A 54,876-nucleotide genomic window follows, 5' to 3' on the forward strand; every position below is an offset into this window, starting at 1 on the left:
TGCAAATAGGCGAGGGCGCCGACGCGGTCGGACGGGTCGTAGTGCTCGGCCAGCTTGTGCAGGTGCAGGACCGATCCATCGTGCTGGGCCACCGGCACTGTCTCTCCGGGCGCATAGTCGATGGTGATGGTCTCGCGCGCAGGGACCAGATCCATTCGGTTCACGGCCTCGTTGTGCTCGCGAACATAGTCATAGGACTTGGTCGATCCGGCGTGATTGTTGAACTGCACGCAGGGGCTGATGCAGTCGATGAAGGCCGCGCCCTTGTGGCTGAGCGCCGCCTTGATCAGCGGGACAAGCTGCGTCTTGTCGCCGGAAAAGGAGCGGGCCACGAAGGTCGCGCCCATCTGTAGCGCCAGGCTGACCAGATCGATGCCGGCGTCGTGGTTGATCACGCCCTTCTTGGACTTGGAGCCCTTGTCCGATGTCGCCGAGAACTGGCCCTTGGTCAGGCCGTACACGCCGTTGTTCTCGACGATGTAGAGCATGTTCACGCCGCGCCGAATGGAATGCGCGAATTGGCCGAGCCCAATGGAGGCGCTGTCTCCGTCGCCTGAAACGCCCAGATAGATCAGGTCGCGGTTGGCGAGGTTCGCCCCGGTCAGGACCGAGGGCATGCGTCCATGGACGGTGTTGAAGCCGTGCGAATTGCCCAGGAAGTAGTCCGGCGTCTTCGATGAGCAGCCGATGCCCGATAGCTTGGCGACGCGGTGTGGCGGCAGGTCCAGCTCGAAGCAGGCCTGGATGATCGCCGAGGAGATCGAGTCGTGCCCGCAGCCGGCACAGAGCGTGGAGACCGAGCCCTCGTAGTCGCGGCGGGTATAGCCCAGGGCATTGGTCTTAAGCTGGGGGTGATGAAGCTGGGGCTTGGTGATGTAGGTCATTCAGCGGCCTCCGGGACCGTCCTGCGGTCGCTCATCAGGCGCTGGACGGCGTCGGCGATGAAGCGGGCGGTGATGGGCGTTCCGTCGTAGTGCAGCACCGCCGTCAGGCGCGACGGGTCGATGTCGCCCTCGTTGATCAGCAGCGTGCGGAGCTGGGCGTCGCGGTTCTGCTCGATCACGAACACCCGGTCGTGGGCGGCGATGAAGGCGAAGATCTCGTCTGCGAACGGGAAGCCGCGCACCCGCAAGGCGTCCAGATGCAGGCCTGAGTGTTCCAGGGTCTCCAACGCCTCGTGCACCGCCGGCGTGCTGGAACCGAAGTAGATCACGCCCTCGCGGGCTTGACGCGGTGCGTCGCGACGCACAGGGGCTGGAACCAGGTGACGCGCGGTGTCGAACTTGCGCAGCAGCCGCTCCATGTTGCCGACATAGATGGAACCCTCTTCGCTGTAGCGGGCGTAGGGATTGCGCGACGTGCCGCGAGTGAAGTAGCCGCCCTTGGTCGGGTGGGCGCCTGGATAGGTGCGGTAGGGGATCCCGTCGCCGTCGACTTCAAGGTAGCGGCCGAATTCGACGCCGGCCTCGAGTTCGTCGTAGCCCAGCACCTTGCCACGATCGAGCTTGCGGTTGTCGTCCCATTCGAAGGGCTTGGTCAGCCACTCGTTCATGCCGATATCCAGATCGAGCATGACGAACACCGTGGTCTGCAGGCGGTCGGCGAGATCGAAGGCCAGGGCGCCCATTTCGAAGCACTCCCCCGGATCGGAGGGCAGCAATAGCGGGTGCTTTGTATCGCCGTGGCCGGCATAGGCGGCCGCCAGCAGGTCGGCCTGCTGGGTGCGGGTGGGCATGCCGGTCGATGGGCCGCCGCGCTGGACGTCGAAGATCACCGCGGGGATCTCGGCGAAGTAGGAGAGCCCGATGAACTCGGTCATCAGCGACACGCCAGGGCCCGAGGTCGCCGTGAACGCCCGCGCGCCGTTCCAGCCCGCGCCGACGACCACACCGATCGAGGCGATTTCATCCTCGGCCTGGACGATGGCGTAGCGCGCCTTGCCCGTCTCCGGATCGATCCGCAGATCGTCACAGTAGCCGGTAAAAGCTTCCGCGAGCGAGGTCGACGGCGTGATCGGATACCAGGCGCAGACGGTCGCGCCGCCGTAGACCGCGCCGAGCGCGGCCGCGGAGTTGCCTTCCACGAAGATGCGGTCGCCGACCTTGTCCGCCCGCCGCACTCGAAGGCGCAGCTTCTGGAGGTGCTCCTGCACATAGTCGCGGCCCATGTGCAGGGCTGCGACATTGGCGGTGATCAGTCGGTCCTTGCCTGCGAATTGCTCGGCCAGCAGTTGCTCGATGACGCCGATCTCGATGTCCAGCAGCGCCGCCAATGCGCCGACGTAGATGATGTTCTTGAACAGCTGGCGCTCCCGCGGGAGCTGATAGGCGGCGTTGCACATCGCCGTCAGCGGCACGCCGACGACCGTGATGTCGTTTCGAAACTTGGATGGAGGCAGCGGCTTGGTGGAGTCATAGAACAGGTAACCGCCAGGCTCGATCTCGGCGACGTCCCGGTCCCAGGTCTGGGGGTTCATCGCCACCATGAGGTCGACGCCGCCGCGGCGACCCAGATGGCCGGCCTCGGTGATGCGCACCTCGAACCAGGTCGGCAGGCCCTGGATGTTCGACGGGAAGATGTTCCGCGCCGCAACCGGTACGCCCATCCGCAAGATGGCCTTGGCGAACATGCTGTTGGCGCTGGCGGACCCGGAGCCGTTTACGTTCGCGAACTTGACGACAAAATCGTTGAGCGCCTCTAGCGGCATGATCCCCCCGCGTGGGTCATTTCCAACAGGAACTTCTGCATGTCCCAGGCGCCGGTCGGACAACGCTCAGCGCACAGGCCGCAGTGCAGGCAGACGTCCTCGTCCTTGACCATCACCCGTCCGGTCGGCAGGTCGCCGGACACGTAGAGCGCCTGTTCGAGATTCGGGGCGGGCGCTTTCAGACGGCCGCGCAGGTCGTCTTCCTCGCCGTTCTCGGTGAAGGTGATGCAGTCGGTTGGGCAGATGTCGACGCAGGCGTCGCACTCGATGCAGGCGGCTTCCACGAACACCGTCTGTACGTCGCAGTTCAGGCAGCGCTGGGTCTCGCGGTAGGCGATCGCCCGGTCGAAGCCTAGTTCGACCTCAAGCCGCACGTCCCGAAGGGATTCCCCCTTGTCGCGCAGAGGCACGCGATAGCGTGTGTCATTGGCCGGATCGTTGTCGTAGCTCCATTCATGGATGCCCATCTTCTGGCTGACCATGGAGGTTCCGGGCGGGGGTCTGACGGCGATATCCTCGCCGTTGCACAGCTTGTCGATCGAGACGGCCGCATCGTGCCCATGGGCCACGGCCCAGATGATGTTCTTGGGGCCGAATGCGGCGTCGCCGCCGAAGAACACGTTCGGCAGCGTCGATTGGAAGGTGAGGGGATCGACCTTGGGCATGCCCCAATCGTCGAACGTCAGGCCCACGTCGCGCTCGATCCAGGGGAAGGCGTTCTCCTGACCGACGGCGACCAAGACGTCGTCGCATTCGTAGTGCTCGTCCGGCTCGCCCGATGGGACCAGGCTGCGCCGGCCCTTGGCGTCGTACTCAGGACGGACCTTCTCGAAGGTCACGCCGGTGAGCCGGCCGTTGTCGTGCGTGAAGGCCTTGGGCACGAGGAAGTTGAGGATCGGAATGTCCTCGTGGATCGCGTCTTCCTTTTCCCAGGGGCTGGCCTTCATCTCCTCGAACCCGGAGCGGACGATCACCTTGACGTCCTTGCCGCCCAGCCGCCGCGAGGTGCGGCAGCAGTCCATCGCGGTGTTGCCGCCGCCCAGCACAATCACCCGTCGGCCGATCTTCTCTACGTGGCCAAAGGAGACGTTGCTTAGCCAGTCGATGCCGATGTGGATGTTGGCGGCGGCCTCCTGGCGCCCTGGCAGATCCAGATCGCGGCCGCGCGGGGCCCCGGACCCGATGAAGATCGCGTCGTAGTTCTCGGCCAGCAGCGCCTTCAGGCTGTCGACCCGGTCACCCAGGCGCATCTCCATCCCCAGGCCGGTGATGTAGCCAACCTCTTCGTCGATGACCTCCTCGGGCAGGCGGAAACGGGGAATCTGGCTGCGGACCATGCCGCCCGCCTTGGCTTCCCCGTCGAAGAGCGTGAGCTCGTATCCGAGCGGGGCTAGGTCGCGCGCGACCGTGAGCGAGGCGGGGCCGGCGCCTACGAGCGCCACCCGCTTGCCGTTCGACACCGCGACGGGAGCGGGCAGCCGGCCCGTGATGTCCTCCTTGTTGTCGGCGGCGACGCGCTTCAAGCGGCAGATGGCCACCGGCTCATCCTCGACGCGGCCCCGTCGGCAGGCGGGTTCGCACGGTCGATCACACGTCCGTCCGAGGATTCCCGGAAAGACGTTCGACTTCCAGTTGACCATGTAGGCGTCTGAGTACCGGCCTTCGGCGATCAGGCGGATGTACTCTGGTACGGGCGTGTGAGCCGGACAGGCCCACTGGCAATCGACGACTTTATGAAAGTAGTCAGGCCCCTCGGTACTGGTGCGCTGCACAATCGCTTCCTTCCCACACGCCATTCTTTCGCGGTGCGAAGACGAGGGTCAGTGAAAGCAGACTCGCCTTACCGCGACGCAGCGTTCCCGAGGATGGTAGGACCCTATCGACGCCCTAGCCAATACATTTGTTGCGGCTTTCGATGTCTCGGCTTGCATTTTGTCCATTGGCGCGGACTGGGCGACACAGTCCGCGGTCAAGCCTCGTGGCGCCGAGCCGTGGGCTCAACAAGCTGTGAAGGCTCGTTAATTTCATGCGCCTGACACGGGAAAGCGCTTGGTTGTCGTCAAGCTTTGCTTAACAGTTTCGCCGACCAGCCAAGGAGGTCCTCCGATGCCGAACCAGCCGTTCGAAGTCGCGTCCCCGTTCGACCACGCCGAAGTCGCCGAAAGCACGATCGAAGTGTCGGCGGACGAAGGCCAGGATAGCCAGTCGCTGGAGATCAACCTGCGCCGCGCCCAGGCTGAGCACGCTGCAAACCTGCGTCTGGCTCGCGCCCTATAGCCCCTACTTGTCGCGCTTGCGGAACAAGTGGCGCAGGGCGGCGACGCCGGCCGGGGCGATCACCACCAGGACAAGCAGCAGATAGATCAGGCGGGCTTCGTCCGGCACGGCGCTAGACCTCGTCCTCGTTGGGGATGTTCAGCAGTTCGCCGCATGCCTTGCAGTGAACCGCATCGACGTCATGTCGCTGCAGCCCGCAGGTCGGGCACGGAAAGCGGGTCTTGTACGGGCGGAACAGCGCCTGAGCCAGGCGCACGAACAGCGTGATCCCGGTCAGCATGGTGACGATCGAGATCACTCGGCCCCAGGTCCCCGGCAGGGTGATGTCGCCGAAGCCGGTCGTCGTCAGGGTGGCGATGGTGAAGTAGAGCGCGTCGATATAGCCGCCTATGCCCTCGGTCCGCGCGAAGCTCGTGTAGACGAAGCCGGTCATGATGAAGATGAACGTGATCAGGGTCGACGCGGCCCGCGCCACGTCCTCCCACCGCGTCTCGTTGTACCGGCGGCCGATCGTGTCCCAGAAGAACTCGGAGTGGATCAGCGTCCACAGCCGAAGCACGCGCAGGAACGCCAGGTTGAACAGCCACAGCGGAAACAGCAGCGTCACCAGGACGAACAAGTCGATCCAGGTCACTGGCCGCTTGATCCAGTTGCCGAGGTTGTCGCTGGCCAGCGCCCTGGCCGCCAGATCCGCCGCCAGGATGAAGGCCATCGCGTAGTCGATGAACAGGAACACTGCCGTCTCGCGCAACAACGGCGTGGCGATGAAGAAGGCGATCATGACGATGTCGATCGCGATCACCGTGAGCCGGAAACGCACCGAGCGGTCGGATTTGCCGAAGTAGAGCTCATGCAGCCGCGCGCGGATGCGCGGGGCCAGGCGGCGTTGGCCAGGTTCGGGGGGCGAAATCGCGTCGGCGGGCATCATGCAACCATAAGCTCGCCTGCAGGGAGGGGAAGAGGGGGTTAGCCCTCGCCCTTCAATGCCTCATAGGCCTCGCTGGCCTCCAGCCATTCCAGCTCTGCGGCTTCGAGCGCCGCCTCGGCCAGCATCCGTTGGCGGCCTAGGTCGGCGGCCTTGGCCGGGTCCTGGGCGAACACCTTCGGGTTGGTCAGGGCCGCGTCGATCTTGGCGAGCGCCTGGCTGGCGCGGGCCAGCGCAGCCTCGGCCGCTTCGGTGCGGCGGCGGGCGGTTCCCGTTGGAGCCTTGGCCCTGGGCGCGGGCGGCGGCTTGGGCGCGGCGACGGCTTCGGGCTCGCGCACCTGGGTCGGCGCCTTGCCGGCCTGCTTGGCCCGATCGATCACGAACTTCGCGTAGTCATCCATATCCCCTTCGAATGGGGCGATGGAGCCGTCAGCGGCCAGCCACAGCCGGTCGGCGACCAACTCCATCAGCGAGCGATCGTGAGTGATCAGGATCACTGCGCCCTCGTAGTCGTTCAGCGCGTCGAGCAGGGCTCGGCGGCTGTCGATGTCCAGGTGGTTGGTCGGTTCGTCGAGGATCAGCAGATGCGGCCTCTCGGCGGCGACGAGGTTCAGCAGCAGCCTTGCCCGCTCGCCGCCGGAGAGGTTGGCGACCGTCGTGTCGACTTTCTCGTGGCCAAGGCCGTACTGGGCAAGGCGCGCGCGGCGGCTGGCCTCGGAGGCCTCGGGCATGGCCGCGCGGATGATATCCAGCGGCGTGTCGTTGGGATCGAGCGCTTCGATCTGATGCTGGTGGAACCAGCCGACCTTCAATCGCGCCGAACGTTTCAGCTCGCCGCTCAATGGTTCCAGAGCGCCGGCGACCAGCTTGGCGAAGGTCGACTTGCCGGCGCCGTTGACGCCCAGCAGGCCGATACGATCGTCCAGGTCCAGGCGCAGGTTCATGCCCTTGAGAATCGGCGGGGCGTCGCCATAGCCCGTCGAAACCCCCTCCAGGCGCACAAGCGGCGGCGCCAGCGGGCGCTCGGGCGAGGGGAGGATGAAGGGCGAGGTGTGCTCGATGACCACGGCCGAGACTGGCGGCAGCTTGGCCAGCATCTTCAGGCGCGATTGGGCCTGCGTGGCCTTGGAAGCCTTGGCGCGGAAGCGGTCGACGAAGGACTGCAGGTGGGCGCGCTGAGCCTCCACCTTGGCCTTGCTGGCTTCCTGAAGGCGCGCCTTTTCCTCGCGCTGGCGCTCGAACTGGTCGTAGCCGCCGACGTAGAGCGTCAGCTTGCCATCCAGCAGATGCAGGATGTGGTCGCAGGAGTTGTTCAGGATCTCTCGGTCGTGGCTGATGATCACCGCCGTATGCGGGTACTTCTTCAGCCGGCTTTCCAGCCAGAGCGCGCCTTCAAGGTCCAGGTAGTTCGTCGGTTCGTCCAGCAGCAGCAGGTCGGGCTCTGCGAACAGCGCCGCGGCCAAGGCCACGCGCATCCGCCAGCCGCCTGAGAACTCCGCCATCGGGCGGGTCAGGTCGGCGTTGGAGAAGCCCAGGCCGGAAAGGATTTCAGCGGCGCGGCTGGGCGCGCGATCGGCGCCGATCTCGGCCAGGCGGCCATAGATGTCGCCCATCAACTCGGGATCGGCGGTCTCCAAGTCGTGCAGGAGGCGCGCGCGTTCCTCGTCGGCCGCCAGCACGGTGTCGATCAGCGGGACGGGGGTGGCCGGATGTTCCTGATCCACCGAGCCGATGCGGGCCTGCTTGGGATAACCGATCTCGCCTTCGCCGGCGTGCAGCTGATCCAGGATCAGTTTGAACAGGGTCGACTTGCCGACGCCGTTGCGGCCGACAAGACCGACCTTGGCGCCCACAGGAACGGCGACGCTCGCGTGGTCAAAGAAGCGGCGGCCCCAGGAGTCGAAGGTAAGGTCGTTGATTTGCAGCATGGCGAGCGGGGGGGCTTAGCAGAGCGCGCCGCGGAAGGCGACCGTCGTGCGCTTGGCGTTGTCACATCGGGCGGTTATAAGCCCGCCACCCGCGCGGACCCCTGCGCCTCCCAACAATAAGACAAGCAAATCCCATGACCGAACGCACCTTCTCGATCATCAAGCCGGACGCGACGAAGCGGAACCTGACCGGCCAGATCAACGCCGTGATCGAAGGCGCCGGCCTGCGCATCGTCGCTCAACGCCGCATCCAAATGACCGAGGCCCAGGCCAAGAAGTTCTACGAAGTCCACGCCGAGCGTCCGTTCTACGGCGAGTTGGTCGAGACCATGACCTCGGCTCCGGTCGTCGTGCAGGTGCTGGAAGGCGAAGGCGCCGTAGCGAAGTACCGTGAAGTCATGGGCGCGACGAACCCGGAACAAGCCGCTGACGGCACGATCCGCAAGCTGTTCGCCCTGAATGTCGGCGAGAACTCGGTCCATGGCTCGGACAGCCAGGACAACGCCAAGATCGAAATCGCTCAATTCTTCACCGACGACCAGATCGTCGGCTAAGGGAACGGCTAAGCTCCGGCCGCGTTGAACAAGCGCGGCCACGAGCCCCACTCGGTCCCCCAGCGGACCAGCCGCATCGATAGACCCCGTTCGGCTTGGGCCGGGCGGGGTCTTCTCGTTTCAGGCGCTATCGCGGCCGAACGATCTGGCTGGGTCGCAGATACGGGGAGTGGATCCGGTCGTATTTGTCCGCGACTTTGAGGTGCAGCGCAGCGTCCAAAAGGTTCGCGCCGCGCAGTCCCCTGGGAGGAGGATCAGCGCTCAACGCGCGCCAGAGGCTTACGGCCTCACGATGCAAGCGTTCATTGCGGTCCATGCTGTCCATGCCGGTTCGAACAACGGAAGCGGACTGAAGTTCCGCCAGAACTTGGTTAACGATTCGCAAATTCGCCGAAGTTGTATTTGAGTCGCCTGGAGTTTTCGACCGCCCGAACACTTACGCTTGGCGTGGCCAGGTGACGTAGCGGCAAGGCTTTTCCCAAGGTGGGCTTTGGGCTAGCTGGTCCCGAGAGCTTGGCGGGTTGCGGAGGTTGGTTTGCACGGAACGGAGAGTTTTCCCGAAATCCGCGAGGCCGTGCGCAAACTCTGCGCCCAGTTCCCAGGCGAATACTGGCGTGCGCTGGATCGGGATCGGACCTATCCAACACAGTTCGTGCAGGCGCTGACCGACGCGGGCTTTCTCTCCGTCCTTATCCCGGAAGCGTATGGTGGCTCGGGCCTCGGCCTCGCCGCGGCGACCGCCGTGCTGGAGGAAATCCACCGGTCCGGCTGCAACGGCGGTGCATGCCATGCCCAGATGTACACCATGGGCACGATCCTCAAGCACGGAAGTGAAGCCCAGAAGCAGGCGTATCTTCCAAAGATCGCCTCTGGCGAGCTGCGGCTGCAGGCGTTCGGGGTCACCGAGCCGACCGCAGGCACCGACACCACCCGCATCTCCACCTTCGCGCGGAGGGACGGCGACCACTATGTGATTACGGGGCAGAAGCTCTGGATCAGCCGGGCCGAGCACTCCGATCTCATGGTCCTGCTCTGCCGCACGACCGCTCGCGAAGACGCGACCAAGCCGTCGGACGGCATGAGCGTGCTGATTGTCGATCTGCGCGACGCCGTCGGGAACGGCCTGACGATCCGACCTGTTCGGACCATGCTCAACCACGCCACGACGGAGCTGTTCTTCGACGGCCTGAGGGTTCCGGCGGAAAACCTGGTCGGCCAGGAGGGGAAGGGGTTCCGCTACATTCTCGACGGCATGAACGCCGAGCGCATCCTCATCGCCTCGGAGTGCATCGGCGATGGCCGGTTCTTCGTCGATCGCGCCAGCGGCTACGCGAAGGAGCGCGAGGTCTTCGGGCGGCCGATCGGCCAGAACCAGGGCGTGCAGTTCCCCATTGCGCGGGCGCACGTCCAGGTGACTGCTGCGTCCCTGATGGTCGACAAGGCCGCAGCAATGTTCGATGCGGGCGAGCCCTGCGGGACAGAAGCCAACATGGCCAAGATGCTGGCCTCGGAGGCTTCCTGGTTTGCGGCCGATACGGCCATTCAGACGCACGGCGGCTTCGGCTTCGCCGAGGATTACGACATCGAGCGCAAGTTCCGCGAGACGCGGCTCTACCAGGTGGCGCCGATATCCACGAACCTGATCCTCAGCCACGTGGGCACCCACGTGCTGGGCATGCCGAAATCGTTCTGAGGGCCGCGGATGTATGATCTTCTGAAGGGCCTGCGCGTTGTCGAAGGCTCGGCCTTCGTGGCGGGCCCGACCTGCGGCCTCTACTTGGCCCAGCTCGGCGCCGAGGTGATACGCTTCGACAATATCGGCGGCGGACCCGACTTTCGCCGTTGGCCGCTCAGCGATGGGGGCGACAGCCTCTATTGGGAGGGTCTGAACAAGGCCAAGAAGTCGATCGCCATCGATCTCTCGCGGCCCGAGGGACGTCAGCTTGCGGCTCGACTGGCAGCGGCTCCCGGCGACGAAGGCGGCGTCTTCGTCACCAACTTCCCGGTCGAGGGCTTCCTGTCGTACGAGAAGCTCAGCGCTTTGCGGCCCGATCTGATCTGCGCGCGCGTGATGGGCTGGGCCGACGGCGGGCCGGCCGTCGACTACACGGTCAATAGCGCGGTCGGCGTTCCGATGCTGAACGGGTTTCCGCAGGAGCCGCGTCCCGTGAACAACGTACTGCCTGCCTGGGACCTGCTGACCGGGGCCTATGCCGCCTTCGCCCTGGTGTCGGCGCTGCATGCGCGGCAGCGGGACGGCAAGGGCCGCGAGATCCGAATTCCGCTGTCCGACATCGCTGGCACGACGATGGCCAACCTCGGCTTCCTGGCCGAAAGCCTCGGCGGTCAGGACCGCCAAAGGATGGGTAATGACCTGTTCGGTGCATTCGGTCGCGACTTCGTGCTGCAGGGTGGTCAGCGGATCATGCTCGTGGCGATCACCCCCCGCCAGTGGAAGGGCCTTATCCAGGTTCTCGAGATCGAGGCCGAGGTTGCAGGGCTTGAGGCGCAACTCGGCCTGAGCTTCGCTGCCGACGAAGGCCTTCGGTTCGACTACCGCGACAAGCTGTTCCCAATTTTCGAAGCGGCGTTTGCGCGCAAGACGCTGGCGGAGCTGAAGCCATCCTTCGACAAGGAGGGCGTCTGCTGGGGACCGTACCAACCCATGAGCGCCGCCGCGGAGGACCCGCGGCTGATCAAGGGCAACCCCGTGTTCGCGCAGGTGTCCCATCCTAGCGGCCGCACCTACCCGACAGCGGGCTTCGCCGGGACGATTCCCCAGGACGAGCGCCGGGCTGCTCCGTCAGCTGCGCGGCTGGGGCAACATACCGACGAGGTCCTGGCCGATGTACTCGGCCTCTCGGAGGGCGAGATCGCCCGATTGCATGACGCCGGCGTCGTCGCCGGTCCGGAGGGACAATGAGCAAGGTCGTCCAGGTCAGTGAGCCGTCGCCTGGCGTCAAGGTCGTCACCCTTGACCGTCCTGACGCCGCCAACGCGCTGAACACCGCGATGGGGGAGGAACTGCTGGCGCTTTGGGGCGAGCTGTCCAAGGACGGCTCTGTGAGGGTCGCGGTGCTGACCGGGGCAGGGCGGTTCTTCTGCGCCGGCGCCGACCTGAAGGAGCGCGACGGCATGAGTGACCGTGCATGGTCGGACCAGCATGTCATGTTCGAAGCCATGATCCGCGCGCAGTTGTCGTGCCCGTTCCCGGTCATCGCGGCGGTCAACGGCGCGGCGATGGGCGGCGGGTGTGAAATGGCGCTGGCCTGCGACTTCGCCTGGGCATCTCAGACCGCCCGGTTGGGGCTGCCGGAGGTTGGGCTGGGGATCATCCCGGGGCTTGGCGGGACGCAGTACATCGTCCGCGCCGCTGGTGAGCGACGGGCTTCCGAACTGCTGATGTCTGGGCTGCCGATCGACGCTGGGCAAGCGCTGGAATTCGGCCTCGTCAACCGCATCACCCCGCCCGATGAGCTGATCCCGCAAGTGCTGGAGCGGGCTCGCGTGATCGCGGGCAAGGCGCCGCTGTCGGTAAGGGCGCTGAAAAAGGTAGTCCGCGGCGGCGCCGCGCTGCCGCTCGACAAGGCGATGGCGCTGGAACTGGTCGAGTACAATCGCCTGTTCAAGACGAAGGATCGTCGCGAAGGCGTCGCCGCGTTCAATCAAAAGCGGACGGCGGTGTTCAAGGGGGAGTAGCTCCCCCTTGAAGCAGCCATCTAGGCGGCGGCGAGTTCGCCGCAGACGAACGCGTCTTCGCCCGCGTGCAGCAGGCCGTCGAGCACGTCCGGCAGGTCATGCGGATCGACGATCAGGATCAGGCCGACGCCGCAGTTGAACGTGCGGCGCATCTCGTGCTCGGCGACGCCCCCGACTTCCGACAGCCATTGGAAGACGGGCGGCATGGTCCAGGCGTCCCAGTCGAACTTCGGAACCAGGCCTTCGGCGATCGCGCGGGGGGGGTTCTCGATCAGACCGCCGCCGGTGATGTGAGCGCATCCCTTGATGCGGCCCTCCTTGATCTGGGGCAGCACGCTCTTGATGTAGATCTTGGTCGGCGCCATCAGCGCCTGCGCCAGGGTCTTGCCGTCTTCGAACGGGGCCGGCGCGTCCCAGGCCAGACCTGAGCGCTCGACGACGCGACGCACCAGTGAGTAGCCGTTGGAGTGCGGACCTGACGACCCAAGGCCGATCAGGATGTCACCCGGCTTTTGGGCGTCGAGTTTGGGCAGAACGCCGCCGCGATCGACCGCGCCCACGCAGAAGCCGGCCAGGTCATAGTCGCCTTCCGAGTACATGCCCGGCATTTCGGCGGTCTCGCCCCCAACCAGGGCGGCGCCTGCCTGGGTGCAGCCTTCGGCGATCCCGGCCACGACGCGGGCGGCAGCGTCGACGTCCAGCTTGCCGGTCGCGAAGTAGTCCAGGAACATCAGCGGCTCGGCGCCCTGGGCCAGCAGGTCGTTGACGCACATGGCCACCAGGTCGATGCCGACCGTGTCGTGTTGGTCCGTATCGATAGCGATTTTCAGCTTCGTGCCGACGCCGTCGGTGGTCGTGACGAGCAGCGGATCTTCGTAGCCGGCGGCCTTCAGATCGAACAGCGCACCGAAGCCGCCGAGCGCCGCATCGGCGCCGGGACGACGCGTCGCCTTGGCCAGAGGCTTGATACGCTCTATCAGGGCGTTTCCGGCATCGATATCGACGCCGGCCTGGGCGTAGGTGAGGCCATTGGGCCGGTCTGTCATGTGACGCCTTTAGGGACTAGGACGATTAGAAACTGGCCGCTGCGCGCATCGGGCGCTTGCAGACTCGGCCCTGCGCGAGCGTATAGCTACTTGATGACGCCGATTACAACTACCGCCGAACTGCAGGCGTTCTGCGACAAGATCAAAGACCAGCCTTTCGTCGCCGTGGACACCGAGTTCATGCGCGAAACGACCTACTGGCCGAAGCTGTGCCTTATCCAGGCCGCGGCCCCGAATGCGGAGGCGGTGATCGACCCGCTCGCCGACGGGATCGACCTGGAGCCGTTCCTGGTGATCCTTCGCGATCCCAAGATCGAAAAGGTGTTCCACGCAGCCCGCCAGGATGTTGAAATCTTCAACAACCTCAATGCGATGCCGACGCCGCTATTCGACACCCAGATCGCCGGAATGGCCGCTGGGTTCGGGGAGCAGATCGCCTACGACGCCCTGGTCCGCCAGATGCTCAAGGTGGAGATCGACAAGTCCTCGCGCTTCACGGACTGGGCGCGCCGGCCGCTGACCGACGCCCAGTTGGTCTACGCCCTGGGCGATGTGACGCACCTCGCCCAGCTCTTCCCGATGCTGCGCGCGCGGCTGGAAAAGGAAGGTCGCCTGGCCTGGGTCGTCGATGAGATGCAGGGCCTGACCGATCCGGCCATGTACGACGTGAGCCCGGAAAACGCCTGGAAGCGCCTGCGGCCGCGTCGGCACACTGCGAAATATCTGGCGGTGTTCAAGGCCGTGGCGGCGTGGCGCGAGCGCACCGCTCAGCAGCGCGACCAGCCGCGAGGTCGAATCCTCAAGGACGACGCCATCGACGAGATCGCCACCCAGGCGCCGACGGATGCTGACGGTCTCGACCGGCTGCGTTCGGTGCCCAAGGGCTTCTCGGGCTCGCGGTTCGGCCCCGATCTTCTGGCCGCCGTCCGCGAGGCGCTGAAGGACCCTGAGGCCTACGCCCCGGTCGTCGAGAAGGCAAAGCACCAGCCGTCGCCGGCCGCCGGCGCGGTTGTCGAACTGCTCAAGGTGCTGCTGAAGGCGCGCTCGGAAGACGCGGGCGTAGCGTCGAAACTGATCGCCACGGTCTCTGACCTCGAGCAGATCGCCAACGACGACAACGCCAAGACCCAGGCGCTGACCGGCTGGCGCCGCGAGGCGTTCGGCGAGGACGCCCTGCGTCTGAAGCGCGGCGAGCTGGCTCTTGTCCTGGACGGCACCCGCGTGCGGGTCGTCGAGGTTCGTCGGGCGCCCAAGACGAAGGCCACCGAAGCGGCGGAGTGATCTCCGCCGTCGGCTGGCCGGTCAGGCGATCGCCTCTCGGGCCGCCAGCCTCTGGCTGAACATGGCGGTGAGCAGGGCCGCTGCGGGCATCATCGCTCCGATCCACGTCACCGCGGCCAGGCCAGGCCCGTGGTCGATTACGGCGCCGCCGAGCCAGGCGCCGACCGCGTTGCCAAGATTGAACGCCGCGATGTTCAGGCTGGAGGCGAGGGTCTGGCCTGCTCCGCCCGCAGCCTCCATCACCCGCAGCTGCAGCGGTGCGACGGTGGCGAACGCCGCCGCGCCCAGCAGTCCCGTAAAGACCACCGCGGCGACCTTGCTCTCCAAGGCGAACGTCATGGCCAGCATGACCACGGTGAGGGCGATCAGCGTGCCGAATAGCGCCGGCGTGAGCGCCCGGTCCGCCGCCTTGCCGCCGAGGAAATTCCCCGCCACCAGCCCGCCCCCGAACACCAGCAGGATCGGCGAGATCGCCGCGATCGGAAAGCCGGTGACCTCTGTCAGGATGGGCTGGATGTAGGTGAAGACGGCGAAGACCCCGCCAAAGCCGAGCACGGTCATCAGCAGGCCCAGCAGCACCTGCGGCCGGCGCAGCACCGCCAGTTCCTCCGACAAGGCGCCGGCCTCGACCGGTTGCTGGGCGCGCGGCACAAAGGCGGTCAACACCGCAGCGGCGAAGACGCCGATCGCCGTGACGGCCCAGAACGTCGACCGCCAGCCGAAGCTGTCGCCGAGCCACGCGCCGAACGGCACGCCGACCAAAGTCGCGGCGGTCAGGCCAGTGAACATCAGCGCGATCGCCGAGGCCCGCTTGTCCGGCGCCACGAGGCCCGCGGCCACGACTGAGCCGACCCCGAAGAATGTGCCATGCGCCAGCGCGGTGACCACTCGGGCGGCCATCAGCGTTTCATAGGTGGGCGCAACCGCGCAGGCGAGGTTGCCAAGCGTGAAGATGACCATAAGCGCGATTAGCGTCGTCTTTCGCGGCAACTTGCGCGTGGCGATCGTGAGCAGCGGCGCGCCCGCGAAAACGCCCAGCGCATAGCCGGTGATCAGCAGTCCGGCGGCGGAAATCGAAACGCCGAGGTCGCCTGACACCTGCAGCAGCAGGCCCATGATGACGAACTCGGTGACGCCGATGCCAAAGGCGCCGGCGGTGAGGGCGTAGAGGGCGATAGGCACGGCGTTCTCCAAACAGCGACCTGCGCTAGATGGAAGTTTTCCGGGGTGTGAAGTAGATTGCCATCTGGAACATCAGTTGTGAGTTCAGATCATATGTCGCGCGCGGAGATCAATCGTTCGACCGAGATGGAGGTCTTCGTCCGTGTGGTGCAGACCGGCGGGCTCTCGGCGGCGGCCCGCGCTCTGAAGCTGACGCCGTCGGCTATCAGCAAACTGATGACGCGCCTGGAGACCCGGTTGGGCGCGCGTCTCCTCAATCGCTCGACCCGCAGGCTGCAACTGACTCCGGAGGGCGAGGCGTTCTTCGCCCGCAGCGTCGAGGTGCTCGCCGACATCGAAGAGGCGGAGCGTGAAGTCCTGTCGGGCGCCGCGCCTCGCGGCCGGGTGCGGGTCAACAGCGTCGTCGATCTGGGCCGGCAGTTCGTGCTGCCTCTCGTGCCTGCTTTCCTGGAGCAGCACCCTGAGGTGACGCTGGACATCGTCCTGACCGATCAGGTGGTCGATCTGCTTGAGGAGCGCGCCGACGTCGCGATCCGCATGGGCGCTCTGCGGTCCTCCAATCTGACCGCCCGCAAGCTGGGGGCGAGCCGCGCCGTCGTGGTCGCTTCACCGGACTATCTGGCTCGGCGGGGCACGCCGGTCCGGCTGGAAGACCTGCCGAGCCACCACCAGATGGACTTCACCTTCATGCGCAGTGTGCGGAACTGGCCGTTCCGACGGGCCGACGGTGAGGTCGTCTATCTGCCAGGGGCGGGCGGCGTACAGGTCGGCGACGGCGCCAGCCTTCGACGGTTGGCGCTGGAGGGGGCGGGACTGGCTCGTATGAGCGTGTTCGCCGCGGCCGAGGATATTCGGGCCGGACGGCTCGTCCCGGTGCTGGAAGACTTCAATCCCGGCGACATTCTGGAGGCCCACGCGGTCTTTCTGGGGCAGGGCGGGCGTCTGCCGGCGCGTGTCCGCGCGTTCATCGACTTCCTCGCGGCGCATATCCGACTGCCGACGCTGCCCTGATCGGCGAAGCTGTGGATAACTTCAGGGCCTTGGCCCGCCTCGGCTATCGGCGTTCGTCGACAGCCTTGCGCACCGGTTTTCCACCGAACGCGGATATTTATTCGAATGGCCGCGCTTGCATGGGCGATCCATCGGCGCGAGGCTCAACTTGTCGAAAGGAAACGCGGCGCAGCGAACCGGGAGACCGGGACGAGAAGCGAGCGGAAGGCTCCAAGAGACGCCGCAGAGGGGCGACCCAAAGCAGCAGATCAGAAGGGTCACGACGACAGACACGGCCGACCAGAGAAATCTCGCCCGCCATGTAGGTCGAAGACCTCAAGACCTTCAGGCCCTCGGGTCTGGAATGAGGAGGCGACGCCGTGGGCAACCACAGCGCCGCCTTCTTGCTGTTTGGCCGCCTACTTTTTCGGATCCGTCACCGCGCCATAGACCAGCGGGTAGGAAATTCCCCGAACCTCAGGGGTGTCGCGGCCCGGGATCGAGCCATTCAGATTCTGGATCATGCCGACGAACACCAGGTCGTTGGTGGGGTCGATCCAGAACCAGGTCCCGAAGGCGCCGCCCCAATAGTAGCTGTCCTTGCCTTGCGGGGTTTCAGCCTTCGCGGGGTCGAGGATCACCGCGAAATCCATGCCGAAGCCCACGCCTTGCATGCTCGGCCCGTAGAGGTCGACCAGCACGCCGTCCTTTAGGACGTTCTGGCGCATCAGCTTGACGGTTTCCGGCTTCAGGACGCGGGCCCCGTCGAGTTCGCCGCCGTTGAGCAGCATCTGGGAGAACCGCCAGTAATCCTCTGTCGTGGAGAGCAGACCGCCCGAGCCCGAAAGCAGCGCCGGCTTGACCGACGGATCGACGGGGTTCGGCGGGACGATGAGCTTCTTGGCGGCGTCATACGAGTGGATGGCGCTGATCCGCGGCACGCTGGCGGCGGGCGCCGCAAAGCCTGTGTCGGGCATCTTCAACGGGCCGAAGATCCGCTCCTGGAAGAAGACGTCCAGCGGCTGACCCGACAGCTTCTCCACGATGTAGCCCTGGATGTTCACGCTGGGACCGTAGCGCCAGTCGGCGCCGGGCTGGGTGGCCAGCGGCAGCTTGGCCAACTTGTCGATCATCGCCTGCAGCGGCTGGTTGCGATCGGTGACGTCGGGCGCATAGCCGCCTGAGACGTCGAAGCCGGCGGTGTGGCTCATCAGTTCGCGCATCGTCATCGGGTGGGCCTGCGCGACCAGGGTTCCGTCCGGTCCCTTGACCTTGAGGTCGGCGAACTCCGGGATGTGCTTGGCGACGGGATCGTCCAGCTTCCACTTGCCCTCTTCGTAGAGGATCATCATGGCCACGCCGGTGACAGGCTTTGTCATCGACGCGATGCGGAAGATGGTGTCCCGCTTCAGCGGCGTCTTGGTGTCCACGTTCTGGACACCATAGGCGTCGAAATGGACGACCTTGCCGTGGCGAGCGACCAGCGTGGTCACGCCGGCCAGTCGGCCCTCGTCCACCAGGCCGTGGAAGGTCTTGTTCAGGGCGGCAAGCCCGTCCTTCGAAATACCAACCTCGGCCGGGTCGCTGAGCTTCACCTCCGCCCAGGCAGGTGCGGCGACGAAGGCGGCCGAGGCGAGCAGCCCTGCGAGCAGAGCCTTGCGTGTAACGGACATTGCGTTCCCCCTATGGATTCTCGTTGGTTGAATTCTAGGGGGCGGTACGGTGTTCTGGCTAGGCTTGTCGACGCTGAGGCGGCGATCCGGCTAAAGCCCCAATGCCTCGCGCATCACCTCATAGACGCCAGGCTGGTCCATCAGGCCGCGGATTTTCGAAGCCCCGGGACCGCGGGCGTAGGCGGTGACGTCTTCGCCGGTGTGCGCAGCGCTCATCAACGGAATGGCGGCGTAGGTCAGGCGGTCCGGGTCGTCGATGTCGGCCTTGGTCGGGACGGAGCGAGCCTCACCGGCCGCGGGCGCGCCAGGACCAGTCGCGTACATCAGGATAGGCACGGTCTTGCCGTCCAGCGCCACAGGGGGATCATCGTCGCTGCCGGGGAGCACGCCCAGGATAGAGGTGTCGCGAGCCCCACCGTTGATCGTCAGGCCGTGACTGTGGTCGGCGGTGACGATGATCAGGGTGTCGTTCGGATCGGTCATCGCCGCCGCCGCCGCGATCGCCTTGGAGAACTCGACCGTCTCGTTCAGCGCATCGCCGGCCAGGCTGATGTGGTGCGCCTTGTCGATCAGCGCGCCTTCCACCATCAGGAAGTAGCCCTTCTTTTGGCGGGACAGGCGCTCGATGGCCTGGGTCGTCATCTGAGTCAGGGTCGGAGCGTCGGTCTCCGTCGCCTGGCGTGCGCTCTCGCGCATCATGTTGTTAGGGGCGAACAGGCCGAGCAGGGGCGCGCCCGACTTTGGAGCGGCGGCGAGCTCGGTTTCCGTCTGCACGTAGAGCCCGCCCGCCTTGCGCCACTCGGCGGTCAGATCGCGTCCGTCCATGCGCTTGCCGTCTTCGGCGACGAAATTCGCCTGGCCGCCGCCCATCATGACGTCGAACTGCGCCGGCTTGGGGACGTCCAGCATCTGGCGGGCGATGTCGACGCAGCCCGCGCTGATCGCCTCGGGCGGCATGTCCGCGTCGGACTGCCAACGCCGGGTCGGCGTGTGTGCGTAGAGTGAAGCCGGCGTCGCATCAGTGATCGCAGCGGTGGTGACGACGCCGACCGCCAGGCCAGCCTTCTTGGCCTTCTCGGCCAGGGTCGGAGCGGTCTGCCCTTTGGTGGAGCTGCAGTCGGCGAGCTTGATCTGATCGGTGACGCCCAGCGCCCCGTTCAGCGTCCGCTGGCCGGTCAGCAGCGCCGAGGCGCCGGCGGCTGAATCGGTGACGAGGCTGTCGGCCGAGTAGGTTCGCACAAGGGCAAGGTCCGGAAACGCTTCGAACGAGAGGCGGTTGGACGCGCCGTCGACACCCCGCTTCTGGCCCTCGTAGATGCGCGCCGCGGTGAGTGTCGAGACGCCCATGCCGTCGCCGATGAACAGGATCACGTTCTTGGCGCGCTCAGCCGCCGAAGCTGGTCCCGCCGTCAAGGCCAGGGCGCAGAGCCCCGCCGCCAACTTGCCGCCGATGTTCGCCAACTTACACGCCCTCCATACAGGTGGGCGTCTCTTGGTCGCGATTGGCTACAGCAGCGTGACACGCAGATGACGGCTTGATTGCAGTCGGATTCAGCCGACCTGAAGTTTCAGCCTCAGGGCTTGGGCCAGGGTCTGGGCGCGCTTGGTTGTTTGCTCGCCGAGCAGCATGTCACCCCATCCGGACTGAGCCGAAAGGACCAGCCGGTCGCCTTCGATGGCCAGGGTCGAGTGTGGAAGCAGGCTGGCGTTGCGCCCGGAGAGGTCACAGCCGAGCCGGATCGCCGAGCCCAAGGCCCGCGCGCGCTGGCGGCGTTCCGTCGACAGGACCTTGGCGACTGTCTGCGGGTCGGGTGTGTTCGGGGCAGAGGAGTGGCGGGCGAAGGCGGCGCTCGCCAGGAACGCCCGCTCCGGATGGTTCATCCCGGCGATGGGTGCACGCAACACCTGTTCGAAGGCCAGCTCGCCGCGATGGTCGGGGTGCAACCGCGCGCCGAGGTCGGCGAGACGGCAGGCGGCGGCGTTCAGCGTCGGCTCGCGGGCGCCGAATACGGGGGGCAATCGGCTGAATGCCGGCTGGAGCCAGTCCTGCAGCGCCGAGCCCAGGTCCGAGGACAGGCCGCGGACCGTCGTAAGGGCCTCGCAGCCCTCGACCAGCGGATCGCGCGCGGCTTCATCCGCGGGCATCGCTTCCAGCAGCAGGCCCTCGCGCAGGCCGTAGGCCGAGATGACGATGCGTTCGATGCCCAGGCGCTCGATCAGGGCGTCGAGCACGAGGGCGGAATAGGGCAGGGTGTCGAAACGCTTCTTAGAGAGTCCCTGCATCCGCTCCAGGCTGCCCTTCGACTGCCGGGCGACGAAGCGCGCGACATCGACCGCGTCGGAGCGGTTCATCTCGTACTGGTGTGCGACGCGCAGCGGGTAATCCGCCATCTCCATGTGCAGCAACGCCAGGTTCCGCCAGGCGCCGCCGACGGCGTGGAACTCACGCGAGCGGAACGCCAGTCCTGCGCCGTCGATGCGCTGGTCGATGATCTTGCGGACTTTCTCGACGTCCAGCGGGCGGGGGGCGCCCAGCGCGAAGGGGCCGAGGGGCAGGGTGATGCCCTCACGCGGCGCCGCGGGGTCCAGGTGAACAAGCTCGAGGCTGGAGCCGCCAAGGTCGCCGACGACGCCGGCCGCGTCAGGCTGGCCGGCGACCACGCCCAGTGCGGCGTAGCGGGCTTCTTCGGCCCCAGAGAGGACCCTCAGTCGAAGACCGGTTTCCATTTCAACGCGAGCGAGGAAGGCTGCGCCGTCAGATGCTTCGCGAACGGCGGCGGTGGCGACGGCGAAGATATCCGCCCGGTTCCAACCGCTAAGAGCGGCTCGGAAGCGCCGGAGCGCGACCAGGGCGGTCTCGACGCCCTCCGGCGACAGGCGGCCGGTCGCAGGCAGATCGCGGCCTAGCCCGGCCAGCGCCTTTTCGTTGAAGACCGTCCAGATTGCGCGGCCTTCGAGCCGATAAATGACCAGGCGCACGGAATTGGAGCCGACGTCGATGACGGCGGTCTGGCGAGAGCTTGGATCCTGAAACGCACCGGCCCCAGGGTCGCCTTGGAAAGCCCGGCTATCCGCGCGGGGCCACATGATCGATCGCGCGCGGCATGTCCTTCACCTTCTGCCCCCGGCCGGACAGGCTGGGGTTGGTCATGAAGTACTCGTGCGCGGAGAAGGCGCCCGGGTGGTCCCATGATGGGTCCCGGGTATAGCGGCCGTCCGCGTCGAGCGTCCAGCTTTGCGCTTCATCCTTCAGATTGGCCACCATGATCTGCTGCAGAACTTGCTGGTGGACTGTCGGGTTCTCGACAGGTGTCAGGCATTCCACGCGCCGATCGAGGTTCCGCGGCATCCAGTCGGCCGACGAGATGAACACGCGGTTCTCGGCCGCGGGCATGGGCGCGCCGTTGGCGAAGGCGACGACTCGGGCGTGTTCGAGGAACCGCCCGACGATCGACTTCACGCGGATGTTCTCGGACAGTCCGGGCACGCCGGGGCGCAGGCAGCAGATGCCGCGGATCACCAGGTCGATCTCCACGCCGGCCTGACTGGCTTCGTAGAGAGCATCGATGATCACCGGATCGACCAGCGAGTTCAGCTTGGCCCAGATCCCGGCAGGCTTTCCAGCGCGGGCGTTCTGCACCTCGCGCATGATGAATGTCAGCAGATCGGCCTTCATGGTCAGCGGCGAGGGGGACAGCTTCTCGAGATGTTCCGGGCGCGCGTAGCCCGTGATGAAGTTGAACACCTTGGCGGAGTCGCGGCCCAGCGCCGGGTCGCAGGTGAACAGCGACAGGTCGGTGTAAATCCGCGCCGTGATTGGGTGATAGTTGCCGGTGCCGAAGTGGCAGTAGGTCCGCAGTTGGTCGCCTTCCTTGCGCACGACCATCGAGAGCTTGGCGTGGGTCTTGTACTCCACGAAGCCGAAGACGACGTGCACGCCGGCGCGTTCCAGATCGCGCGCCCACTTCAGGTTCGCCTCTTCGTCGAAGCGCGCCTTGATCTCGACCAGGGCCGTGACGTTCTTGCCGTTCTCAGCTGCCTCGATCAGCGCCGCCACGATGGGGCTGTCGGACGAGGTCCTATAGAGCGTCTGCTTGATCGCCAGGACGTTGGGGTCGCGGGCCGCCTGTCTGATGAATTGGATCACCACATCGAAGCTCTCGAATGGGTGGTGGACCAGGATGTCCTTGTCGCGAATGGCCGCGAAGCAGTCGCCGCCATAGTCGCGGATGCGCTCGGGGAAGCGTGCTTCGAACGGCTTGAACTTCAGGTCGGGTCGGTTCGACGGGATGAGCTGCGACAGCTCGTCAAGACCGAGCAAGCCGTCGATGAGGATGATGTCCTCGTCCTTGGCGTGCAGGTTCTCGACGATGAAGGTGCGCAGATCCTGCGGCATGGCCGCTTCGATCTCGACGCGCACCACCGAGCCCAGCCGGCGCTGTTTGAGGCGAACCTCGAACTCACGGACCAGGTCTTCGGCCTCTTCCTCTATTTCGACGTCGCTGTCGCGGATCAGGCGGATGACCCCCAGGGCCTCGACGTCGCTGTCAGGGAACAGGTGGTCCAGAAACAGCGCGGTCAGGCTCTCCAGGCTGATGGAGCGCCGCTCCGGCCGCTTGCGGCGGCTGGGGGCGGCCGGCAGTTCCCAGAACCTGGCGACCTGGGCGGGGATCGGCACCAGGGCATAGAGCATGCGTCCGTCGGACTTGCCCTTCAGCTTGAGCACGATCGAGAAGGCCAGGTTCGGAATGAAAGGGAAGGGATGCGCCGGGTCGATGGCCAGCGGAGTCAGAACCGGGAAGACCCTTGAGAGGAATATCTCTTCCAGCGCCTGCTTCTCGGTCGGCGTGACCTCGTCGGCCATCACGACCGTCATGCCTTCGCCGGCGAGTTCCTCACGCAGCCGACGCCACTGCGCCTGCTGGTCGGCCATCAGATTGGCGGCTTCGGCGTTGACGCGGATGAGCTGTTCGACCGGGGTCAGGCCGTCCTGCGACACGACACGCACGCCCTCGCGCGCCTGGGCCTTCAGGCCGGCCACGCGGACCATGTAGAATTCGTCGAGATTATTGGCTGAGATCGAAAGGAACCGCAGGCGCTCCAGCAGCGGATGGCGCGGGTTCTTGCTCTCGTCCAGGACGCGCTCGTTGAAGGCGAGCCAGGAAAGTTCGCGATTATAGAAACGGTCTGGCGAGCCGAAGAGGTCGGCGTCGAGGGCCAGAGGACTGGCGTCGGCGGGCCGCGGAGTAGGAGCCGCGTAGGTCATCGAGGGCGCTTCCGTAGGCATGGGCCGGTTCTGGACCAGCCGATCAGGTCCCGCAAGTCATCACTCGAAAAGGTCAAGATTCTCCATATCATCTTCAAGAATCTGTCGCGCAAGTGTGCGGGAAATAGGGCGTTGTTCATCATCGGCGGCCTCGTCTAGCCGCTTCACGATTTCGCGCGCGCACGGAATTGACCGTTCCATGCGACGAAGCAGATACGGGTAAACCTCCTTCGGCGGGCGAATGCTCCGCTCCCGGAAGAATTTTCTTAGGACGCCTTCCAGAACCTCGTCGTCCGGTTCCTCGATCTCGGCGACGAACAGGGCGTTGAGGCGCGAGCGCAGATCGGGCAGTCCCGTTCGCCAGGCCGTCGGAGCCTCACGCGCGGTCACCACCAGTCCGCACCCATCGCGCGCCGCCATGTTGATCAGGTGGAACAGCGCCTCGTCGTCGACCCCTTGATCGACGTCCTCAATCAGCACCGCACGATTGGCCGCCGCCGCCACGTCGGGGGCCAGGCGGTCCAGCACCAACGCGTCGGCCCGCTGCGCCCACTCGCTGGCCAGATGCGTCTTGCCGATGCCTGTGGGACCGATCAGCGCCATGGCTCCGCCTGGCCATGAAGGCCACGCGTCCAGGGTGGCGATGGCCTGGGCGTTCGAAGGCCCCCGGATGAACTCGTCCCGGGCGAAGGAAGCCGGGCGCCGGAGCCTCAGGCGTAGTTGCCGCGTCATGCGCCAGGTCCAGACAACTGAAACAGGAGCGCAATTTACCAAAATGGCCCGCCGCGGTCGACTTGGACGAGGGCGCTGCTTGGGGATGACTCGCCAATTTCGCTGGAGAAACCGGCCGCAGGCGAATGGGACGGTCGCCTCAGGTCTTCGCCGGAGGGCTGGGGGCGGGGCCCCTCCTGCATGTTGCCGACCTGATCAATGGAGCCTCGCCATGGCCGCCGAAGACGACATCTCCCGTGTGATCCTTCCGATTCCCGACAAGAAGTTCGTGGGACTGACCACCTACGACGCCAAGGACCCGGACACGAAGTACCCGCCGATCAAGGCGTTGCGGCCGCCCAAGGAGGCGCCGAACGTCATCATCTTTCTCATCGACGACGCGGGGTTCGGCTCTAGTTCGGTATTCGGCGGCCCGTGCCACACGCCGAACTTCGAGAAGCTCGCCAGCGGCGGCCTGAAGTACAACCGCTTCCACACAACGGCCCTGTGTTCACCCACGCGCCAAGCCTTGTTGACCGGCCGCAATCACCATTCGGTCGGGATGGGCGCGATCACCGAAATGGCCACTTCGGCGCCGGGCAACAGCGGCGTGCGGCCTAAGGACAAGGCGCCGCTGGCGGAAATCCTGAAGCTGAACGGCTTCTCGACCGCGCAGTTCGGCAAGTGCCACGAGGTCCCGATCTGGGAAGTCTCGCCCATGGGGCCGTTCACTCAGTGGCCGACCGGCTCGGGCTTCGAGCACTTCTACGGTTTCGTCGGCGGAGAGGCGAACCAGTACTACCCAGGGCTCTATGAGGGCACCAAGGCGGTCGAACCGCCCAAGACGCCAGAGGAAGGCTACACCCTCAACGAGGATCTCGCCGACCGCGCGATCACCTGGATTCGGCAGCAGAAGGTGCTGATGCCGGACAAGCCGTTCTTCGTCTACTACGCCCCGGGCGCGACCCACGCGCCGCACCACGTGCCAAAGGCCTGGTCGGACAAGTACAAGGGCAAGTTCGACGGCGGCTGGGACAAACTGCGCGAAGAGACAGTGGCGCGGCAGAAGACGCTGGGCGTGATCCCCCAGGACGCGCAACTCACCAAGCGTCATGACGAGATCCCCGCGTGGGAGGATATGGCTGAGGATCTCAAGCCCGTTCTGGCCAAGCAAATGGAGATCTACGCCGGTTTCATGGAGCAGACCGACCACGAGATCGGCCGTGTGCTCGATGCGGTGAGCGACCTCGGGATCATGGACGACACGCTGATCTACCTGATCATCGGCGACAACGGCGCGTCCGCCGAGGGCACGATCAATGGCTGCTTCAACGAGATGTGCACGCTCAATGGCCTGCCGGGCATTGAGACCACCGAGTTCCTGCTTAGCAAGATCGACGACTTTGGCACGCCCGCAGCCTACAACCACTATGCGGTCGGATGGGCGCACGCGCTCTGCGCGCCCTATCAGTGGACCAAACAGATCGCATCGCACTGGGGCGGCACTCGCAACGGGGCGATCGTCCATTGGCCGCGCACGATCAAGGCCAAGGGCGAGGTGCGCGACCAGTTCCATCACGTCATCGACGTCGCCAAGACTGTCCTGGAGGTCTGCGGCCTGCCTGAGCCGGCGATCGTGAACAGCATCGCGCAAGCTCCCTTCGAGGGCGTCAGCATGGCTCCGACCTTCACCGACCCGAAGGCGGCCGAGATCCATACGGTGCAATATTTCGAGATGATGGGAAACCGGGGCATCTACCTCAACGGCTGGACCGCTTGCACGCGACACCGCACGCCCTGGAAGGCCGATGTTCCGCCGCCCTTCGACGAGGACGTCTGGGAGCTCTACGGTCCCGACGACTGGACCCAGTCCGACAACCTCGCGGCCAAGGAACCCAAGAAACTCGCCGAGCTCCAGCGTTTGTGGCTGATCGAGGCGACCAAGTACAATGTCGTGCCGATGGACGATCGCGGTTTCGAACGGGTCAATCCCGACATCGCCGGCCGGCCACAGTTGATCGTCGGCGACAGCCAGTTGCTGTTCCCAGGCATGCGCGTTTCAGAGTCGTGCGTGCTGGCCCTGAAGAACAAGTCCTACTCAGTGACCGCCCAACTGACGATCCCGGACGCCGCCGCCAGCGGCGTGGTCATCACCCAGGGCGGCGAGGCCGGCGGTTGGACCCTCTATTTCAAGGATGGGAAGTTGAAGTACTGCTTCAACTTCTTCGGTATCGAGCACTACATCATCGCCGCCGGCTCTGTGATCTCACCGGGCGAGCATCAGGTTCGCATGGAGTTCAAGTACGACGGCGGTGGCCTGGCCAAGGGCGGCGACGTCACGCTGTTCTACGATGGCGAGCCGGTCGGCAAGGGGCGCGTCGAGAAGACCCAACCGATGGGCTATTCGTCCGACGAAGCCTGCGACGTCGGGGCCGACACCGGGTCGCCTGCCTCGCCGGAGTACGGCGTCACCGGCAACAAGTTCAACGGCGAGATCGCGTGGGTGCAGCTCGACCAGAATGGTGATGACCACGACCACCTCGTGACCGCCGAGGAACGGTTGAAGGTCGCTATGGCGCGGCAGTAAGCACGCCGGCCGGCGGACCTCAGGGGTCCGTCGGCCGCACCTTGTCGCGGGCCGACATCAGCGACCAGCCTTCGGGCCGCAGCAGTTCGATCGGCGAGAAGCGGACCTTGTAGTCCATCTTCTCTGAGCCGCGGACCCAGTAGCCCAGATAGACGTATGGGATCTGTGTCAGGCAGGCCTGGACGACGTGGTCCAGGATCACGAACGATCCCAGGCTGCGCTTGGCCAGGCTCGGGTCGTAGAACGAGTAGACGAGGCTCAGCCCGTCGTTCATCAGATCGACCAGGGCGCAGGCGATCAGGTCGCCCGGGCCGCCGTCCTTCGAGCGCAGCCGGTACTCGATGATGTGGGTGCGGACCGCCGTGTCCTCGACCATGGCGACATAGTCCGGCCAGGTCATCTCGGCCATGCCGCCGTCGGCGTGCCGCGTGGTCAGATAGCGGCGGAGAAGGTCGAACTGCTCCATCGTCGCTTCGGCCTCGACCAGATGGCGCTCGAGATCTTCGTTGCGGGCCAGCACGCGGCGCTCGGAACGCGAGAAGACATAGTCGCGGGCCGGGATGCGCGCCGATACGCATGCCGAGCAGCTTTCGCAGGCTGGGCGATAGGCGATGTTCTGTGAGCGGCGGAACCCGACCTGGGTCAGGCTGTCATTGACCGTGGCCCCATCGGACAGCGGCAGATGTGCAAAGACCTTCCGCTCGTGTCGGTCCGGCAGGTAGGGACACGGACTTGGCGCGGTCAGGAAGAACCTGAGCTGTCGCGTCGGGAAGTGTTGCGTCACGGACGGCTCTCAAAACAGGGCGCCTGAACCGATTAGGCGTCATGGGAAGCTCGGGCGCAAGGTCCCATGCGTCAGCGATGAAAACTCCTCACTGGAGACCATGATCCGGCGGCAGCACAGGCGCCTCGCGCAGCAGCACGATGGCGATGCGCCGGTTGCCGGCCAGGGTCGGATCGTCAGGGTACAGCGGTTCTGAGTTGGCCTTGCCTGAAACCTGATAGACGCGGTCGGGATCGACCCCGGACGACTGCAGGACGCGGCGGGACGCATCGGCTCGGTTGGCGGAGAGCTGCCAGTCACCATCGGCCTTGGCGCCGTTCGGCGACATGCTGGTGTGCCCGGAAACGCTTATCCGGTTGGGAAGTTGGTTGATCACCCGGGCGACGGCGCGCAGCAGCAGCTTGGCGCGGTCGTTGGGTTCGGTGCGGCCATTGGCGAACATCGAGCGGCCTTCCTGGTCGACCAACTGGATGCGCAGGCCCTCGGGCGTGACGTCGATCAGGATGTTCTTCGAAAGCTCGGCCAGCTCGGGCATGTCCTGCAACGCTTGGCGCAGCGACGCAGCAGCCGAGGCGAAAGCGGCCTGTTCGCGCTGGAGAACGGCTTCGCGCAGCGCCTCGGTCGAGGCTTCGCGCGCCATCTCCTTGGCGGCGTCGGTCTGGGTCCCGTCGTTCGGATTGCGCGACTCAGGCGCCATTTCCTCGACCATCGACTGCGAACCGGCCGCCATGGCGCCGTCGTCGCCCAGGGCCGTGCCGCCCAGGATTCCGCCAGAGCCGGAGGTGCTCTCTGAAACGCTGGCCGGGGCGAAGTAGTCGGCGATGCCGCGCTTCTGCTCAGGGCTTGTAGTGTTGATCAGCCACATCAGAAGGAAGAAGGCCATCATCGCGGTGACGAAGTCGGCATAGGCCACCTTCCAGGCGCCGCCGTGGTGGGCGTGCCCGTGGGCCTTCTTGACCTTCTTGATCAAGATAGGCGCTTCGCCCATCGCCATGGTGTTCTACCTCGGTCGCCTTGATTTCCCGGAAAGTTGCGCGGGAGCCGTTAAGATGGCGTTGAGCTTAAGAAGGAAGTTGGAATGAGAGTCGCGTTCGTGGGCCTGGGCGTCATGGGCTTTCCGATGGCCGGCCACCTGGCCAAGACCGGCCATGACGTCGCGGTGTTCAACCGCAGCCCCCAGAAGGCCCAGGACTGGGCGGCCCAGCATCGCGGCCGGGCGGCGCCGACGGTCGCCGAGGCCGCCGATGGCGCGGAGATCGTCTTCCTGTGCGTCGGCAATGACGATGATGTGCGCGGCGTCGTCGCCCAGGCGCTGCCGACGATGGCCGCAGGCGGGATCATCGTCGATCACACCACCACATCCGCCAAGGTGGCCCGCGAAATGGCGGCGCTGGCCGCGCAGGGCGGACGCTGGTTCGTGGACGCTCCGGTTTCGGGCGGGCAGGCCGGCGCCGAGAGCGGCCAGCTGACCGTCATGTGCGGAGGCGACGCCGAAGCCTTCGCCCGCGCCGAACCCGTCATCGCAGCCTTCGCGAAGGCGACGCGCCTCATGGGCGGCCCAGGTTCCGGCCAGTTGACCAAGATGGTCAATCAGATCTGCATCGCCGGCGTCGTCCAGGGCCTGGCCGAGGGCATGCACTTCGCCAAGCGGGCTGGGCTCGACCCGCTGGAAGTCGCCGCCGCGATCTCCAAGGGCGCGGCCCAATCCTGGCAGATGGACAACCGCTGGACGACCATGAGCGAGGGGCGCTTCGACTTCGGCTTTGCGGTCGACTGGATGCGCAAAGACCTGGGCCTGGTTCTGGATGAGGCGCAGGCCAATGGCGCGAAGCTCGACATGACCGCCCTGGTCGACGGCTACTACGCGGAGGTCCAGGAGATGGGCGGCAATCGCTGGGATACGTCCAGCCTCGTGGCTCGGCTGGAGAAGTAGACTGACTTAGGCAGTGCGGGGAACTTGATCGCCATTCCTTGTTTTGGGTGACGATCTTGGACCGGCTGAACGCCGAGGGGCCGGCGACGACCTTCAACTAGATCTAAGCTAGCCGCGGCAGCACCTGCCGCTCCAGCAGCGGCGCCAGCCGCACGCGGGGCGGCGCCTTCGGTTCGATCCAGAGCAGCTCTTCGATCTCGGCCTTGGGCATGACGCCGCCGGCGACCTCAGCCAGGTAGATCGCGCCATAGACGCGAGTGTCGGGCTCGTTGGCGGCTGGCGCATCGTAGGTGCCCAGGTGCTGGGCGCTGACCAGATCACAACCGAGCTCCTCGCCCAGTTCGCGCGAGAGCGTGTCGATGTCCGCCTCGCCGGGATTGCGCTTGCCGCCGGGCAGCATGAACGAGCTCGTGCCGCGCTTGCGCACGGTCAGAACCCGGCCCCCACGATCGCGGATGACGCCGGCGACGATCTCGACGGCCTTCACGCCCCCAGCATCCGCGCGGCGCGCGGAGCGAAGTAGGTGATGATCCCGGCGGCGCCGGCGCGCTTGAAGGCCCCCAGGCTTTCGAGAATGGCGCGTTCCTCGTCGATCCAGCCGTTCTGGGCTGCGGCCATGATCATGGCGTACTCCCCCGAGACCTGGAACGCGAAGGTCGGCATGTTGAACTCGCGGACCACGCGGCTAACGATGTCCAGATAGGGCATCCCCGGCTTGACCATGACCATGTCGGAGCCTTCGGCGATGTCGAGAGCGACTTCGCGCAGCGCTTCCTCGGCGTTGGCCGAGTCCATCTGATAGGTCTTCTTGTCGGCCGGACCGGCGGTGCCCAGCTTCCCCGAGCCGATGGCGTCGCGATAGGGGCCATAAAAGGCCGAGGCGAACTTGGCCGCATAGGACATGATCATCACGTCCTGCAGGCCCTCGGCCTCCAGCGCCGCGCGCAGCTTGCCGCAACGGCCGTCCATCATGTCCGACGGGGCGAGAATGTCGCAGCCGGCCCGCGCCTGGACCAGCGCCTGCTCGACCAGCCGGTCGATGGTGGCGTCGTTGGCGATCGTGTCGCCTTCGATGACGCCGTCGTGGCCGTGGTCGGTGAATGGATCAAGCGCCACGTCGCACATGATCCCGACCTCTGGCGCGGCCTCCTTCATGGCCCGGACCGCCCGGCAGACGACGCCGTTGGGATCCGCGGCCAGGGAGCCGACGGCGTCCTTCTTGGCGCCGTCGATGTGCGGGAAGATGGCGATGGCCGGAATACCAAGCTCGCGCGCCTGGACCGCGGCTTTCGCACAGAGGTCGACAGAGAGCCGCGAGACGCCGGGCATCGAGGCCACCGGAACCTCGCCTTCGCCCTCGTGAACCACCATCGACCAGATCAGGTCGGCGGGGGTGAGGACGGTTTCGCGGACCAGGCGGCGGACCCAGTCCGCCTGGCGCAAGCGGCGGAGACGCAGGGCGGGGTAGGCGGCGAGTGGGGGTATGCTCATGAGCGCGCGCTGTGACCCATCCCCCGCGCCGACGCAAGCCTGATGAAGCCCAGGGCCGGCGCGAAGATCAACCAGAGCCCGCCAATGGCCGAAAACAGGCCCATGCCGGCGATCAGCGCGATCAGCGTTCGGTCGACTGTCACGTCGGACAGATTGACCCGCACCTGGTCGGGCATGTTCCAGCCCTCGAGCCGGGTGACCTGGAACAGTTCGCCAGCGATGCTGATGACCGCGCCCAGGAAGCAGACGCCGGCCGCCAGCGCGATCACGAACGCCACCCAGAAGATTCGAATCTGGAAGTTGTAGTGCGACCCGATCTTGGGCGGCGCCTCGTCGCGCTGGGAGTAGGCGATGATGGCGGCGATCAACGCGGGCACGCCAGCGAAGAAGATCGCCGCGAACAGCAAGGCGTAGTTGATGAAGGCGAGATTGCGCGCCGACTCGCCGACGCGTCCTTCGACCGCTTGGTCCGTCATGCAAAAGACCCCGAGAAAGCCGCGCCCCCGCGCGCCACGTCGTTGACAGGTTGCGCCAGCGGAGCGACTTGCTCAAGTCAGCCTCTCAAACCTGGGTTCGAGCGAATGGATTTCACCCTCTCCGACGATCAGCGCGCAATACAGGATGCTGCAAGGGCGTTCTCCGAGGCCGAACTTGCCCCCAACTCTGCCCAGTGGGACGAGGAGAAGCACTTTCCGACGGACGTGCTGCGCAAGGCCGCCGAGCTGGGGTTCGCAGGGATCTACATCGGCGAGGACGTCGGCGGCTCGGCCCTGACGCGGCTGGACGCCTCGATCGTCTTCGAGGCCCTGAGCTACGGTGACGTGTCCGTGGCGGCCTATCTGACCATCCACAACATGGCGTCGTGGATGATTGACCGGTTCGGGGCCGATGATCTGCGCCGGAAGTACCTGCCGCGACTCACCACGATGAAATTGATCGCCAGCTACTGCCTGACCGAGCCGGGCTCGGGGTCGGATGCGGCCGCGCTGCGCACCACCGCGCGCCTGGAGGGAGATCACTACGTCCTCGACGGCTCCAAGGCGTTCATTTCGGGCGGCGGCGTCTCTGATCTCTATGTGGTCATGGCGCGGACCGGCGAGGCGGGCGCCAAGGGCGTCTCGGCCATCGTGGTTGAGAACGGGACGCCCGGTCTCTCCTTCGGGGCCCAGGAACGGAAAATGGGCTGGAATGCGCAGCCGACCGCCCAGGTCAACTTCGACAACGTGCGCGTGCCGGTGGAGAATCGGATCGGCGGGGAAGGCGAGGGCTTCCGCTTCGCTATGATGGGGCTCGACGGCGGGCGGCTGAACATCGCCTCCTGCTCGCTGGGCGGCGCGGCCTTCGCCCTCGATACGGCCCAGGCCTACATGAGCGAGCGCAAGCAGTTCGGAAAGCAGCTCGCCGACTTCCAGGCCTTGCAGTTCAAGATCGCCGACATGGCGACGGAGCTGGAGGCTGCGCGTCTGATGGTGCGCCGCGCGGCGCATGCGCTGGACAATCGCGATCCGCAGGCCACCAAGTACTGCGCCATGGCCAAGCGGTTCGCCACGGACGCCGGGTTCGAGGTCGCCAATCAGGCCCTCCAGCTCCATGGTGGGTACGGCTATCTCAAGGACTATCCGCTCGAGCGGGTCGTGCGGGACCTGCGGGTCCACCAGATCCTCGAGGGCACCAACGAAATCATGCGGGTGATCATCGCCCGGGAGATGTTCCGGCAATGACCGATGAAGTCCTGATCCGCATCGAGGGAGACGTCGGCCGCATCACGCTCAACCGGCCCAAGGCGCTGCACGCGCTGACGACGGCCATGTGCACGGCCATGAGCGAGGCGCTGCTGGCTTGGCGCCATGACCCTGCGGTCAAGCTGGTGCTGCTCGACCATGCCGGCGAGCGGGGCTTCTGCGCCGGCGGCGACATCCGGATGCTGGCTGAGAGCGGCGCTGGCGATGGCCGCGAGGCGCGCGAGTTCTTCTTTATCGAGTACCGGCTGAACCATTTGCTGTTCGAGTACGCCAAGCCGGTGGTGGTGATTATGGACGGCGTCACCATGGGCGGCGGCGTGGGTCTGGCCATGCCGGCCGGCTATCGCGTGGCCACCGAGCGGACGACCTTCGCCATGCCGGAGACCGGCATCGGGCTCTTCCCCGATGTGGGCGGCGGCTGGTTCCTGCCGCGCATGCCGAGCCACATCGGAACCTGGCTGGCCCTGACCGGCGGGCGGATCAAGGCGGCCGATTGCGAGTTGGTCGGGGTCGCCACCGACTTCGTCGAGAGCGACAAGATCGAGGCGCTGAAGGCGGCGATCGTCGCCGATCCGGCCGCCATCGACGGCTTGCTGACCGAGTTTGAAGGAGATGCAGGCCGGCCCCCATTGGCGGCGCATCAGGATGAGATCGACAGGATCTTCGGCGCCGACACGTTGGAGGAAATCCTGACGCGGCTGAAGGCGGCCGGGACCGAGTGGGCGGACGAGCAACTGAAGGTCATGGGGACCAAGTCGCCGCAGACCATGAAGGTGGCCCTGCGTCAGCTGCGTCTCGGCAGGAAGATGGAGTCCTTCGCCGAAAACATGACGATGGAGTACCGCATCGGCGCCCGTGTCGTGCAGCGCCACGACTTCATCGAGGGCGTGCGCGCCGTGATCGTCGACAAGGACAACGCCCCCCGCTGGAACCCGGCGGAAGCCGAGGGCGTCACCGAAGCCATGCTCGACGAGATTTTCGCACCGCTTCCTTCCGCTGAGGAGTGGTCGCCTCTACCTTGACAGATAACGGCGGTCCGCGACGGAGCCGCCGAGGGAGGACACGGTATGAAGCGCGAACTGTTGCTAGCCGCCAGCGCGGCCCTGATGCTGTCCATCTCGGGGGCGCATGCAGCGCCGCCGGCTAACGTTGTTGCGGCAGTTGCCGATGCCAACCGCACCGATGCCGACAGGGCGCGTGACGCCGACCGGAAGCCGGCGGAAATACTTGAATTCACAGGCGTTAAGAGCGGCGACAAGGTCGCCGAGCTGCTGCCTGGCGGCGGCTATTTCACACGCCTTCTGAGCGCCGCCGTCGGTCCGACCGGCAAGGTCTATGCCGGCGTTCCCGCCGCGGACCTGGAAAAGGCCAAGGCCGCGGCCAAGGGCAATGTCGAGGTGGTGGCCTTGAACCCGGGCGGATTGGCGTTTCCTGAGCCGGTCGACCTGCTCTTCACGGCGCAAAACTACCATGACTTCCATCTCAAGCGCCTGAACCTGGACGTTCCGGCGACCAACAAGGCGCTGTTCAACGCCCTCAAGCCGGGCGGGACGCTGCTGATCATCGACCATGCCGCGGCGCCTGGTTCGCCGGTCGACGTGGCCGACACGCTGCACCGGATCGACCCGGCCGTCGTAAAGCGCGAAGTCGAGGCCGCAGGATTTAAGTTCGTCAGTGAAAACAATGCGGTCCGCAATTCATCTGATCCTCTGACCGCGAACGTCTTCGACGCCTCGATCCGCGGCAAGACCGACCAGTTCGTCTACAAGTTCCAGAAGCCTAACTAAGGACCCGCCATGCGTATCGCGTTCATCGGACTGGGGAACATGGGCGGCGGCATGGCCGCCAACCAGGCCAAGGCCGGGCGGCAAGTCGCGGCCTTCGACCTCTCCGCTCCGGCGCTGGAACGCGCGAAGGCGGCGGGCTGCGCGCCCGCCGCGTCCGTCGCCGAGGCGGTCAAGGACGCCGATGCGGTGATCACCATGCTGCCGGCCGGGCCGCATGTGCGGAAGGTCTACGCCGAGGACATCCTTCCGCACGCTCCGAAGAGCGCGTTGCTCATCGACTGCTCGACCATCGACGTCGACAGCGCCCGTGCCGTCGCCGAACAGGCGCGGGCTCAAGGCTTCCGGTTCGCCGACGCGCCGGTCTCCGGCGGCACTGCCGCCGCGGACGCCGGGACGCTGGCCTTCATGGTCGGTTGCGACGAAGCGGACTTCGCCGAGGTCGAGCGCGCGATCGAGCCGATGTCGCGGGCGGTAATCCGGGCTGGAGACCATGGGGCGGGGCAGGCGGCCAAGATCTGCAACAATATGGTCCTGGGCATTTCAATGATCGGGGTCTGCGAGGCGATTGCGCTTGCCGAAAAGCTCGGCCTCGACCCCGAACGCTTCTTCGAGATCGCTTCGAAGTCGTCTGGGCAGTGCTGGTCGATCACCAGCTACTATCCGTGGCCGGGGCCCGTGGAGACCGCGCCGTCGAACCGCGGCTACGAGGGTGGATTCGCCACCGCCATGATGTTGAAGGACCTGAAACTAGCCCAACAGGCGGCCGCGACCGCCGGTGCGGCGGCGCCGATGGGCGCCCAGGCGGAGGGACTCTATGCCCTATTTGATCGCCTCGGATTTGGCACTACGGACTTTTCCGGAGTTCTGCAGATGCTGCGCGGTCGGCTAGACGAACTGCAACGCTGATCACAACGCGATGGTTCGTTGGCGAAATCTGGTCGATTCCGTATGACGAATTGTAGACAATCGAAGCACGCGGCGCGATAAGCCCGGCCAATTGCAAGGGGACCGCTCCGCGGCGCGAGATCGTCGAACGCCTCGGGTGGATTCAAGTCGATGGATTACAAGAACGCCTTCACCACCGCCCTCGAACAGATTCGTTCGGAAGGCCGATATCGGGTGTTCGCCGACTTGAAGCGTCACCGCGGGCAGTTCCCGCAGGCGACCTGGACGCGTCCGGACGGCGGTCAATCCGACGTCGTGGTCTGGTGTTCCAACGACTATCTCGGCCAAGGCCAGAACCCGATTGTCACGGACGCCATGCACCAGGCGATCGACGAAGCCGGCGCCGGCTCGGGCGGCACCCGCAACATTTCCGGCACCACGCACTACCATGTCGAGCTGGAGCACGAGCTCGCCGACCTGCACGGCAAGGAAGCGGCGCTGCTGTTCACCTCGGGCTACGTCTCGAACGAAGCCTCGCTGTCGACGCTCTACAAGATCCTCCCGGGCCTGATCATCTTCTCGGATGAGCTGAACCACAATTCAATGATCTCCGGCATCCGTGCTGGCGGCCGCGCCCAACGCCGGGTGTTCCGCCACAACGACCTGGAGCACCTCGAGCAACTGCTGGCTGAAGCGCCGGCCGATGCGCCGAAGGTGATCGCCTTCGAAAGCGTCTACTCGATGGACGGCGACATCGCCGACATGGCGGGCACCGTGGCGCTGGCGAAGAAGTACGGCGCGATGACCTACCTCGACGAGGTGCACGCTGTCGGCATGTACGGTCCCCGCGGCGCGGGCGTGGCCGAGCGCGACGGCGTGATGGCCGAGATCGACATCATCGAAGGCACGTTGGGCAAGGCGTTCGGCGTAATGGGCGGCTACATCGCCGCTGACGCGGTGATCGTGGACGCAATCCGTTCCTATGCTGACGGCTTCATCTTCACGACCTCTATCCCGCCGGCTCTCGCTGCTGGTGCCGTGGCCTCGATCCGCTATCTCAAGGACCACAACGAGGTCCGTGAAGCCCATCAGGAGCGCGCCGCCGCGCTCAAGGCTCGCCTTGAGAAGGCCGGCCTCCCGGTCATGCCTTCGGTCAGCCACATTGTGCCGGTTCTCGTGGGCGATCCCGTCCACTGCAAGATGATCTCGGACATCCTGCTGAGCGATTTTGGGATCTATGTGCAGCCGATCAACTATCCGACCGTGCCGCGCGGCACCGAGCGACTGCGCTTCACGCCGTCGCCGGCCCACACGGACAAGATGATGGACGCCCTGGCTGACGCGCTCGAGAAGCTTTGGGTCCACTGCAACGTCGCCCGCGTCGGCGGGCAGGCGGCATAGGTTCGTCCTTGCCGCCACGCCGGGCGGGGCTTTCCCCGCCTAAACTCGAATTCTTCGGAGACCCTGCGGGTTCGCTGATCAAATCAAAGTAAGGGCGGCGCTGCCGCCCCGTCTATTTTCCGCGACGGACGCCTCTGCCCAGCCCGATTTGCTTGGCGAAGTCGGATCTGCGCGCCGCATAGGCCGGCGCGACCATCGGATAATCCGGAGGCAGACCCCAGCGCCGGCGATAGTCTTCCGGGCTCATGTCGTATCGCGAGCGCAGGTAGCGCTTGAGCATCTTCAGCTTCTTGCCGTCTTCAAGACAGACGATGTAGTCGTGCTGAATGGAGCGGCCAATCGGCACTGCGGGCCGCGGCTTTTCTTCGGGAATCGGCGCGGGGCCCTTGCTCAGGCCTTCGAGCGCGCCATAGACGGATCTGATGATTTCCGGCACTGCGTCGGCGGCGACGGCGTTACGGCTGACGTAGGCGGCGACGATGTCGGCGCCAAGCCGCATCAATTCCTCGCCCGATCGGACTTCGGGCTCGGCTTCAATACTCATTCAGGTCCCCCTGAGAACGCAATGACAAGCGAAGCGGCTGCGCAAGCGCGCGCCCCTCCGTGAGGGTTGCAACGCCGCACACAGAAGATCGTTCCATGCCGTTGGATCGTCGGTCCGATGGCGCTAAAGAGCGCACACGAGGCGCTCAGCCCCCATCCGCCTCCCTGATTTCCCGAAAGGCCCGCCCATGACCGTCCACGCACAGACCCCCGCAGACGCCTTCTTCTCGTCCAGCGTCGCCGACACCGACAAGGACATCGCCGCCGTCCTGTCGGGCGAGCTCAAGCGCCAGCAGGACCAGATCGAACTGATCGCGTCCGAGAACATCGTGTCCAAGGCGGTGATGGAGGTCCAGGGCTCGGTCCTCACCAACAAGTACGCCGAAGGCTATCCGGGCAAGCGCTACTATGGCGGCTGTGAAGTGGTCGACATCGCTGAACAGATCGCCATCGATCGCGCCAAGCAGATCTTCGGCTGCGAGTTCGCCAACGTGCAGCCGCACTCGGGCAGCCAGGCGAACCAGGCGGTGTTCATGGCGACCATGAGCCCGGGCGACACCTTCATGGGGATGGATCTGTCGGCCGGCGGGCACCTGACCCACGGCAAGAACGTGAACCAGTCGGGCAAGTGGTTCCGTCCAGTCGCCTACGGCGTGCGCCAGCAGGATCATCTGATCGACTACGACATGGCCGCAGAGGTGGCTCTGGCCGAAAAGCCCAAGGTGATCATCGCCGGCGGGTCGGCATATAGCCGGCACATCGACTTCGCGCGTTTCAAGGAGATCGCCGACAGCGTCGACGCTCTCCTGATGGTGGACATCGCCCACTATGCGGGCCTGGTTGCAGGCGGCGTCTATCCGAACCCGTTCCCGCACGCCGACATCGTTACGACGACGACGCACAAGACCCTGCGCGGTCCGCGCGGCGGCATGATCCTGACCAACTCCAAGAAGTTGGCCAAGAAGATCGATTCGGCGGTGTTCCCTGGCCTGCAGGGCGGCCCGCTGATGCATGTGATCGCCGCGAAGGCCGTCGCCTTCGGCGAAGCGCTGAAGCCTGAGTTCAAGCAATATGCCCGCCAGGTCGTGGACAACGCCCGCGCGCTGTCCGACAGCCTGCAATCCGCCGGCTTCAAGATCGTCTCCAACGGCACCGACAGCCACCTGATGCTGGTCGACCTGACGCCCAAGGGCGTGTCCGGTTCGGACGCGGAGGTGGCGCTGGAGCGCGCGCATATCACCACCAACAAGAACGGCATCCCGTTCGACCCGCTGCCCCCGATGCAGACCTCGGGCCTGCGCGTCGGTACGCCGGCGGGCACGACACGCGGCTTCGGTCCGGGAGAGTTCCGTCAGGTCGGGACCTGGATCGGCGAGGTCCTCGATGGTCTGGCCCAAGGCGGTGACAACAGCGCTGTAGAAGCCAAGGTCCGCGACGAAGTGCTGGCGTTGACGAAACGCTTCCCCATCTACAGCTAGTCCCTGTATTTAGGGGTCTGGTTTGCCGGAAGGGGCTAGATCATGCGGTGCCCGTTCTGCGGCCACGCCGAAAGTCAGGTGAAGGATAGCCGCCCGTCGGAAGACGGGGCGGCTATTCGTCGTCGTCGTCTCTGTCCGGAATGCGAAGGCCGGTTCACGACCTTCGAGCGGGTCCAGTTGCGCGAACTCACCATCGTGAAGCGTTCGGGCCGGCGCGCGCCGTTCGACCGCGACAAGCTGGCCCGTTCAATCAGCCTGGCGACGCGAAAGCGTCCGATCGAGCCCGACCGGATCGAGAAGATGATTTCGACCATCGTGCGTCAGTTGGAGAGCATGGGCGAGACCGAACTGCCATCGTCGGCCGTCGGCGAGCTCATCATGAAGCACCTTAAGGGCCTCGATGACGTGGCCTATGTCCGCTACGCCTCGGTCTATCGCGACTTCCGCGAGGCCGGTGAATTCGCCACTTTCCTGGGCGAAGAAGGCCTGAGCGATGGCGACGAGGATGGGCGCTAGCGTCACCCTCAAGCTGGCGACCTCGCTTGACGGTCGCATCGCCACCGCGACTGGCGAGAGCCGGTGGATTACGGGCCCGCAGGCGCGCGAGGTCGTCCACCGTCTGCGCGCCGAGCATGACGCTGTCCTGGTGGGCGTTGAAACCGCGCTGGCGGACGATCCCGAGTTGAATGTGCGGCTTGATGGCTGGAACGGGCCGCAGCCGGCGAGGGTGGTGCTGGACAGCCGCCAGCGGTTGGCCGACGGCTGCAAGCTGGTGGCGACCGCCCGCGACATCCCAACCTACGTAATCACCGCGGCCGCGCCTGAACACCGTCTTCTGGACGCCGGGGTCAGGGTCCTGCAGGTCCATGCGGTCGGCGACGCGCGCCCCGAGTTGCGTGATGTCGTGGAAACGCTAGCAAGAGAAGGGCTGCGGCGCTTGTTCGTCGAGGGCGGCGGGCAGGTGGCCGGGAGCTTTCTGCGCTGCGGCCTGGTCGACAGGATCGAGTGGTTCCGAGCGCCGATGGTCATCGGCGGGGAAGGGCGGCCTGGGATCGGTGCGCTGGCGCTTAGCGCGCTGGGCGAAGCGCCACGGCTACGCAGAATTGAAATCCGCGAGGTCGGCGACGACCTCTGGGAGCGTTACGAGAGGATCTGAATGTTCACCGGCATTGTCACCGATGTGGGCCGGCTGCGCGCCGTCCGCGAAACCAATCGCGACCTCCGCTTCGAGGTCGAGACCAGCTTTGACCTGTCGACGATCGACATGGGGGCTTCCATCAGTCACGCCGGCTGTTGCCTGACCATCGTGGAGAAGGGCGACAACTGGTTCGCCGTCGAAGTCTCCGGCGAGACGCTCAGCCTCACCACGCTCGGCGCGTGGAAGGAAGGCGATGGGATCAACCTCGAGCGCGCCGCACGGGTTGGCGACGAGCTTGGAGGTCACATCGTCTCCGGTCACGTCGACGGGGTCGGCGAAGTGGTGTCGGTCGAATCCGAAGGCGGATCGCATCGCGTCAAGATCCGCGTTCCCAGGCCTTTGCATCGCTTCATCGCGCCGAAAGGCTCGATCACCGTTGATGGCGTTTCCCTGACGGTGAACGAGGTCGAGGACGACGTTTTTGGTGTGAATTTGATCCCCCACACCTGGGATGTGACCACGCTTGGGCGGCTGAAAGCCGGTGCGAAGGTCAATCTTGAGATCGACATGCTCGCTCGCTATCTCGCCCGCTGGCGAGAAACGGCCTAAAGGGTCCCTCCAAACAGAGACTGGAGCCCCATGCTCGAAGATAAAATTCGCATCCTGATCGTCGAAGCCCGTTTCTACGACGATCTGGCCGACGAGATGCTGAAGGCCGCCGCCGACGTCATCACCGCGCATGGCGCGGAGTACGACGTCATCAGCGTGCCCGGTGCGCTCGAGATTCCCGGTGCGATCGCAATTGCGGAAGAGGGCGGCCAGGGGCCGGCCGGCAAGCGCTATGACGGCTATGTCGCGTTGGGGACGGTCATCCGCGGCGAGACCTATCACTTCGAGATCGTCTCGAATGAGTCGGCGCGCGGCATCATGGACCTGACCGTCGGCAAGCGCCTGGCGATCGGAAACGGCATCCTGACCGTCGAGGACGATGATCAGGCCTGGGCTCGCGCCAGGGCCAGCGAAGGCGACAAGGGCGGCGGCGCTGCCCGCGCTGCGTTCGCCATGATCGGTCTCAAGCGTCAACTGCTCGGACAGGACCGATGAGCCGCAGCCAACGTTCCGTCGCACGTCTCGCCGCGATCCAGGCCCTCTACCAGATGGAGGTGTCGGGCGTCGGCGTCGAGGCGGTGATCCGCGAGTTCGCCGACCATCGTTTCGACCGGACGCTGGAAGGCGACATTGAAGGCGAAGGCGCGACCTTGGCCGCCGCCGACGAGGCGTTCTTTGCCGATCTGGTGCGTGGCGTTGTCGGGCATCAGCGCGAGATCGACGCCGCCGTGGTCAAGCGGCTCGCCGCCAACTGGCGACTGGAACGCCTGGACGCCACCGTGCGGGCGATTCTCCGCTCGGGAGTTTTCGAGCTTTCACATCGGCCTGACGTGCCGACGGAAGTCGCGATCGATGAGTATGTCGAGCTGACCAAGTCCTTCTTCGATGGCCCGGAGGCCGGGTTCGTCAACGGGGCGTTGGACGCAGTGGCCCGCGATGTCCGCGGCTGACGAGCCGACCGACGATCTGCCCGACGAGTTCGGGCAGATCGCACGCCTCTATCGTACTCTGACCCGGGGCGCGCCTGAGGCGCTCGATCTTCTCGACGACGCCGCGGTGATCCCTTCGCGTCCTGGCTATGACCTCGTCGTCACCAAGGACGCGATGGTCGAGGGGGTCCATTTTCTGCCTGATGAAGCTCCTGAGCTCGTGGCGCGCAAGCTGCTGCGGGTGAACCTCTCCGACCTCGCCGCCAAGGGCGCTGAGCCCTACGGCTACTTCCTCGCCACCGCCTGGCCGAAGGGGTTCGGGTGGAGCAAGCGTCAGCGGTTCGCTGCGGGCCTGGCGGAGGATGGCGAGGCTTTCGGGCTGGTGCTGCTGGGCGGAGACACAGTGTCGACCCCAGGTCCGCTCACCGTTTCCCTGACGATGCTGGGCTGGGTTCCCGCCGGGCGAATGGTGCGTCGGAGCGGTGCGCGACCTGGCGATCTCGTGATGATCTCGGGTCCAATCGGCGATGGTTGGCTTGGATTGAGCGCCGCACTCGGCGAGACGCCGGATCCTGACGGCTACCTCGCGGGTCGCTTCCGGCTGCCGACGCCCCGCTTGGCGTTGCGAGATGTGTTGCTGGCTGGCGCTACCGCCGCGGCAGACGTTTCGGACGGGCTGATCGCCGATGCGGGCCACATCGCCTTGGCGAGCGGCGTCAAGTTGCGCCTCGATCTTGACGTGATGGCCATGTCGGCGGCCGCCAGAGCGTGGCTCGATATGCAGCCAGACCGTTCACAAGCTTTGCTCGCCTTGGCCTCCGGCGGTGACGACTACGAGATCGTCTGCACCGGACCCGAGGTCCTCCCAGGATTGACGCAGATCGGCGAGGTGACGACGGGGGAGGGCGTGGCGGTTCATGTCGGCGGCCGAGATGTCGCAGCGGGGCCGGGCGGCTGGCGTCACGTCTGAAGCGAAAGCTTCCGGAAACGGGTTCGCGGTATAGTCGGATCATGATCCGACGCGCTGTCATCGCCAGTCTGCTCGCGCTCGCCGTCGCCCAGCCGGCGTACGCCGCGAAGAAGGCCGATGAGCCGTCGAAAGATGCGCCAGTCGGGCAGTACGTCGACGTCTTCCCTGTGGCGATGCCGATTGTCGCCGAAGGGCGGCTGGTGAACTACGTGTTCGTGGCCATCCGCGTGAACCTCACCGCAAGCGCCAACGCATCCAAGTGGCGCGGCAAGGAACCCTACTTCCGAGACGCGTTGGCGCGTCTGGGACATCGCACGTCCTTCGCAGGACCCAATGACTTCGCCTCGGTGGACGGGCCGCGTCTGATCGCGGCTTACCAGCGCGAAGCGGTCGCGATCGCGGGCAGCGACGTGAAGAGCGTCGTCATCAGCTCGCAGACCCCAAAGCAGCGGCGCGGCCTGCCCAAGCCGGGCGCGAGCGCTCCGCGCGCCGAGATTCAACCCTAGCTTTCGCGACATCGAGACGCCTCCCGCCGCGTAACCGTGGTCAACGGGGCGTTGCGTGTGCCCGTCACAACTGGCAACGTCGTGAACATCAATAAGGAGCGGCGGATCAACGGCGCTCTACTTGAGGGAAAAACGACAGGGGCCTGGAGCGTTGAGCACCGCCCAATCGTGGGCGGCGGCCAGCGTCTTCTCGCAATCGATAGGGGCGCTTAGAACATGAGTCTTACGCTTACGCTGGTGATCACCGCCGGCCTATTGGCGGTGCTCTACGGCATCGTGCGAACCGCACAGTTGTTGCGGGCTTCTCCCGGTAATCCACGCATGCAGGAGATCGCCGCGGCGATCCAGGAAGGGGCGCAAGCCTATCTGCGGCGTCAGTACACGGCCATCGCCATCGTCGGCGTCGTGGTCCTCATCGCCGCGGCGATCCTGATCGGGCCGCTGGCTGCGGTCGGTTTCGCGATCGGCGCGATCCTGTCGGGCGCGGCGGGCTTCATCGGGATGCTGATCTCCGTCCGCGCGAACGTACGCACGGCGCAAGCGGCTTCCGAGAGCCTGGCGAAGGGCCTTTCGCTCGCTTTCCAGTCCGGGGCCATCACCGGCATGCTGGTGGCCGGCTTCGCCCTGATCGGCGTGGCGGGCTACTATGCCATCCTCATCGGGCCCTTGAGGCACGAGAACACCAGCCGTGAGGTCGTCGATTCGCTGGTCGCCCTGGGCTTCGGCGCCTCGCTGATCTCTATCTTCGCCCGCCTCGGCGGCGGGATCTTCACCAAGGGCGCGGACGTCGGCGGCGACATGGTCGGCAAGGTCGAGGCCGGCATTCCGGAAGACGACCCCCGCAACGCCGCGACCATCGCAGATAACGTGGGCGACAACGTCGGTGACTGCGCCGGCATGGCCGCCGACCTGTTCGAAACCTACGCCGTGACCACAGTGGCCACCATGGTGCTGGCGGCGATCTTCTTCCGCGGCACGGACGTGGTCAGCAGCATGATGCTGCTGCCGCTCGCCATCTGCGGCGTCTGCATCGTCACGTCGATCATCGGCACTTTCGGTGTGCGTCTGGGCAAGTCCAACAACATCATGGGCGCGCTCTACCAGGGCCTGATCCTTACCGGTGTCCTGTCGGTGGCGGCGATCTACTGGGTGATGACCACGCTGGTCACTGGCCCGCTCACGGTCGGCGATAAGACCTTCGACGCGATGAGCCTGTTCTGGTGCGGCATCACCGGGCTGGTCGTCACGGCGCTGATCGTGGTGATCACCGAGTACTACACCGGTACGGGCTTCCGTCCGGTGAAGTCGGTGGCCAAGGCCTCGGTCTCCGGTCACGGCACCAACGTGATCCAGGGGTTGGCCATGTCGCTGGAATCCACTGCGGCGCCGGCCCTGGTCATTGTGGTCGGGATCATCGTGGCCCACGGCCTTGCCGGACTGTTCGGCATCGCCATCGCCACCACGGCCATGTTGTCGCTGGCGGGCTTCATCGTTGCCCTGGACGCCTTTGGTCCAGTCACCGACAACGCGGGCGGCATCGCGGAAATGGCCGGCCTCCCGCCGGAAGTCCGTGTCACCACCGACGCGCTCGACGCGGTCGGCAATACGACCAAGGCCGTGACCAAGGGCTACGCCATCGGGTCGGCCGGCCTCGGCGCCCTGGTGCTGTTCGCGGCCTATACCGAGGACCTGAAGTACTTCGCGGCCAACGCGGCCCCGGGCTCGTTCTTCGACGGACTGGGCGCGGTGGCCTTCGATCTCTCCAACCCCTATGTCGTGGTCGGCCTGCTGATCGGGGGGCTGCTGCCCTTCCTGTTCGGCGGCATGTCCATGACCGCAGTGGGTCGGGCGGCCGAGTCGGTCGTGGCCGAGGTTCGCCGTCAGTTCAAGGAGAACCCGGGAATCATGACCGGCGAGGTGAAGCCGGAATACGGCCGGGCGGTGGACATCCTGACCAAGGCGGCGATCAAGGAGATGATCGTGCCTTCGCTGCTGCCGGTGTTTTCGCCGATCGTGCTGTTCATCATCATCAACATGATCGCTGGCAAGGTGAACGCCTTCGCCAGCCTGGGCGCCATGCTGATGGGCGTGATCGTCACCGGCCTGTTCGTCGCCATCTCGATGACCTCGGGCGGCGGCGCCTGGGACAACGCCAAGAAGCTGATCGAAGAAGGTCACTATGGCGGCAAGGGTTCGGAGGCTCACAAGGCCGCGGTCACCGGCGACACCGTCGGCGACCCCTACAAGGACACGGCTGGTCCCGCCGTGAACCCGATGATCAAGATCACCAACATTGTGGCTCTGCTGCTGCTGGCGGTCCTCGCGCATGGAGTGGTCGGCTAAGCCGCACGCGATATCGCAAAGAGAAAGCCCCGGAGAATCTCTCCGGGGCTTTTTTGTTCGTCGGGAATGTCTGTTCTAGCGACGATCGCCGGGGCGGGAGCCGGGCAGCCCTTCGTCGTCCGCATTCGGCAGCATGCCGCCGCGACCGACGTTGCCGAGGAGCTGTTCGAGAATCGTCAGCTCACGGCCCCGGGTCGGGGTCTCGCGACCGTTGAAGGCGATGACCTTGCCGTCCTTCAGCGTCATCGTGTCCACGGTCTTCACGACCTCGCTGTCCTTGTCGAACGTCACCGCGACTACGTTTCGCGAGGTCACGACGGGGCGGCGGAACGCCACACGCTCTTTCACCTGATCGATGTAGAACCAGACGTTCGGGTCGAAGGTAGAGGTCGCCGACGGCGAGCCCAGGCTGGCGCGGACGGTCGACTTGGTGTCGGTTCCGACCTTTACGTCCTTGGGATTGGCCTCGATGGCCTGGAACCCGGAATAGGTCGTAATAGGCGCACAGGCGGTGGCCGAGGTCAGCAGACCAGCGGCGAGTGCGGCATAGGCGACGCGGCGAAACATGTGCGGACCGGACCTGTTCAATTCTTCGAGGCTTTGACCTATCGCTCGCCGCCCCTTAGTTCAATGCCGCCTGTATCTGCGCCTGACGGCGAAATCGAGGCCGACATGTTTCTGGACCGCTTCTTCCGCCCCCGCACGAGCCTGGCCATGGGGCAGAAACTGTACGCCGGCGTTGTCGCGCAGGCGCGCACGCCGGCCCTCTATGAGGCCTACGGCGTGCCCGACACGGTGGAGGGCCGATTCGAGCTCTACACCGTCCACGTCTTTCTCTTGCTGGATCGGTTGAGGGGCCAGGGCGCCCGCGCCAGCGACACCTCCCAGGCGCTCTTCGACACCTATCTTGGGGCGCTGGACGATGCGCTGCGTGAAATGGGAGTCGGCGATCTTTCGGTCGGCAAGAAGATGCGCAAGCTCGGCGAGGCCTTCTACGGCCGCGTGAAGTCCTACGAATCCGCCTTCGCAGCCCTGCCGCAGACCGACCACCTGCACGCTCTGCTTGGCCGCACCGTCTATGCCCAGGGCGGAGCCGAGAATGTCGCCAAGCTGGGTGAATATGTGCTCCGGCAGCGGGCCGCGCTCGCCGAGCAGAAACTTGAGACGCTCCTCGAGGCTCAAGCCGCCTGGGGTGCGGCATGAGCGCCTGGCGTCACAGCGTCCGGCTTTCGGACCTGGCCCGCGGTCCGGTGAGCGTCACCCTTGAGCCGGATGCTGAAATGCGCGCCCAGATCGCCAAGGAACTCGGGCTGGAGAGCCTTCCGGCGCTTCACGCACGGATGACCGTCCGCCCATGGCTTGATGGCGCGGAGATCAGCGGGCGCTTCAAGGCGACCGTTGAGCAGATTTGCGGTGTCTCGCTCGATCCCTTCGAGACGCACGTCGACGGCGACATCACGGTGAGGGCCGTGCCGGCGGGGAGCCCGAACGCTCCGGCCGATTCGGAGGGGGGCGAGGTCGAGATGGACCTTGATGCGCCCGATCCGCCGGACGTGCTGACATCGGATGAGGTCGATCTCGCGGCCTATCTAGTCGAATTGCTCGCTCTCGAAATCGACCCATTTCCGCGAAAGCCGGGCGCGGAATTCGACTACCAGCCTGACGTTACCGAGGAATCGCCTTTCGCGGTCCTCAAGCGGTTGAAGGACGATGGTGCGTGATCGGCTCTCTATTTGCATCGAGGCGCCTCGGGACCTATCCTGAGCGTGCTTACGGCGCGACGCTGTGAGGGGTGAAGCAGCGCCGTGACGAGATCCCTGACCATTTCAATTGATGCAATGGGGGGCGACCACGGCCCCTCAACCGTCGTCCCCGGCGCCGCCCTCGCGGCCGCTGAGGCCCCCGCCTTGCGCTTCTTGCTGCACGGCGACCAGGACGCCATCGGGGCGGAACTCGCAAAACATCCGGTGTTGAGAGACCGCGTCGAGATCCGTCACGCCGAACGCGTGGTGGCCATGGACGAGAAACCCGCTCAGGCGCTGCGCCGCGGCAAGGGCACCTCCATGTGGTCGGCGATCGAGGCCGTGAAGGCGGGCGAAGCCATGGGCGCCGTTTCCGCGGGAAACACGGGCGCGCTGATGGCCATTTCGCTGCTTCAGCTGCGGATGAGCGTGGATGTGGAGCGCCCGTGCCTGGTGGTTGGATGGCCGGGCGTGCGGGGAATCACTACCGTGCTTGACGTCGGCGCCAACGTGGACTGCGACGCCGAGCGTCTCGTGGAGTTCGCCATCCTTGGCGAGGCGTTCCACCGGGCGGCGCACGGTGTGGCGAGGCCGACCGTAGGCCTGCTGAATGTCGGCTCCGAAGACATGAAGGGCCACGAGGAGGTGCGCCAGGCGCACGCGATCCTGCGGTCCGGCAAGTTCGATCTCGACTATCGGGGCTTTGTCGAGGGCGACGAGCTATCCCAGAACAAGGTCGATGTGGTCGTGACGGACGGCTTCACCGGCAACATCGCGCTGAAGACGGCCGAAGGAACGGCGAAATACCTGGGGGGCGAGCTACGTGCGGCGCTGACCGGTACGCTGACCGCCAAGCTCGGCGCGCTGATGGCCAAGTCCGGGTTGCTGAAGTTCCGCGAAAAACTGAGCCCTGACGCCGCCGCGCCTCTGCTTGGCCTCAATGGCGTGGTGGTGAAGAGCCACGGCGGCGCCTCGGCCCGGGATATCGCCGCGGCGATCCGCATGGCCTCGAAGCTCGCGCAAAGCGACTTCGCAGCGGAGATCGAACGGAATATGACGCGGCTTACCGCCGCGGTGGCCGAACAACAGCCGCCGGCCGTGGATGGAGCCGCCTGAGTGACCAAAGTTCTGCGTAGCGTTGTGACCGGCGTCGGAGGCTATTTGCCCGACGAGATCGTCACGAACAGCGATTTGTCCGAGATCGTCGACACTTCCGATGAGTGGATCGTCGAACGCACGGGTATCCGACAGCGCCATCGCGCGGCAAAGGACCAGCCGGTCTCCGACCTAGCCGTCGAGGCGGCGCGCCGGGCTCTGGAAGCCGCCGGCAAGACGCCCGCCGACGTTGACCTGATCATCGTGGCGACTACGACGCCCGATCTGACCTTTCCTGCCACGGCGACGATCGTGCAGCGCAAGCTGGGGTGTCCGGTCGGCATCGCCTTTGATGTTCAAGCCGTGTGCTCGGGCTTCGTCTATGCGCTCTCGACCGCCGACGGCTTTGTCGCGCGCGGGCGTTCGAAGTGCGCACTGGTCATCGGCGCCGAGACCATGACCCGATTGATGGACTGGACCGACCGCGGCACCTGCGTACTCTTCGGCGACGGCGCTGGCGCCGTGGTGCTCGAGCCGCAGGAAGGCGAGGGGACGACTGCCGATCGGGGTCTCCTCGGTTTTGCGCTCCGGGCTGACGGCACCAAGCAGGACCTGCTCTACGTCGATGGCGGTGTCTCCACCAACGGCCAGATCGGTCATCTGCGGATGCAGGGCAACCAGGTGTTCCGCCACGCAGTCGTGAATATTTCCGAGGCGATCACCGCCGCCGCCGCCGACGCGGGCGTACCCATCGAGGACGTCGATTGGTTCATTCCACACCAGGCCAACCAGCGAATTCTCGAAGGGGTGGCCAAGCGCGTTGGGATCCACGAATCCAAGGTCGTCTCGACCGTCGCTGAACACGCCAACACCTCCGCCGCCTCGATTCCGTTGGCCTGGTGGAAGGGCATGCAGGACGGCCGCATCAAGCCCGGGCAGATGTTGCTCCTGGAAGCGATGGGGGGCGGTCTGACCTGGGGCGCCTGCGTCGTTCGGTTGTAACCTTTGTTGCGAAGCGCTTGCGTCTGGCGCGCGTAGGCGCGAGGGTGCGTTCGGACAATTGAGCTCGAAGTCTTTGACCTGGCGTGACAATCAGGTAGTGACGGCGGGTCGATTATTAGAGTAACGGTGTTTTTTCGGGGTAGGGGCGTTCATGAAAGGCGCTACTGTGACGCGGGCCGACCTGTGTGAGGCGGTTCACGAGGAAGTGGGACTGACTCGGCAGGATTGTTCCGAGCTGGTCGAGCGGACTCTGGAACTGATGGCCCAGGCCCTCGAAAAGGGCGAACAGGTGAAACTTTCGGGATTTGGGGTCTTCCAGGTGCGTGAAAAGCGCGCCCGGATGGGTCGCAATCCCAAGACCGGGGAGCCCGCCGCGATCGAGCCGCGTCGGGTGATTGGCTTTCGGGCCTCCCAGGTCATGAAGGCGCGGGTGGACCGCGCCCTGGCGAAGTGAGGAAGGCGGCCAAGTGGCCAAGGGCCCGGACGCTTTTCGGACGATCTCGGAAGCAGCCGACGAGCTGAACGTGCCGCAGCATGTGCTGCGGTTCTGGGAGACCAAGTTCTCCTTTATCAGGCCTATGAAACGCGCGGGCGGCCGACGTTTCTATCGCCCGCAGGACATCGCAGTCCTGCGTGGCGTGCGCGCGCTGCTGCACGACGCCGGTTACACCATCAAGGGTGTGCAGAAACTGCATAAGGAGCAGGGGCTGAAGCGCCTGCTGGCGGCTGCTGACGGCGACGTGGGGCCGCATCCCGAGGGCCTGGCCGTCGATCTGGCCAATGGCGATCTCACCGAGGAGAGCCGCGAGCGTCTGCTCTTCGCCTTGGGCGATCTTCAAAGCGCCAAGCGTCGCCTTGACACCTTGCTGGACAAGGGCTGACGCCACACCGAAGGATCTGATCGTCCTCCGACCCCGAAATACAGCTTGCCCGCCGTGCGCAAGCGGTTAGAAGGGCCGCCTTGCCGATGTCGGAGCGTGGCGCAGCCTGGTAGCGCACTTGACTGGGGGTCAAGGGGTCGCAGGTTCGAATCCTGTCGCTCCGACCATCGGCTATACGGTCATCGGGACCGTTTCCTCCAAATCTCAGATACTGATCTGCTACGACTGACGCGAATTCAGCGCCGCGTGCGCTGAGCGCACGTGCAGGCTGGCGGGGCTCGCTTTGCATTCAAGCCGCAGGTCGGAGACCGCCCGCGACAGGGCGACTTCATCGGCCGCGGTTCATCCAGGAGATCAGCGGGAGAATCGGAACGCCCCAAGCCAGGCCACCGATTCCATAGAACGCCAGTTGCGCCGCCCAATGGTTGGGCAACCGTTCCCCGATCATCGTCATCACCCAGGCATAGAAGCCCAGGAAGGCGACGATGCCGATTCCGCCAATAAACTTTCGGACGCGCGCGCTCATGCCCATGCCTATAGGCGCCAGCGCGCGCGCCGTCACGTCCTAGCGCTTCTTGATGAGGCCCAGGAGGAACAGAAGGATGATCGCGCCGAGTGAGGCGACGATGAAGCTGCCGATCCAGCCGCCAAAACTGAAGCCGATGAGCCCGGCGATCCAGCCGCCGAGCAGCGCCCCGACCACCCCGACAAGCAGGTTGGTCAGTAGCCCGTGGTCACGTTTCATCACCTTCTCGGCGACGAAGCCGGCAGCGATGCCGATGATGATCCACCCGATAATACCCACGCCCTGCATAGTTTAACCCTCCGGTTGAGTCCCACTCACCAAATGCGGTCAAGCTTCCGTGGTTCCGCCTCCCGAGCATGGACCTTAGGCGCGATCTCCGATAGCGGATCGCCGTAAGAACGCCCTGAAGAGCCTGCACCTTAAGTCATGACCTCGTTTCTTCGTTCAGACCGGTCACGCCCGGTTGCGATTTGGCTGTTCATCGTCGCCGCCCTAGTGCTGGCGATGGTGGTTGTCGGAGGCGCGACTCGTCTGACCGACTCCGGCCTTTCGATCACTGAGTGGAAGCCGGTGACCGGCGCGCTGCCGCCGATGTCGGCGCAGGACTGGGCCGACGAGTTCGCGCGGTACAAAGAGATTCCGCAGTACCAGCAGGTCAACAAGGGCATGACCCTGGAGGCCTTCAAGGCCATCTATTGGTGGGAGTGGAGCCATCGCCTGCTCGGCCGCCTGGTTGGCGCCGTGTTCGCCTTGCCGTTCGCCTACTTCCTCATCCGCCGGGAAATGCCCAGGCGCCTGATCATCCGATGCACCGGTCTGTTCGTGCTGGGCGGGCTGCAGGGCGCGGTGGGGTGGTGGATGGTCGCCAGCGGCCTCGTGGATCGCGTGTCGGTCGCGCCCGAGCGCCTGGCGATCCACCTCGGCCTGGCGTTCGCTCTGCTGGGCGCCCTGGTGTGGACCGCACTGGACGCCTGGTCGGGCGCCCCGCGCCAGACGGTGCCGAGCCCCTGGACCCGCGGTGCATGGGTTCTGATCGGCCTGATCTTCTTCCAGATCCTGTTGGGCGCGCTTGTCGCTGGGAACGACGCCGGCTTTGTCTACAACGACTGGCCGCTGATGAATGGGGCGCTGTTCCCCGCGGACTACGCAGGCAATGGACTTTGGGCGACCTTGGCGCATAGCCAGGCCGCCGTGCAGTTCAATCACCGGGTCATCGCCTATGTGCTGACCGCTGTCGGCGTCGGCATGGCCTGGGTGGCTGCGCGTTCGCCCTATCTGCCGGCCGAAGCGAAGTTGCTCGCCCTGGCCACCGGCGCAGCCATCGTGTTGCAGGCGCTGCTTGGTATCGTCACGCTTGTAGCCGGGGTGCCGGTCTGGTTGGGCATGGCCCACCAGGTGACGGCCGCCGTGGTGCTTTCGCTTGCGGTGGCCTTCGGCTGGCGCGTGCGGCGTCCCTAGGTCTTCAGGGACGCCCAAGGCCCGGTGATCGCAAGCGTGCAGCCGGGCGCGTAGATGTTTACGAACAGAGTCGAACCGTCCGGTGAGAAGCAGACCCCGGCGAGTTCGGACGTGCCGCGGACCTTGGCGCCTGGCAGGGTCTGGGCGTTTCGCCCGAGGGTGTAGATTTGGCCCTGAGGCGTGATGGCGCGCAGGTAGTTGGTGCCGCCGATCTTGTCCTCGCAGGTCACGATATGCCCCCAGGGTGCGATGGCGAGGTTGTCCGCCATCTCCATGACGCGGGTGTCCGAGGGCTCGACGAACAGTTGCAGGCGGCCCGGCTCATCAAGCTCCCCAGCCTGGCCCTCATGTGGGCTGGGCACGTAGCGCATCACCTGACCATGGAACTTCGGCCCGCCGCTGGTGCAGGTGAAGTAGAGCTCGTCCTTGCCGAAGAAGATGCCTTCGCCACGCGCGAACCATGAGGCCCCTGCCGCATTCCCACGCTGACGCAGGTCGTTGCCCGGATTGTCGACGCCGTCGAGATCGATCCAGCGGACGTTGCGCCAGTCGCCCTGTTTCCAGGAGACGGCGTCCCAGTTGCGCGGATCGCCTTCGCCGATGACGGCCAGGGCCTGCAGCTTGCCCCCGGCGTGCAGCTTGCGCCGGTCGTTGGGCAGGTATCGGTAGAATAGGCCTTTGCCGTCGACCTCGTCCTCGGTGAGGTAGATCACGCCAGTGCGCGGATCGATCGCGCAGGCCTCGTGCTTGAAACGCCCCATGCCGGTGATCGCGATGGGCTCCGCCAGGCCACGCTTGGCTGAAGGCACTTCGAAGACCCAGCCATGGTCCTTCTTCACGCCCTGACCGGCCTTCACGACGGTTTCCTCGCAGGTCAGCCACGAGCCCCAGGGCGTCACGCCGCCAGCGCAGTTGACGGCGGATCCCGCAAGGCTGAGGTGCTGAGCCTTCAGTTCGCGCGACTTGAGGTCATAGATCAGCGTGCTCGTGCCGCCGCCCAGCGGCAGGCCTTCGATGTCCGTATCGTAGAGGTCGGAGGCTTTGATCCTGCCCGCCAGACTACGATCCTCGCCGAAAGCTGTGATCTTCAGATCGCGGGGAGGGGGGCTGATCTCGTGATTGCGGACGAGGGCGACCTTGTTGCGCCCTGCCGGGAAGCATCCCATGCCGTCCATCTTGCCGGCGGCGATAAGCCCGTCGTCCATCCTGTCGCCGAAGCGCGAGATGACCTTGTAAGAGAAGCCCTCGGGCAGGTCGAAGATTTCGGCCGGGTCGCGAAGGAGGGGGCCATAGCCCGTCACTTCGCTAGCGTAGCCCGGGTTGGAATAGCCGTCGGCGTCGGAGGTGATTTGGGCGTTGGCGTACCGTGCGAGCCCTGCAAAGGCGGCGGAGGCGGCTGCGGTCTGAAGGAACTGGCGACGCGACGCGAACATGAAGGGCTTTCCAGCTGGGCCATGGGACGGGCCTAGACCATAGAAGCCAAGCAGCGAAAATGCGCGGTATCATAATACCTCACGCAGCAAAGCCTTATGTGGTAACGATTTGAGGATCGTCGAGCGCAAACGCTGTTGACAGGCGGTTGGTAACCCCGTACTAGCCGCGCCCTCGCCGGGACCTTCTCGTCCCGCTAACCTAACGGACCCGTTCCCATGATGAAGACGACGGCTTCGCTGAAGCCCGCCGACGTCGAGAAGAAGTGGATCGTGATCGATGCAGAGAACGCCGTGGTCGGCCGTCTCGCTTCGTTCATCGCCATGCGTCTTCGCGGCAAGCACCGCCCGGACTACACCCCGCACGTCGATTGCGGCGACTATGTCGTCGTCGTCAACGCGAACAAGGTGAAGTTCACCGGCAAAAAGCTGCAGGACAAGACCTACTACTGGCACACCGGTTATCCGGGCGGCATCAAGGAACGCACTGCGGACAAGATCCTCGGCGGCAAGTATCCGGAGCGCATCCTGGAAAAGGCCGTTGAGCGCATGTTGCCCAAGGAAAGCCCGCTGGCCCGCAAGCAGATGACGCACCTGCGCATCTACAATGCCGGCGAGCATCCGCACGAAGCGCAGAACCCCGAGACCATCGCGTTCGCTTCGCTGAACGCCAAGAACGTGCGGAGCCTGTAAGACAGATGTCCGAGACCCAAGGTTTCGAGGCCCTGCAAGGCCTCTCGTCCAACCCGCAAGCCGCGCCGGCTGAGCCGAAGATCGACGCTCAAGGCCGCGCCTATGCGACCGGCAAGCGCAAGAACGCGATCGCCAAGGTCTGGATCAAGCCCGGCAAGGGCACGATCACGATCAACGGCCGCGACCAGGAAGTGTACTTCGCTCGCCCGGTCCTGCGCATGATGATCGCCCAGCCGTTCCAGGTCACCGACCGCGTCGGCCAGTTCGACGTGATCGTCTCGGTCGAAGGCTCGGGCCTGTCGGGCCAAGCCGGCGCCATCCGCCACGGCCTGTCCAAGGCTCTCACCTACTACGAACCGGCCCTGCGCCCGGTCCTGAAGCCGCACGGCTTCCTGACCCGCGACAGCCGCGTCGTTGAGCGTAAGAAGTACGGCAAGGCCAAGGCCCGCCGCAGCTTCCAGTTCTCGAAGCGCTAAGAGCTGCGCGAGAAATCGCGTTTGGGAAGGGCGCTTCGGGAAACCGAGGCGCCCTTTCTGCTATCTGATCCACCTGTTCTGGATTTCCGATCATGGCCCACACAGTCTTCATCGATGGCGAAGCCGGCACCACTGGCCTGCAGATCCGGCAACGCCTGGCCGAGCGCCGCGACCTGGAAGTCGTGTCGATCGACCCGGCCAAGCGCAA

The 54,876-nt window shown here is 65.6% G+C and carries 54 protein-coding genes, 1 tRNA gene and 1 pseudogene (2 of these 56 only partly in view); 34 read left to right on the top strand and 22 right to left on the bottom strand.

Going from position 1 to position 54,876, the window contains the following annotated elements:
- The 3 genes in view from ASC79_RS01895 to ASC79_RS01905 are tightly spaced (each overlapping or abutting the next) and all read right to left on the bottom strand, a layout consistent with a single transcriptional unit that may run on beyond the window.
- A protein-coding gene (locus tag ASC79_RS01895; protein WP_056018871.1) for a 2-oxoacid:ferredoxin oxidoreductase subunit beta crosses the window boundary here: on the bottom strand, positions 1 to 884 show its 5' portion. The gene continues 172 nt to the left of window position 1, outside the view; the window shows 884 of its 1,056 coding nt (coding positions 1-884); the start codon lies at positions 882 to 884; the stop codon falls past the left edge of the window.
- On the bottom strand, positions 881 to 2,707 hold the full coding sequence (locus ASC79_RS01900; protein ID WP_056018875.1) for a 2-oxoacid:acceptor oxidoreductase subunit alpha: 1,827 nt from the start codon (positions 2,705 to 2,707) through the stop codon (positions 881 to 883). The genes ASC79_RS01895 and ASC79_RS01900 overlap by 4 nt, the downstream gene beginning before the upstream one ends.
- Positions 2,698 to 4,479 carry an FAD-dependent oxidoreductase gene (locus tag ASC79_RS01905; protein WP_200937064.1) on the bottom strand — a complete coding sequence of 594 codons (1,782 nt, stop codon included), beginning with the start codon at positions 4,477 to 4,479 and terminating at the stop codon, positions 2,698 to 2,700. Before ASC79_RS01905 ends, ASC79_RS01900 begins: the two co-directional genes overlap by 10 nt.
- A 334-nt stretch (positions 4,480 to 4,813) precedes the next feature.
- Here ASC79_RS01905 and ASC79_RS20980 point away from each other — a divergent pair, with 334 nt between their 5' ends.
- Entirely contained in the window at positions 4,814 to 4,984 is a 171-nt protein-coding gene (locus ASC79_RS20980; RefSeq protein WP_156378303.1) for a hypothetical protein, read from the top strand.
- 112 nt (positions 4,985 to 5,096) lie between these two features.
- Here ASC79_RS20980 and ASC79_RS01910 read toward each other — a convergent pair whose 3' ends face one another.
- Both ASC79_RS01910 and ASC79_RS01915 read right to left on the bottom strand, forming a co-directional pair.
- Positions 5,097 to 5,912, bottom strand: a complete 816-nt coding sequence (locus tag ASC79_RS01910) for a potassium channel family protein (RefSeq protein ID WP_056018882.1) — start codon at positions 5,910 to 5,912, stop codon at positions 5,097 to 5,099.
- Positions 5,913 to 5,950: 38 nt separating this feature from the next.
- Positions 5,951 to 7,837 carry an ABC-F family ATP-binding cassette domain-containing protein gene (locus tag ASC79_RS01915; protein ID WP_056018885.1) on the bottom strand — a complete coding sequence of 629 codons (1,887 nt, stop codon included), beginning with the start codon at positions 7,835 to 7,837 and terminating at the stop codon, positions 5,951 to 5,953.
- 134 nt (positions 7,838 to 7,971) lie between these two features.
- Between ASC79_RS01915 and ndk the strand changes: the two genes are divergently transcribed.
- From ndk to ASC79_RS01935, 4 genes are all read left to right on the top strand, one after another.
- Positions 7,972 to 8,391, top strand: a complete 420-nt coding sequence (gene ndk, locus ASC79_RS01920; protein ID WP_056018887.1) for a nucleoside-diphosphate kinase — start codon at positions 7,972 to 7,974, stop codon at positions 8,389 to 8,391.
- Between the two features lie 535 nt (positions 8,392 to 8,926).
- Entirely contained in the window at positions 8,927 to 10,084 is a 1,158-nt protein-coding gene (locus ASC79_RS01925; protein WP_056018890.1) for an acyl-CoA dehydrogenase family protein, read from the top strand.
- 9 nt (positions 10,085 to 10,093) lie between these two features.
- Positions 10,094 to 11,314, top strand: a complete 1,221-nt coding sequence (locus ASC79_RS01930; RefSeq protein WP_056018893.1) for a CoA transferase — start codon at positions 10,094 to 10,096, stop codon at positions 11,312 to 11,314.
- Positions 11,311 to 12,090 carry an enoyl-CoA hydratase/isomerase family protein gene (locus tag ASC79_RS01935; RefSeq protein WP_056018896.1) on the top strand — a complete coding sequence of 260 codons (780 nt, stop codon included), beginning with the start codon at positions 11,311 to 11,313 and terminating at the stop codon, positions 12,088 to 12,090. Before ASC79_RS01930 ends, ASC79_RS01935 begins: the two co-directional genes overlap by 4 nt.
- 20 nt (positions 12,091 to 12,110) lie before the next feature.
- Here the strand turns inward: ASC79_RS01935 and purM are convergent, their stop codons facing one another.
- Positions 12,111 to 13,136: a phosphoribosylformylglycinamidine cyclo-ligase gene (gene purM / locus ASC79_RS01940; RefSeq protein WP_056018898.1), complete on the bottom strand. Its 1,026-nt coding sequence runs from the start codon at positions 13,134 to 13,136 to the stop codon at positions 12,111 to 12,113.
- 93 nt (positions 13,137 to 13,229) lie between these two features.
- Here purM and rnd point away from each other — a divergent pair, with 93 nt between their 5' ends.
- Positions 13,230 to 14,417 carry a ribonuclease D gene (rnd, locus tag ASC79_RS01945; protein WP_056018901.1) on the top strand — a complete coding sequence of 396 codons (1,188 nt, stop codon included), beginning with the start codon at positions 13,230 to 13,232 and terminating at the stop codon, positions 14,415 to 14,417.
- A gap of 21 nt (positions 14,418 to 14,438) precedes the next feature.
- On the opposite strand, the gene ASC79_RS01950 is transcribed toward rnd, so the two are convergent.
- Positions 14,439 to 15,599, bottom strand: coding sequence for an MFS transporter (locus tag ASC79_RS01950; protein WP_056020891.1), 1,161 nt, complete (start codon positions 15,597 to 15,599; stop codon positions 14,439 to 14,441).
- A gap of 78 nt (positions 15,600 to 15,677) precedes the next feature.
- On the opposite strand from ASC79_RS01950, the gene ASC79_RS01955 reads away from it, so the two are divergent.
- Complete coding sequence (locus tag ASC79_RS01955) at positions 15,678 to 16,610, top strand: LysR family transcriptional regulator (RefSeq protein ID WP_235528711.1); 933 nt, start codon at positions 15,678 to 15,680, stop codon at positions 16,608 to 16,610.
- A gap of 398 nt (positions 16,611 to 17,008) precedes the next feature.
- On the opposite strand, the gene ASC79_RS01960 is transcribed toward ASC79_RS01955, so the two are convergent.
- The 5 genes from ASC79_RS01960 to ASC79_RS01980 form a co-directional block, all read right to left on the bottom strand.
- Positions 17,009 to 18,262, bottom strand: coding sequence for a serine hydrolase (locus tag ASC79_RS01960; RefSeq protein WP_056018907.1), 1,254 nt, complete (start codon positions 18,260 to 18,262; stop codon positions 17,009 to 17,011).
- Positions 18,263 to 18,352: 90 nt separating this feature from the next.
- Complete coding sequence (locus ASC79_RS01965; RefSeq protein ID WP_056018913.1) at positions 18,353 to 19,723, bottom strand: alkaline phosphatase; 1,371 nt, start codon at positions 19,721 to 19,723, stop codon at positions 18,353 to 18,355.
- A 90-nt stretch (positions 19,724 to 19,813) separates the two neighbouring features.
- Positions 19,814 to 21,349 (bottom strand): Ppx/GppA phosphatase family protein, encoded by a 1,536-nt coding sequence (locus ASC79_RS01970; protein ID WP_056018916.1) that lies wholly within the window; start codon positions 21,347 to 21,349, stop codon positions 19,814 to 19,816.
- Entirely contained in the window at positions 21,330 to 23,528 is a 2,199-nt protein-coding gene (locus tag ASC79_RS01975; protein ID WP_056018919.1) for an RNA degradosome polyphosphate kinase, read from the bottom strand. The genes ASC79_RS01970 and ASC79_RS01975 overlap by 20 nt, the downstream gene beginning before the upstream one ends.
- A gap of 60 nt (positions 23,529 to 23,588) precedes the next feature.
- A complete protein-coding gene (locus ASC79_RS01980; RefSeq protein WP_235528714.1) occupies positions 23,589 to 24,131 on the bottom strand; it encodes a DnaA ATPase domain-containing protein in 543 nt (180 codons plus the stop codon).
- 340 nt (positions 24,132 to 24,471) lie between these two features.
- Between ASC79_RS01980 and ASC79_RS01985 the strand changes: the two genes are divergently transcribed.
- A complete protein-coding gene (locus tag ASC79_RS01985; protein WP_056018925.1) occupies positions 24,472 to 26,826 on the top strand; it encodes an arylsulfatase in 2,355 nt (784 codons plus the stop codon).
- Here ASC79_RS01985 and ASC79_RS01990 read toward each other — a convergent pair.
- Together ASC79_RS01990 and ASC79_RS01995 are read right to left on the bottom strand one after the other, a co-directional pair.
- Positions 26,797 to 27,610 (bottom strand): annotated as a pseudogene (locus tag ASC79_RS01990) (arginyltransferase); the annotation flags it as partial. The gene ASC79_RS01985 and the pseudogene ASC79_RS01990 sit on opposite strands and share 30 nt — an antisense overlap.
- A gap of 88 nt (positions 27,611 to 27,698) precedes the next feature.
- Positions 27,699 to 28,604: a flagellar motor protein MotB gene (locus ASC79_RS01995; RefSeq protein WP_056018931.1), complete on the bottom strand. Its 906-nt coding sequence runs from the start codon at positions 28,602 to 28,604 to the stop codon at positions 27,699 to 27,701.
- An 84-nt stretch (positions 28,605 to 28,688) separates the two neighbouring features.
- Between ASC79_RS01995 and ASC79_RS02000 the strand changes: the two genes are divergently transcribed.
- A complete protein-coding gene (locus ASC79_RS02000) occupies positions 28,689 to 29,543 on the top strand; it encodes an NAD(P)-dependent oxidoreductase (RefSeq protein ID WP_056018934.1) in 855 nt (284 codons plus the stop codon).
- 103 nt (positions 29,544 to 29,646) lie between these two features.
- Here the strand turns inward: ASC79_RS02000 and ASC79_RS02005 are convergent, their stop codons facing one another.
- Genes ASC79_RS02005 through ASC79_RS02015 form a run of 3 tightly spaced genes read right to left on the bottom strand, consistent with a single transcriptional unit; the run spans position 29,647 to position 31,510 of the window.
- Positions 29,647 to 30,030, bottom strand: coding sequence for an NUDIX domain-containing protein (locus ASC79_RS02005; protein ID WP_056018937.1), 384 nt, complete (start codon positions 30,028 to 30,030; stop codon positions 29,647 to 29,649).
- The gene (gene hemB / locus ASC79_RS02010; protein ID WP_056018940.1) at positions 30,027 to 31,034 is read right to left on the bottom strand and encodes a porphobilinogen synthase; all 1,008 of its coding nucleotides are present in this window, start codon (positions 31,032 to 31,034) and stop codon (positions 30,027 to 30,029) included. The genes ASC79_RS02005 and hemB overlap by 4 nt, the downstream gene beginning before the upstream one ends.
- A complete protein-coding gene (locus ASC79_RS02015) occupies positions 31,031 to 31,510 on the bottom strand; it encodes a hypothetical protein (RefSeq protein ID WP_056018943.1) in 480 nt (159 codons plus the stop codon). The genes hemB and ASC79_RS02015 overlap by 4 nt, the downstream gene beginning before the upstream one ends.
- 105 nt (positions 31,511 to 31,615) lie before the next feature.
- Here ASC79_RS02015 and ASC79_RS02020 point away from each other — a divergent pair, with 105 nt between their 5' ends.
- From ASC79_RS02020 to hemA, 5 genes are all read left to right on the top strand, one after another.
- Positions 31,616 to 32,755, top strand: a complete 1,140-nt coding sequence (locus ASC79_RS02020) for an isobutyryl-CoA dehydrogenase (protein WP_056018945.1) — start codon at positions 31,616 to 31,618, stop codon at positions 32,753 to 32,755.
- Positions 32,752 to 33,798, top strand: coding sequence for an enoyl-CoA hydratase/isomerase family protein (locus ASC79_RS02025; protein WP_056018948.1), 1,047 nt, complete (start codon positions 32,752 to 32,754; stop codon positions 33,796 to 33,798). Before ASC79_RS02020 ends, ASC79_RS02025 begins: the two co-directional genes overlap by 4 nt.
- 45 nt (positions 33,799 to 33,843) lie before the next feature.
- Positions 33,844 to 34,563 carry a class I SAM-dependent methyltransferase gene (locus ASC79_RS02030; RefSeq protein ID WP_056018951.1) on the top strand — a complete coding sequence of 240 codons (720 nt, stop codon included), beginning with the start codon at positions 33,844 to 33,846 and terminating at the stop codon, positions 34,561 to 34,563.
- A gap of 9 nt (positions 34,564 to 34,572) precedes the next feature.
- Positions 34,573 to 35,469, top strand: coding sequence for a 3-hydroxyisobutyrate dehydrogenase (gene mmsB / locus ASC79_RS02035; RefSeq protein WP_056018957.1), 897 nt, complete (start codon positions 34,573 to 34,575; stop codon positions 35,467 to 35,469).
- 150 nt (positions 35,470 to 35,619) lie between these two features.
- Positions 35,620 to 36,849, top strand: a complete 1,230-nt coding sequence (hemA, locus tag ASC79_RS02040) for a 5-aminolevulinate synthase (protein WP_056018960.1) — start codon at positions 35,620 to 35,622, stop codon at positions 36,847 to 36,849.
- Positions 36,850 to 36,961: 112 nt separating this feature from the next.
- Here hemA and ASC79_RS02045 read toward each other — a convergent pair whose 3' ends face one another.
- The gene (locus ASC79_RS02045) at positions 36,962 to 37,393 is read right to left on the bottom strand and encodes a MucR family transcriptional regulator (protein WP_056018963.1); all 432 of its coding nucleotides are present in this window, start codon (positions 37,391 to 37,393) and stop codon (positions 36,962 to 36,964) included.
- 187 nt (positions 37,394 to 37,580) lie between these two features.
- Here ASC79_RS02045 and glyA point away from each other — a divergent pair, with 187 nt between their 5' ends.
- From glyA to ASC79_RS02090, 9 genes are all read left to right on the top strand, one after another.
- Complete coding sequence (glyA, locus tag ASC79_RS02050; RefSeq protein ID WP_056018966.1) at positions 37,581 to 38,870, top strand: serine hydroxymethyltransferase; 1,290 nt, start codon at positions 37,581 to 37,583, stop codon at positions 38,868 to 38,870.
- A gap of 42 nt (positions 38,871 to 38,912) precedes the next feature.
- The gene (nrdR, locus tag ASC79_RS02055; RefSeq protein WP_056018969.1) at positions 38,913 to 39,386 is read left to right on the top strand and encodes a transcriptional regulator NrdR; all 474 of its coding nucleotides are present in this window, start codon (positions 38,913 to 38,915) and stop codon (positions 39,384 to 39,386) included.
- On the top strand, positions 39,376 to 40,026 hold the full coding sequence (locus ASC79_RS02060; RefSeq protein WP_056018972.1) for a RibD family protein: 651 nt from the start codon (positions 39,376 to 39,378) through the stop codon (positions 40,024 to 40,026). The genes nrdR and ASC79_RS02060 overlap by 11 nt, the downstream gene beginning before the upstream one ends.
- On the top strand, positions 40,027 to 40,617 hold the full coding sequence (locus ASC79_RS02065) for a riboflavin synthase (protein ID WP_056018975.1): 591 nt from the start codon (positions 40,027 to 40,029) through the stop codon (positions 40,615 to 40,617).
- Between the two features lie 30 nt (positions 40,618 to 40,647).
- Positions 40,648 to 41,112: a 6,7-dimethyl-8-ribityllumazine synthase gene (ribH, locus tag ASC79_RS02070; protein ID WP_056018978.1), complete on the top strand. Its 465-nt coding sequence runs from the start codon at positions 40,648 to 40,650 to the stop codon at positions 41,110 to 41,112.
- Positions 41,109 to 41,567 (top strand): transcription antitermination factor NusB, encoded by a 459-nt coding sequence (gene nusB, locus ASC79_RS02075; protein ID WP_056018981.1) that lies wholly within the window; start codon positions 41,109 to 41,111, stop codon positions 41,565 to 41,567. Before ribH ends, nusB begins: the two co-directional genes overlap by 4 nt.
- The gene (gene thiL / locus ASC79_RS02080; protein WP_082531893.1) at positions 41,503 to 42,516 is read left to right on the top strand and encodes a thiamine-phosphate kinase; all 1,014 of its coding nucleotides are present in this window, start codon (positions 41,503 to 41,505) and stop codon (positions 42,514 to 42,516) included. The genes nusB and thiL overlap by 65 nt, the downstream gene beginning before the upstream one ends.
- Before the next feature lie 41 nt (positions 42,517 to 42,557).
- Entirely contained in the window at positions 42,558 to 43,022 is a 465-nt protein-coding gene (locus ASC79_RS02085) for a hypothetical protein (protein ID WP_056018987.1), read from the top strand.
- 216 nt (positions 43,023 to 43,238) lie between these two features.
- Positions 43,239 to 45,365, top strand: coding sequence for a sodium-translocating pyrophosphatase (locus ASC79_RS02090; protein ID WP_056018990.1), 2,127 nt, complete (start codon positions 43,239 to 43,241; stop codon positions 45,363 to 45,365).
- Between the two features lie 75 nt (positions 45,366 to 45,440).
- Here ASC79_RS02090 and ASC79_RS02095 read toward each other — a convergent pair whose 3' ends face one another.
- Positions 45,441 to 45,932: an outer membrane protein assembly factor BamE gene (locus ASC79_RS02095; protein WP_056018992.1), complete on the bottom strand. Its 492-nt coding sequence runs from the start codon at positions 45,930 to 45,932 to the stop codon at positions 45,441 to 45,443.
- Positions 45,933 to 46,037: 105 nt separating this feature from the next.
- Between ASC79_RS02095 and ASC79_RS02100 the strand changes: the two genes are divergently transcribed.
- The 7 genes from ASC79_RS02100 to ASC79_RS02130 all read left to right on the top strand — a co-directional run bounded on the left by ASC79_RS02100 (position 46,038) and on the right by ASC79_RS02130 (position 50,252).
- Positions 46,038 to 46,568 carry a ubiquinol-cytochrome C chaperone family protein gene (locus ASC79_RS02100; RefSeq protein WP_056020894.1) on the top strand — a complete coding sequence of 177 codons (531 nt, stop codon included), beginning with the start codon at positions 46,038 to 46,040 and terminating at the stop codon, positions 46,566 to 46,568.
- Entirely contained in the window at positions 46,565 to 47,086 is a 522-nt protein-coding gene (locus ASC79_RS02105; RefSeq protein WP_056018995.1) for a DUF177 domain-containing protein, read from the top strand. The genes ASC79_RS02100 and ASC79_RS02105 overlap by 4 nt, the downstream gene beginning before the upstream one ends.
- Before the next feature lie 84 nt (positions 47,087 to 47,170).
- Positions 47,171 to 48,223: a phosphate acyltransferase PlsX gene (plsX, locus tag ASC79_RS02110; protein WP_082531894.1), complete on the top strand. Its 1,053-nt coding sequence runs from the start codon at positions 47,171 to 47,173 to the stop codon at positions 48,221 to 48,223.
- Entirely contained in the window at positions 48,224 to 49,204 is a 981-nt protein-coding gene (locus tag ASC79_RS02115; protein WP_056019001.1) for a beta-ketoacyl-ACP synthase III, read from the top strand.
- A gap of 151 nt (positions 49,205 to 49,355) precedes the next feature.
- Positions 49,356 to 49,658, top strand: a complete 303-nt coding sequence (locus tag ASC79_RS02120; protein ID WP_056019003.1) for an integration host factor subunit alpha — start codon at positions 49,356 to 49,358, stop codon at positions 49,656 to 49,658.
- Positions 49,659 to 49,671: 13 nt separating this feature from the next.
- Positions 49,672 to 50,085 (top strand): MerR family transcriptional regulator, encoded by a 414-nt coding sequence (locus ASC79_RS02125; RefSeq protein ID WP_056019007.1) that lies wholly within the window; start codon positions 49,672 to 49,674, stop codon positions 50,083 to 50,085.
- A gap of 90 nt (positions 50,086 to 50,175) precedes the next feature.
- Positions 50,176 to 50,252, top strand: a tRNA-Pro gene (locus tag ASC79_RS02130).
- A gap of 161 nt (positions 50,253 to 50,413) precedes the next feature.
- Here ASC79_RS02130 and ASC79_RS02135 read toward each other — a convergent pair.
- The gene (locus ASC79_RS02135; protein ID WP_235528864.1) at positions 50,414 to 50,617 is read right to left on the bottom strand and encodes a DUF2842 domain-containing protein; all 204 of its coding nucleotides are present in this window, start codon (positions 50,615 to 50,617) and stop codon (positions 50,414 to 50,416) included.
- Positions 50,618 to 50,650: 33 nt separating this feature from the next.
- Positions 50,651 to 50,899, bottom strand: coding sequence for a GlsB/YeaQ/YmgE family stress response membrane protein (locus ASC79_RS02140; protein ID WP_056019010.1), 249 nt, complete (start codon positions 50,897 to 50,899; stop codon positions 50,651 to 50,653).
- A gap of 138 nt (positions 50,900 to 51,037) precedes the next feature.
- Between ASC79_RS02140 and ASC79_RS02145 the strand changes: the two genes are divergently transcribed.
- On the top strand, positions 51,038 to 52,069 hold the full coding sequence (locus tag ASC79_RS02145; RefSeq protein ID WP_056019013.1) for a COX15/CtaA family protein: 1,032 nt from the start codon (positions 51,038 to 51,040) through the stop codon (positions 52,067 to 52,069).
- Here ASC79_RS02145 and ASC79_RS02150 read toward each other — a convergent pair.
- Positions 52,066 to 53,502 (bottom strand): alkaline phosphatase PhoX, encoded by a 1,437-nt coding sequence (locus ASC79_RS02150; protein ID WP_056019016.1) that lies wholly within the window; start codon positions 53,500 to 53,502, stop codon positions 52,066 to 52,068. The genes ASC79_RS02145 and ASC79_RS02150 overlap by 4 nt on opposite strands.
- Before the next feature lie 216 nt (positions 53,503 to 53,718).
- Between ASC79_RS02150 and rplM the strand changes: the two genes are divergently transcribed.
- The 3 genes from rplM to argC all read left to right on the top strand — a co-directional run.
- Positions 53,719 to 54,192, top strand: coding sequence for a 50S ribosomal protein L13 (gene rplM / locus ASC79_RS02155; RefSeq protein WP_056019019.1), 474 nt, complete (start codon positions 53,719 to 53,721; stop codon positions 54,190 to 54,192).
- Between the two features lie 5 nt (positions 54,193 to 54,197).
- Positions 54,198 to 54,668, top strand: coding sequence for a 30S ribosomal protein S9 (gene rpsI / locus ASC79_RS02160; protein WP_056019023.1), 471 nt, complete (start codon positions 54,198 to 54,200; stop codon positions 54,666 to 54,668).
- 92 nt (positions 54,669 to 54,760) lie between these two features.
- Positions 54,761 to 54,876 carry the start of an N-acetyl-gamma-glutamyl-phosphate reductase gene (argC, locus tag ASC79_RS02165; protein ID WP_056019027.1) on the top strand. It continues 853 nt past the right edge of the window, so only the first 116 of its 969 coding nucleotides appear in the window; the start codon lies at positions 54,761 to 54,763; its stop codon lies off the right edge, out of view.

The organism is Phenylobacterium sp. Root1290, assembly GCF_001425305.1.
In the GTDB taxonomy this organism is placed as follows: domain Bacteria; phylum Pseudomonadota; class Alphaproteobacteria; order Caulobacterales; family Caulobacteraceae; genus Phenylobacterium.

Excerpts from the sequence above, each read along its gene's own strand:
- rnd (WP_056018901.1), top strand. The coding sequence starts at position 13,230 with ATGACGCCGATTACAACTACCGCCGAACTGCAGGCGTTCTGCGACAAG.
- ASC79_RS01985 (WP_056018925.1), top strand. The coding sequence starts at position 24,472 with ATGGCCGCCGAAGACGACATCTCCCGTGTGATCCTTCCGATTCCCGAC.
- ASC79_RS02025 (WP_056018948.1), top strand. The coding sequence starts at position 32,752 with ATGACCGATGAAGTCCTGATCCGCATCGAGGGAGACGTCGGCCGCATC.
- nrdR (WP_056018969.1), top strand. The coding sequence starts at position 38,913 with ATGCGGTGCCCGTTCTGCGGCCACGCCGAAAGTCAGGTGAAGGATAGC.
- ASC79_RS02020 (WP_056018945.1), top strand. The coding sequence starts at position 31,616 with ATGGATTTCACCCTCTCCGACGATCAGCGCGCAATACAGGATGCTGCA.
- ASC79_RS02000 (WP_056018934.1), top strand. The coding sequence starts at position 28,689 with ATGAGAGTCGCGTTCGTGGGCCTGGGCGTCATGGGCTTTCCGATGGCC.
- ASC79_RS02150 (WP_056019016.1), bottom strand. The coding sequence starts at position 53,502 with ATGTTCGCGTCGCGTCGCCAGTTCCTTCAGACCGCAGCCGCCTCCGCC.
- ASC79_RS02145 (WP_056019013.1), top strand. The coding sequence starts at position 51,038 with ATGACCTCGTTTCTTCGTTCAGACCGGTCACGCCCGGTTGCGATTTGG.
- nusB (WP_056018981.1), top strand. The coding sequence starts at position 41,109 with ATGAGCCGCAGCCAACGTTCCGTCGCACGTCTCGCCGCGATCCAGGCC.
- ASC79_RS01910 (WP_056018882.1), bottom strand. The coding sequence starts at position 5,912 with ATGATGCCCGCCGACGCGATTTCGCCCCCCGAACCTGGCCAACGCCGC.
- ASC79_RS01980 (WP_235528714.1), bottom strand. The coding sequence starts at position 24,131 with ATGGCGCTGATCGGTCCCACAGGCATCGGCAAGACGCATCTGGCCAGC.
- glyA (WP_056018966.1), top strand. The coding sequence starts at position 37,581 with ATGACCGTCCACGCACAGACCCCCGCAGACGCCTTCTTCTCGTCCAGC.
- ASC79_RS02030 (WP_056018951.1), top strand. The coding sequence starts at position 33,844 with ATGAAGCGCGAACTGTTGCTAGCCGCCAGCGCGGCCCTGATGCTGTCC.
- hemA (WP_056018960.1), top strand. The coding sequence starts at position 35,620 with ATGGATTACAAGAACGCCTTCACCACCGCCCTCGAACAGATTCGTTCG.
- ASC79_RS20980 (WP_156378303.1), top strand. The coding sequence starts at position 4,814 with ATGCCGAACCAGCCGTTCGAAGTCGCGTCCCCGTTCGACCACGCCGAA.
- ASC79_RS02135 (WP_235528864.1), bottom strand. The coding sequence starts at position 50,617 with ATGGGCATGAGCGCGCGCGTCCGAAAGTTTATTGGCGGAATCGGCATC.
- ribH (WP_056018978.1), top strand. The coding sequence starts at position 40,648 with ATGCTCGAAGATAAAATTCGCATCCTGATCGTCGAAGCCCGTTTCTAC.
- ndk (WP_056018887.1), top strand. The coding sequence starts at position 7,972 with ATGACCGAACGCACCTTCTCGATCATCAAGCCGGACGCGACGAAGCGG.
- purM (WP_056018898.1), bottom strand. The coding sequence starts at position 13,136 with ATGACAGACCGGCCCAATGGCCTCACCTACGCCCAGGCCGGCGTCGAT.
- ASC79_RS02015 (WP_056018943.1), bottom strand. The coding sequence starts at position 31,510 with ATGACGGACCAAGCGGTCGAAGGACGCGTCGGCGAGTCGGCGCGCAAT.
- ASC79_RS01960 (WP_056018907.1), bottom strand. The coding sequence starts at position 18,262 with ATGTCCGTTACACGCAAGGCTCTGCTCGCAGGGCTGCTCGCCTCGGCC.
- ASC79_RS01975 (WP_056018919.1), bottom strand. The coding sequence starts at position 23,528 with ATGACCTACGCGGCTCCTACTCCGCGGCCCGCCGACGCCAGTCCTCTG.
- ASC79_RS02105 (WP_056018995.1), top strand. The coding sequence starts at position 46,565 with ATGAGCGCCTGGCGTCACAGCGTCCGGCTTTCGGACCTGGCCCGCGGT.
- ASC79_RS02100 (WP_056020894.1), top strand. The coding sequence starts at position 46,038 with ATGTTTCTGGACCGCTTCTTCCGCCCCCGCACGAGCCTGGCCATGGGG.
- ASC79_RS02140 (WP_056019010.1), bottom strand. The coding sequence starts at position 50,899 with ATGCAGGGCGTGGGTATTATCGGGTGGATCATCATCGGCATCGCTGCC.
- ASC79_RS02095 (WP_056018992.1), bottom strand. The coding sequence starts at position 45,932 with ATGTTTCGCCGCGTCGCCTATGCCGCACTCGCCGCTGGTCTGCTGACC.
- ASC79_RS02120 (WP_056019003.1), top strand. The coding sequence starts at position 49,356 with ATGAAAGGCGCTACTGTGACGCGGGCCGACCTGTGTGAGGCGGTTCAC.
- ASC79_RS02090 (WP_056018990.1), top strand. The coding sequence starts at position 43,239 with ATGAGTCTTACGCTTACGCTGGTGATCACCGCCGGCCTATTGGCGGTG.
- mmsB (WP_056018957.1), top strand. The coding sequence starts at position 34,573 with ATGCGTATCGCGTTCATCGGACTGGGGAACATGGGCGGCGGCATGGCC.
- ASC79_RS01930 (WP_056018893.1), top strand. The coding sequence starts at position 10,094 with ATGTATGATCTTCTGAAGGGCCTGCGCGTTGTCGAAGGCTCGGCCTTC.
- ASC79_RS01915 (WP_056018885.1), bottom strand. The coding sequence starts at position 7,837 with ATGCTGCAAATCAACGACCTTACCTTCGACTCCTGGGGCCGCCGCTTC.
- rpsI (WP_056019023.1), top strand. The coding sequence starts at position 54,198 with ATGTCCGAGACCCAAGGTTTCGAGGCCCTGCAAGGCCTCTCGTCCAAC.
- ASC79_RS01970 (WP_056018916.1), bottom strand. The coding sequence starts at position 21,349 with ATGTGGCCCCGCGCGGATAGCCGGGCTTTCCAAGGCGACCCTGGGGCC.
- rplM (WP_056019019.1), top strand. The coding sequence starts at position 53,719 with ATGATGAAGACGACGGCTTCGCTGAAGCCCGCCGACGTCGAGAAGAAG.
- ASC79_RS02045 (WP_056018963.1), bottom strand. The coding sequence starts at position 37,393 with ATGAGTATTGAAGCCGAGCCCGAAGTCCGATCGGGCGAGGAATTGATG.
- hemB (WP_056018940.1), bottom strand. The coding sequence starts at position 31,034 with ATGAGCATACCCCCACTCGCCGCCTACCCCGCCCTGCGTCTCCGCCGC.
- ASC79_RS02060 (WP_056018972.1), top strand. The coding sequence starts at position 39,376 with ATGGGCGCTAGCGTCACCCTCAAGCTGGCGACCTCGCTTGACGGTCGC.
- ASC79_RS01900 (WP_056018875.1), bottom strand. The coding sequence starts at position 2,707 with ATGCCGCTAGAGGCGCTCAACGATTTTGTCGTCAAGTTCGCGAACGTA.
- ASC79_RS02085 (WP_056018987.1), top strand. The coding sequence starts at position 42,558 with ATGATCCGACGCGCTGTCATCGCCAGTCTGCTCGCGCTCGCCGTCGCC.
- ASC79_RS01995 (WP_056018931.1), bottom strand. The coding sequence starts at position 28,604 with ATGGCGATGGGCGAAGCGCCTATCTTGATCAAGAAGGTCAAGAAGGCC.
- ASC79_RS01935 (WP_056018896.1), top strand. The coding sequence starts at position 11,311 with ATGAGCAAGGTCGTCCAGGTCAGTGAGCCGTCGCCTGGCGTCAAGGTC.
- thiL (WP_082531893.1), top strand. The coding sequence starts at position 41,503 with ATGGCCCGGAGGCCGGGTTCGTCAACGGGGCGTTGGACGCAGTGGCCC.
- ASC79_RS02065 (WP_056018975.1), top strand. The coding sequence starts at position 40,027 with ATGTTCACCGGCATTGTCACCGATGTGGGCCGGCTGCGCGCCGTCCGC.